General features: G+C 34.9%; 51 protein-coding genes (1 of these 51 only partly in view). 43 read left to right on the top strand and 8 right to left on the bottom strand.

The genetic code is table 11. From position 1 onward, the window contains the following. The 6 genes from ACWA1F_RS21420 to ACWA1F_RS21395 all read left to right on the top strand — a co-directional run. Positions 1 to 770: the end of an HAD-IIB family hydrolase gene (locus ACWA1F_RS21420; RefSeq protein ID WP_456896770.1), read on the top strand. 1,411 nt of this gene lie to the left of the window's left edge; only the last 770 of its 2,181 coding nucleotides appear in the window; its start codon lies off the left edge, out of view; the stop codon is at positions 768 to 770. A 170-nt stretch (positions 771 to 940) separates the two neighbouring features. Then, the gene (locus ACWA1F_RS21415) at positions 941 to 2,470 is read left to right on the top strand and encodes a glycoside hydrolase family protein (RefSeq protein WP_456896768.1); all 1,530 of its coding nucleotides are present in this window, start codon (positions 941 to 943) and stop codon (positions 2,468 to 2,470) included. Positions 2,471 to 2,651: 181 nt separating this feature from the next. Further along, positions 2,652 to 3,164 (top strand): PPC domain-containing DNA-binding protein, encoded by a 513-nt coding sequence (locus ACWA1F_RS21410; RefSeq protein ID WP_456896766.1) that lies wholly within the window; start codon positions 2,652 to 2,654, stop codon positions 3,162 to 3,164. 55 nt (positions 3,165 to 3,219) lie between these two features. Next, on the top strand, positions 3,220 to 3,438 hold the full coding sequence (locus ACWA1F_RS21405) for a hypothetical protein (protein WP_456896764.1): 219 nt from the start codon (positions 3,220 to 3,222) through the stop codon (positions 3,436 to 3,438). Positions 3,439 to 3,717: 279 nt separating this feature from the next. Then, positions 3,718 to 4,308 (top strand): Crp/Fnr family transcriptional regulator, encoded by a 591-nt coding sequence (locus ACWA1F_RS21400; RefSeq protein ID WP_456896762.1) that lies wholly within the window; start codon positions 3,718 to 3,720, stop codon positions 4,306 to 4,308. 76 nt (positions 4,309 to 4,384) lie between these two features. Then, positions 4,385 to 5,083 (top strand): CPBP family intramembrane glutamic endopeptidase, encoded by a 699-nt coding sequence (locus ACWA1F_RS21395; protein ID WP_456896760.1) that lies wholly within the window; start codon positions 4,385 to 4,387, stop codon positions 5,081 to 5,083. Between the two features lie 180 nt (positions 5,084 to 5,263). Here ACWA1F_RS21395 and ACWA1F_RS21390 read toward each other — a convergent pair whose 3' ends face one another. Further along, positions 5,264 to 5,620: a hypothetical protein gene (locus ACWA1F_RS21390; protein WP_456896758.1), complete on the bottom strand. Its 357-nt coding sequence runs from the start codon at positions 5,618 to 5,620 to the stop codon at positions 5,264 to 5,266. 146 nt (positions 5,621 to 5,766) lie between these two features. Between ACWA1F_RS21390 and ACWA1F_RS21385 the strand changes: the two genes are divergently transcribed. From ACWA1F_RS21385 to ACWA1F_RS21330, 12 genes are all read left to right on the top strand, one after another. Next, complete coding sequence (locus tag ACWA1F_RS21385; protein ID WP_456896756.1) at positions 5,767 to 7,167, top strand: alkaline phosphatase; 1,401 nt, start codon at positions 5,767 to 5,769, stop codon at positions 7,165 to 7,167. Positions 7,168 to 7,408: 241 nt separating this feature from the next. Beyond that, complete coding sequence (locus tag ACWA1F_RS21380; RefSeq protein WP_456896754.1) at positions 7,409 to 8,536, top strand: NAD(P)/FAD-dependent oxidoreductase; 1,128 nt, start codon at positions 7,409 to 7,411, stop codon at positions 8,534 to 8,536. Then, positions 8,537 to 9,250, top strand: a complete 714-nt coding sequence (locus ACWA1F_RS21375; RefSeq protein WP_456896752.1) for a methyltransferase domain-containing protein — start codon at positions 8,537 to 8,539, stop codon at positions 9,248 to 9,250. Then, entirely contained in the window at positions 9,247 to 10,299 is a 1,053-nt protein-coding gene (locus tag ACWA1F_RS21370) for a type III polyketide synthase (protein ID WP_456896750.1), read from the top strand. The genes ACWA1F_RS21375 and ACWA1F_RS21370 overlap by 4 nt, the downstream gene beginning before the upstream one ends. A gap of 11 nt (positions 10,300 to 10,310) precedes the next feature. Next, positions 10,311 to 10,748, top strand: coding sequence for a 3-hydroxyacyl-ACP dehydratase FabZ family protein (locus tag ACWA1F_RS21365; protein ID WP_456896748.1), 438 nt, complete (start codon positions 10,311 to 10,313; stop codon positions 10,746 to 10,748). Continuing rightward, positions 10,745 to 12,013, top strand: a complete 1,269-nt coding sequence (locus ACWA1F_RS21360) for a beta-ketoacyl-[acyl-carrier-protein] synthase family protein (protein ID WP_456896746.1) — start codon at positions 10,745 to 10,747, stop codon at positions 12,011 to 12,013. The genes ACWA1F_RS21365 and ACWA1F_RS21360 overlap by 4 nt, the downstream gene beginning before the upstream one ends. Before the next feature lies 1 nt (position 12,014). Continuing rightward, positions 12,015 to 12,269: an acyl carrier protein gene (locus tag ACWA1F_RS21355; RefSeq protein ID WP_306156405.1), complete on the top strand. Its 255-nt coding sequence runs from the start codon at positions 12,015 to 12,017 to the stop codon at positions 12,267 to 12,269. Further along, positions 12,266 to 12,763: a 4'-phosphopantetheinyl transferase family protein gene (locus tag ACWA1F_RS21350; RefSeq protein ID WP_456896744.1), complete on the top strand. Its 498-nt coding sequence runs from the start codon at positions 12,266 to 12,268 to the stop codon at positions 12,761 to 12,763. Before ACWA1F_RS21355 ends, ACWA1F_RS21350 begins: the two co-directional genes overlap by 4 nt. 22 nt (positions 12,764 to 12,785) lie before the next feature. Next, the gene (locus ACWA1F_RS21345; protein WP_456896742.1) at positions 12,786 to 13,493 is read left to right on the top strand and encodes a DNA alkylation repair protein; all 708 of its coding nucleotides are present in this window, start codon (positions 12,786 to 12,788) and stop codon (positions 13,491 to 13,493) included. A 139-nt stretch (positions 13,494 to 13,632) separates the two neighbouring features. Continuing rightward, complete coding sequence (locus ACWA1F_RS21340; protein ID WP_456896740.1) at positions 13,633 to 14,703, top strand: response regulator transcription factor; 1,071 nt, start codon at positions 13,633 to 13,635, stop codon at positions 14,701 to 14,703. A gap of 82 nt (positions 14,704 to 14,785) precedes the next feature. Beyond that, positions 14,786 to 16,144, top strand: coding sequence for a hypothetical protein (locus ACWA1F_RS21335; RefSeq protein ID WP_456896738.1), 1,359 nt, complete (start codon positions 14,786 to 14,788; stop codon positions 16,142 to 16,144). Between the two features lie 119 nt (positions 16,145 to 16,263). Further along, positions 16,264 to 18,876 carry a beta-glucosidase gene (locus ACWA1F_RS21330; protein WP_456896736.1) on the top strand — a complete coding sequence of 871 codons (2,613 nt, stop codon included), beginning with the start codon at positions 16,264 to 16,266 and terminating at the stop codon, positions 18,874 to 18,876. 59 nt (positions 18,877 to 18,935) lie between these two features. On the opposite strand, the gene ACWA1F_RS21325 is transcribed toward ACWA1F_RS21330, so the two are convergent. From ACWA1F_RS21325 to ACWA1F_RS21310, 4 genes are all read right to left on the bottom strand, one after another. Continuing rightward, positions 18,936 to 20,720 carry a mechanosensitive ion channel family protein gene (locus tag ACWA1F_RS21325; protein WP_456896734.1) on the bottom strand — a complete coding sequence of 595 codons (1,785 nt, stop codon included), beginning with the start codon at positions 20,718 to 20,720 and terminating at the stop codon, positions 18,936 to 18,938. A 77-nt stretch (positions 20,721 to 20,797) separates the two neighbouring features. Beyond that, positions 20,798 to 21,304 (bottom strand): ACT domain-containing protein, encoded by a 507-nt coding sequence (locus ACWA1F_RS21320; RefSeq protein ID WP_456896732.1) that lies wholly within the window; start codon positions 21,302 to 21,304, stop codon positions 20,798 to 20,800. 410 nt (positions 21,305 to 21,714) lie between these two features. Then, on the bottom strand, positions 21,715 to 22,740 hold the full coding sequence (locus ACWA1F_RS21315; RefSeq protein WP_456896730.1) for an NAD(P)-dependent alcohol dehydrogenase: 1,026 nt from the start codon (positions 22,738 to 22,740) through the stop codon (positions 21,715 to 21,717). A gap of 261 nt (positions 22,741 to 23,001) precedes the next feature. Next, the gene (locus ACWA1F_RS21310) at positions 23,002 to 23,604 is read right to left on the bottom strand and encodes a murein L,D-transpeptidase catalytic domain-containing protein (protein WP_456896728.1); all 603 of its coding nucleotides are present in this window, start codon (positions 23,602 to 23,604) and stop codon (positions 23,002 to 23,004) included. Positions 23,605 to 24,010: 406 nt separating this feature from the next. Here ACWA1F_RS21310 and bioB point away from each other — a divergent pair, with 406 nt between their 5' ends. After that, complete coding sequence (gene bioB / locus ACWA1F_RS21305) at positions 24,011 to 25,000, top strand: biotin synthase BioB (RefSeq protein ID WP_456896726.1); 990 nt, start codon at positions 24,011 to 24,013, stop codon at positions 24,998 to 25,000. Between the two features lie 585 nt (positions 25,001 to 25,585). Here bioB and ACWA1F_RS21300 read toward each other — a convergent pair. Further along, on the bottom strand, positions 25,586 to 26,290 hold the full coding sequence (locus ACWA1F_RS21300; RefSeq protein WP_456896724.1) for a hypothetical protein: 705 nt from the start codon (positions 26,288 to 26,290) through the stop codon (positions 25,586 to 25,588). Positions 26,291 to 26,347: 57 nt separating this feature from the next. Continuing rightward, positions 26,348 to 27,061 carry a hypothetical protein gene (locus ACWA1F_RS21295; RefSeq protein ID WP_456896722.1) on the bottom strand — a complete coding sequence of 238 codons (714 nt, stop codon included), beginning with the start codon at positions 27,059 to 27,061 and terminating at the stop codon, positions 26,348 to 26,350. A gap of 149 nt (positions 27,062 to 27,210) precedes the next feature. Here ACWA1F_RS21295 and ACWA1F_RS21290 point away from each other — a divergent pair, with 149 nt between their 5' ends. Next, positions 27,211 to 27,723, top strand: a complete 513-nt coding sequence (locus tag ACWA1F_RS21290; RefSeq protein WP_456896720.1) for a DNA-deoxyinosine glycosylase — start codon at positions 27,211 to 27,213, stop codon at positions 27,721 to 27,723. Between the two features lie 3 nt (positions 27,724 to 27,726). Here the strand turns inward: ACWA1F_RS21290 and ACWA1F_RS21285 are convergent, their stop codons facing one another. After that, the gene (locus ACWA1F_RS21285) at positions 27,727 to 27,969 is read right to left on the bottom strand and encodes a hypothetical protein (protein WP_306156376.1); all 243 of its coding nucleotides are present in this window, start codon (positions 27,967 to 27,969) and stop codon (positions 27,727 to 27,729) included. A 667-nt stretch (positions 27,970 to 28,636) separates the two neighbouring features. On the opposite strand from ACWA1F_RS21285, the gene ACWA1F_RS21280 reads away from it, so the two are divergent. The 23 genes from ACWA1F_RS21280 to ACWA1F_RS21170 all read left to right on the top strand — a co-directional run bounded on the left by ACWA1F_RS21280 (position 28,637) and on the right by ACWA1F_RS21170 (position 57,527). Further along, positions 28,637 to 29,497 carry a helix-turn-helix transcriptional regulator gene (locus ACWA1F_RS21280; RefSeq protein WP_456896718.1) on the top strand — a complete coding sequence of 287 codons (861 nt, stop codon included), beginning with the start codon at positions 28,637 to 28,639 and terminating at the stop codon, positions 29,495 to 29,497. 380 nt (positions 29,498 to 29,877) lie between these two features. Beyond that, positions 29,878 to 30,447 (top strand): Pvc16 family protein, encoded by a 570-nt coding sequence (locus ACWA1F_RS21275; RefSeq protein WP_456896716.1) that lies wholly within the window; start codon positions 29,878 to 29,880, stop codon positions 30,445 to 30,447. Then, positions 30,444 to 31,274: a hypothetical protein gene (locus ACWA1F_RS21270; RefSeq protein WP_456896714.1), complete on the top strand. Its 831-nt coding sequence runs from the start codon at positions 30,444 to 30,446 to the stop codon at positions 31,272 to 31,274. The genes ACWA1F_RS21275 and ACWA1F_RS21270 overlap by 4 nt, the downstream gene beginning before the upstream one ends. A gap of 36 nt (positions 31,275 to 31,310) precedes the next feature. Beyond that, a complete protein-coding gene (locus ACWA1F_RS21265) occupies positions 31,311 to 32,888 on the top strand; it encodes a phage tail sheath family protein (protein ID WP_456896712.1) in 1,578 nt (525 codons plus the stop codon). Between the two features lie 49 nt (positions 32,889 to 32,937). Then, positions 32,938 to 33,408, top strand: coding sequence for a phage tail protein (locus tag ACWA1F_RS21260; protein WP_008469163.1), 471 nt, complete (start codon positions 32,938 to 32,940; stop codon positions 33,406 to 33,408). Continuing rightward, positions 33,395 to 33,865, top strand: a complete 471-nt coding sequence (locus ACWA1F_RS21255) for a phage tail protein (RefSeq protein WP_250837618.1) — start codon at positions 33,395 to 33,397, stop codon at positions 33,863 to 33,865. Before ACWA1F_RS21260 ends, ACWA1F_RS21255 begins: the two co-directional genes overlap by 14 nt. Before the next feature lie 6 nt (positions 33,866 to 33,871). Continuing rightward, positions 33,872 to 34,042, top strand: coding sequence for a DUF5908 family protein (locus ACWA1F_RS21250; RefSeq protein WP_306156368.1), 171 nt, complete (start codon positions 33,872 to 33,874; stop codon positions 34,040 to 34,042). Positions 34,043 to 34,245: 203 nt separating this feature from the next. Then, complete coding sequence (locus ACWA1F_RS21245) at positions 34,246 to 34,920, top strand: CIS tube protein (RefSeq protein ID WP_306156367.1); 675 nt, start codon at positions 34,246 to 34,248, stop codon at positions 34,918 to 34,920. After that, on the top strand, positions 34,920 to 36,719 hold the full coding sequence (gene vgrG / locus ACWA1F_RS21240) for a type VI secretion system tip protein VgrG (protein WP_456896708.1): 1,800 nt from the start codon (positions 34,920 to 34,922) through the stop codon (positions 36,717 to 36,719). Before ACWA1F_RS21245 ends, vgrG begins: the two co-directional genes overlap by 1 nt. 176 nt (positions 36,720 to 36,895) lie before the next feature. Then, positions 36,896 to 37,195, top strand: coding sequence for a PAAR domain-containing protein (locus ACWA1F_RS21235; RefSeq protein ID WP_456896707.1), 300 nt, complete (start codon positions 36,896 to 36,898; stop codon positions 37,193 to 37,195). Then, positions 37,188 to 37,622: a GPW/gp25 family protein gene (locus ACWA1F_RS21230; protein ID WP_456896705.1), complete on the top strand. Its 435-nt coding sequence runs from the start codon at positions 37,188 to 37,190 to the stop codon at positions 37,620 to 37,622. Before ACWA1F_RS21235 ends, ACWA1F_RS21230 begins: the two co-directional genes overlap by 8 nt. Further along, complete coding sequence (locus ACWA1F_RS21225; protein ID WP_456896703.1) at positions 37,619 to 41,335, top strand: hypothetical protein; 3,717 nt, start codon at positions 37,619 to 37,621, stop codon at positions 41,333 to 41,335. The genes ACWA1F_RS21230 and ACWA1F_RS21225 overlap by 4 nt, the downstream gene beginning before the upstream one ends. Beyond that, complete coding sequence (locus ACWA1F_RS21220) at positions 41,336 to 44,068, top strand: hypothetical protein (protein ID WP_456896701.1); 2,733 nt, start codon at positions 41,336 to 41,338, stop codon at positions 44,066 to 44,068. Beyond that, positions 44,052 to 47,747: a contractile injection system tape measure protein gene (locus tag ACWA1F_RS21215; RefSeq protein ID WP_456896698.1), complete on the top strand. Its 3,696-nt coding sequence runs from the start codon at positions 44,052 to 44,054 to the stop codon at positions 47,745 to 47,747. The genes ACWA1F_RS21220 and ACWA1F_RS21215 overlap by 17 nt, the downstream gene beginning before the upstream one ends. A gap of 63 nt (positions 47,748 to 47,810) precedes the next feature. After that, positions 47,811 to 49,745 (top strand): hypothetical protein, encoded by a 1,935-nt coding sequence (locus ACWA1F_RS21210; RefSeq protein ID WP_456896696.1) that lies wholly within the window; start codon positions 47,811 to 47,813, stop codon positions 49,743 to 49,745. 12 nt (positions 49,746 to 49,757) lie between these two features. Then, positions 49,758 to 50,597, top strand: a complete 840-nt coding sequence (locus ACWA1F_RS21205) for a hypothetical protein (protein WP_456896694.1) — start codon at positions 49,758 to 49,760, stop codon at positions 50,595 to 50,597. 67 nt (positions 50,598 to 50,664) lie between these two features. Continuing rightward, the gene (locus ACWA1F_RS21200; protein WP_456896692.1) at positions 50,665 to 51,588 is read left to right on the top strand and encodes a hypothetical protein; all 924 of its coding nucleotides are present in this window, start codon (positions 50,665 to 50,667) and stop codon (positions 51,586 to 51,588) included. After that, a complete protein-coding gene (locus ACWA1F_RS21195) occupies positions 51,578 to 52,945 on the top strand; it encodes an ATP-binding protein (protein WP_456896690.1) in 1,368 nt (455 codons plus the stop codon). Before ACWA1F_RS21200 ends, ACWA1F_RS21195 begins: the two co-directional genes overlap by 11 nt. A 6-nt stretch (positions 52,946 to 52,951) precedes the next feature. Next, the gene (locus tag ACWA1F_RS21190; protein WP_456896688.1) at positions 52,952 to 53,509 is read left to right on the top strand and encodes a hypothetical protein; all 558 of its coding nucleotides are present in this window, start codon (positions 52,952 to 52,954) and stop codon (positions 53,507 to 53,509) included. A gap of 51 nt (positions 53,510 to 53,560) precedes the next feature. Next, complete coding sequence (locus ACWA1F_RS21185) at positions 53,561 to 54,100, top strand: HNH endonuclease (RefSeq protein ID WP_456896686.1); 540 nt, start codon at positions 53,561 to 53,563, stop codon at positions 54,098 to 54,100. Positions 54,101 to 54,150: 50 nt separating this feature from the next. Then, a complete protein-coding gene (locus ACWA1F_RS21180; protein WP_456896684.1) occupies positions 54,151 to 55,713 on the top strand; it encodes an eCIS core domain-containing protein in 1,563 nt (520 codons plus the stop codon). 91 nt (positions 55,714 to 55,804) lie between these two features. Next, positions 55,805 to 56,926 carry a hypothetical protein gene (locus ACWA1F_RS21175; RefSeq protein ID WP_456896682.1) on the top strand — a complete coding sequence of 374 codons (1,122 nt, stop codon included), beginning with the start codon at positions 55,805 to 55,807 and terminating at the stop codon, positions 56,924 to 56,926. A gap of 142 nt (positions 56,927 to 57,068) precedes the next feature. Further along, complete coding sequence (locus ACWA1F_RS21170) at positions 57,069 to 57,527, top strand: RNA methyltransferase (protein WP_456896680.1); 459 nt, start codon at positions 57,069 to 57,071, stop codon at positions 57,525 to 57,527. Positions 57,528 to 57,671: the final 144 nt, after the last annotated feature.

Here is a 57,671-nt window from a genome sequence, read left to right as displayed (position 1 = left end):
CTAATATCAATATCAGCCGATTAAAACGTAAAATCGATCATTTATTGGTTTCAGATATTGACGGAACTTTAATAGAACCTAAACTTTTAAATCCAGGTCTGAAAGAATTAAAATCGCATTTAACCAATCGTACCGATAAAATGGCTTTTGCAATGGCTTCTGGACGAAATTTAGCTTTAGTTAAAAAAGTAATCGATGAAGAAGAATTTCCCCTGCCGGACTTTATTATCTGTTCTGTCGGAACCGAAATTTATTACACCAATGGAGAAGATTATATTCTAGATAAAGGCTGGGCAAAATTCCTTTCGGGAAGATGGAAAAGAGACGAAATTGTCAATAAATTAAAAGCCGTAAAATGGATTAAACTTCAAGAAGATGAAGCTCAAAATCCGTATAAAATCTCCTATTATTATGAAGCAGAACATTACGATCACGATGAACTAATTGAGGTTCTTGGAAAAGAATGGTATAAAGTAAATATCATTCCGAGTCACGGGCAATTTTTGGATTTTATTCCGAAACGTGCTTCCAAAGGAAATGCAATTAAGTTTTTATGCCGAAAATGGTCTATTCCGTTAGGAAATGTAGTCGCCGCAGGAGATTCTGGAAATGATGTTGATATGTTTAGAGGTCCTGTAAAAGGAATTATTGTCGGAAACAGAAGCGCAGAACTTTTGGCTTACGAAACCACAAAAAGCATTTACGTCGCTAAAACGTCAGCTTCAGAAGGAATTTTAGAAGGCTTAAAACATTATAAAATTATTAAGTAAAAAGTTTAGCAGTTGAATAGCCACGAATTCACGAATTTTATTTCAAAAATACTATGCCTGTTGGATTAAAAAAAACGAATTACACGAATTTTTGCCAATTTTTAAAGTTTTAAAAATTCGTGAATTCGTGGCTAAAAAAAATATACTAACAGTTTAAAATAAATAATAAAATGTATTCAGGTTCAGGATTTAGCAACTGGGAAATTGGAGATGTTGATGTATTTATAGATGAAAAAGGAATTCATCATTTATTTCATTTAATTATTCCCAATCACGATTATATTGCTCATGCAGTTTCAAAAGATGGTCTTTCGTGGAAACGAGTAAAAAATGCCTTATTTGTAGGCGATCCAGGCGAATGGGACGATGACATGCTTTGGACGATGCACGTAAGCAAAAAATCGGATGGCGAAGGTTATGAAATGTATTATACTGGTTTGAAGCGTCAGGATAAAGGAATAGAACAAAAAGTAGGAAGAGCCGTTTCGACCGATTTAATTACTTGGAAAAAAGAAAATCTATACGGACTTCCTTTTAAAAGTGAAGCGCCACATTATGAAGGGCAAAACAATAATCCCAGACAATGGATTAGTTTTAGAGATCCTTTTAAATACCAATACAAAGGCGAAGATTATCTATTAATCTGTGCCCGAAGTGCCTCTGGACCAACATACCGCAGAGGCTGTATTGGTGTTGCCAAAAGAGAAAAAGAAGGTTTTGTACTGCAAAAACCGCTTCATATTCCGTACGTATATGACGATGTGGAATGTCCGTGCGTTTTCGAAATTAAGGGAACACATTATCTTTTAGGTTCCATTCGAGAAGATATTAAAGTCCGTTATTGGTCGGCTCCAGAATTTAGGGGCGAATATTGCGCTTTTCATAATAACGTTTTAATGCCTCAGGGAAATTATGCGGCGAGAGTGGTAAAAGAAGGAAAGCATTATTTGGTTTACAACTTCTATTTTGCCGATGGAAATGTAAATACACATCGTGTGATTCCGCCGCCAAAAGAACTGGATACCGATAAAAGCGGAAGGCTTCGTTTAAAAAGCTATTACTTCTGGGAAAAATTATATCAGAAAACGATTCAGCAAAAAGACCTGCCACAACCCATGCCCATTCTGGGAAATCCGACAGCTGAATTTCTACAGGAAAATGAAAATAAATGGCGTTTTGGCTGTCGTAGCGGTTACGAAATTTACTGCTTCGAAAAACCGTCAATGGATTTTGTTTGGGAAGGAACGCTTGCTGTGGAAGGAATGGGAAAAACGGGTTTTGTAATTGAATGCGATAAAGAAGGAACTGGATATTATATTTCCATTGATTTCATGAATGGTTTTGTGCAGTTTCGAGCTTGGGGATTTAATGAAAAAGATGTCAAAAACAATTTCATATTCCAAAACATACAAACGAATCAGTTTGAAATTAGTGAAGAAAAACAGATTTATTTCAAAATCATACGCTACGGAAATTATTACGAACTTTCGATAAATGATATTGTAAAACTGACTTTATTGGATTTTAAATACAGCGAAGGAAAAGTCGGAATCTACGTTTGTTCGGCTGTGATTTCTATAAGTGATTCTAAAATTCACGCCATTCCAGAACCTGAAAACGAATATGCCGCTTCTGATCCAGAAAAATACGAAAAAGATCATAATAGAATTATCCAAGTTCAGGGTACGGGAACACTCTAACTGAATGGAACACTGATGACACGGATTCGTTATCACGAAAACGCGGATAAAACTGATTTTTTTATACTTTTAAAAATAAATTCGTTTTTATCTGCGTCTTTACGAAGTAAATCCGTTTCATCAGCGTATACGACAAGATTTAGGATTATGTGTTAAAAAACTACACACAAAAACAACAGCCATGATAAAAAAAATCGCAACTTCATTACTATTTCTTTTGGTTTTCAATTTTTCGCAAGCACAGAAAAATGATGCAGAAAAATGCCGTTATACCAAAACGGCTCAAGGCTTTCTGATGGTTCTTCGCGAAGGCGATAATGTTTTAGAATTAATTGAAAAATTAGCCAAAGAGCAAAAAATTCCGTCGGCCAATTTTACTGGAATTGGTTTTGCGCAAGATGCTACTTTTGGTTTTTATGATTTTAACGAAAAGAAATTTCATCCTAAAACATTCAATAAAGTCGAAATGGGAAGCATAACAGGATCAATCGCTTGGAGTGGTGACAAACCTTCAATCCACATGCATGGCGTTGCTACCGATGACAAATTTGATGCTTATGGCGGTCACATTCTCGGACTAAAAGTCGGAACGGGTTCTATGGAAATTTACGTTACAGTAAATGCTGAAAAATTGGAAAGAAAAGTAGAACAGCCGCTGAATGCGAATGTTTTGCAATTGCCTTGTATAAAATAATTTCAAAAGACTCCATTTACTTTTGTAATTTTAGTTCATCAAAATTATTTTTGAAATGAATTATTTTATAAAAGAACAGAATTCTAATAGCACTAAAGTTACTTTGCGTTTGTTTGCGAAAAGGATGTTTAGACTTTTATTAATGTGTACTGGTTTGATTGGAATTAAATTTATTTTCAATTCTTTTGAACCACTTGATAGATTTGATTTTTTTATCACATTAGCTTTTACAATTTTTCTTTGGGTTCTTTTAATAGCAAAAAATAAAATTTAAACACATAGAAACATAGTTTTAGCATACGCATAAAGGCGTTTCACTCACATCAAAACACATAGTTATCTCACGGTGAACTTTGTCAAAGTTTTGAACTTTGACAAAGTTAGCTTGACGCATAACTATGTGTTAGAAACTAGTTTCTTTTTTTCTTCTTTTCGACATAAAAAAAAATCTATGTTTCTATGTGTTTCAAAAATTGAAGCAACGAGTTGATACAGTTGTTTTTATTTTGAGAGATAAACCTTATATTGGCATTCCAAACTGATACTTCATAAAATGCCACAAAGTCCGTCTCCAGAAGAGGTAAAGCTAATTTTCGAAAACTATTTTACCGCCGACATGAATATCTGGAAAGGTTTTTCGGAGAAAATTAAAGTGCGTGAATTCGATAAATCTGATATTATAAAAGATTACCACGGCGTCGAAAAATACCTGAACATCATCATTAAAGGATCGGCTGGATTATTTGTTTGGGACGGCAAAAGAGACATTTGCATTAATTTGCTGTACGAAAATAGTTTTATAAGCGATTATATGTCTTTTTTAAATCAGCAGCCGTCTGTAATTAAAACCGAAGCTTTGGAAGATGTAACGCTTTGGTCTATTTCGCATCTCGATTTAAAAGAATTGTATCAAAGATCTGAAACAGGTTTGCGAATTGGAAAAGCAATTTCTGAAATGCTTTACGTGCGCAAACAGCAGGAACAGATTAATCTTTTAACGCTTTCTCCTCAAGAACGTTATATAAAACTTATAGAAGGCCGTCCAGAAATCTTTCAAAGAACACCGCTAAAAATCATTGCTTCCTATCTCGGATTAACGGCTGAAAGTTTAAGCCGAATTCGAAAAAGAGTTATGGAAAAATGATTTCTTACCCAAAGTCAATTTTATTTTCATTTTCGCTCACTAAGTTTGCTTCACTAAACCAAACAAATTTAAAACGATGAAAAATAAAATCAACTTCGCCGCTATCCTAGTTTATTACGTAATTGCTGTAATCTGCAGATATGCAGCTACAAAAACTAACTTATTATCTGGAATCGAAAATCCGTATTTGGTAATTCTGCTTCGTGGTGCTGGTCCCGCTTTGGGCGCTTTGGCTGCCATTAAAATATTTTCTCTTCACAACCCAATGTCTTTAAAAGGAATATACAAAAATGCAATTGTTCCTTTTGCCGTTTACTGGATTTTACCAGCTGTTTTAATCGCTGCAGTTTACTATTTCACAATCGGGAAATTTCCAATTTTATTAATGTTTACTGTTTTAGCTTACGGACTTTTGGAAGAAATTGGCTGGCGAGGTTTTCTACAGGAACAATTAAAATCACTTCCTAAATTTACTTCAATTTTAATTATTGCAGTTCTTTGGTTTGCTTGGCATCTTAATTTCGAAACCACGCCAAGCAATATGATTTTCTTCGGAATCATTTTCTTCGGATCATGGGGAATCGGAAAAGTATATTCGTCTACAGGATCATTGTTAGCCGTTGCTGGTGTGCATTCTTTAAATAATTTCTTCCGTGACGGCCTTCATGAAACAGAACTTACTTTAATCGCCATTTTATTAGCAATATGGATTGGTTTTATCATTCTTTATAACAGAAAATATAGAACAAAAACTGTAGCAACTCAAACCACTTAATATAACCACATTTTGTTTTGCTTTTGTGTTAAATATTGAAACACATAGAAACATAGATTATATAGCGTAAAAAAGGCGTTTCACTCACATCAATACACATAGCGATCTGAGCCGTAAACTTTGTCAAAGTTTTGAACTTTGACAAAGTTATCTTGACATAAAACTATGTGTTTAAATTCATTAATTCAATCGCTCAGTAGTTTCCATTCTCAAACAATATTCGCTTCCCAAATAAAGCGGATTTCCATGTTTCTCTGACCAAAAACCATCAAGAACATCTTTTGTGATGCATCTGTAAACCGCAACACCTTTATAAGTCTTATTATCGTCGCCTTTGTAGCTGAAATTGATTACTAGAATATTATCCTTAAAAAAACCTGTTCCTTTTTGTTGATGCGAATTGATTAGCCAGTCCGCTTTGATACGGTTGTTTTTGTCTAAAGCTAAGCTCAGAACACCTTGGTAGGTAATCTCATTACTTTCGTCCTGATTGCTTCCTGAAATGGAATAATTTCCAACTAAATCTTGTATTGTCATTTATTTTTAATGCTAAATAACTCATTCCGAAACTCGGAATTTGAGCAGACTGCAAATTTAGAAAAAAACAACAATAAATTAATGCAACAAAGTTTCGTTAGTAAGGAAAATATTTTTACTTTACATCGCATTAAAAACAATCAAAAATGAATAGGCGTAAATTTTTAAAAGGCTCAACCGCGTTAACCGGACTTTTCACTCTAGGTCCATCAGTGCTATTTGCAAATAATTCAGAAGTTATTTCTAAAAAAAGCAAAAAAGCGAAAAATATTATATTCATGGTCAGCGACGGAATGAGTTCTGGCACGCTACAAATGGCCAATTTATATTCTCAGTATATTTTAGGCAAAAACGGAAACTGGATTACGCTTTATGACGAAAATAAAGTTTCGAGAGCGTTAATGGATACGGCTTCTGCCAGTTCCGCAGTAACCGATTCTGCAGCAGCAAGTTCTTCTTTTGGAGGAGGACATCGGGTTAAAAATGGTGTTTTAAACGTTGGTGCTAATGGAGAAAAATACCTTCCGATCTGGCAAAAGTTTAAAAATGCGGGTAAAAAAGCGGGCTGCGTGACAACCGTTACCATTACTCATGCCACTCCCGCAGGCTTTTGCGTGAATTCTGATAGCAGAAATGCAGAGCCTGAAATTGCCGAAATGTATGCTGACCTCGGAATCGATGTTTTAATGGGCGGCGGAGATGAGTTTTTCAATGCTGCAAAAAGAGCCGACAAAAAAGATATTTACAGCAAATACGAACAGAAAGGATATCAGATTCTAAAAAATGGTGCTGATTTAAATAATTTAAAAAAAGGAAATAAAACGCTTGGCATTTTTTCTTCGGGCGCACTTCCCTATTCTATTGACCGCACCAATATTGCTGAATTGCAAAATACGCCGACTCTTGCCGAAATGAGTACAGCAGCCATTAACCAAATGAAAGATCATGATAATGGTTTTGTTTTAATGATTGAAGGCGGAAAAGTGGATTGGGCGGCTCATGCCAATGATATTTCGGCATTGCTTCACGATCAGTTGGCTTTTGATGATGTTATAAAAGCAGTCATAGATTTTGCAGAAAAAGACAAAGAAACGCTTGTCATTATTACAACAGATCATGGCAATGCCAATCCGGGGCTTATTTATGGAGCAGATGCCGTAAAGAATTTCAAAAGCATTGCCAATTATAAATACACAAACGAATACATTTTAAATGCCATTCATAGCGATTTTAATTTGCAGCAAATTAAAGATTGGATTTTTGAAACCAACAAAATAAGTCTGACCGACGAAGAAGCAAAACACTTGCTGGACTTTTATTCGGGACTCGAAAAACAAGAAGGCGGACTGTATAATTATAAAAAATTGCCTTTTAAAGCCTATTCAGAAATCCAGAAAAAACACAATAATGTCGGCTGGATCAGCATGGATCATTCTGGCGATTATGTCGAACTTGCCGCTTTTGGGCCAGGAAGCGAACTTTTGAAACCTTTTGTAAAAAATACCGATATGCATTATTTAATGCTAAAAGCTTCGATAGAAAGCTAAAAATTAATGAATTATAAATTATGTAGTTATGAGTTGTGAATTTTAAACATATAAATCAATTTTTATATGCGTAACATCATAACTCATAATTTATCATTCGCATTTCTTTATTCATAATTCATAATTCATAATTCATAATTCATCATTCATAACTTATAACATACTTCCCCACGTTGATATTTTGTTAATTTCTTATAGAATTTAATAAATCCATATCAAAATTTATAGTTAAATTGGTAGTATGAGAACAAATCCTGATGTACTTATTATTGGAGGCGGGCTTGCTGGTCTGGCGGGCGCTTTACACTTATCCAAAAAAGGATTGAAGGTTATTCTTATTGAAAAAAATACTTTTCCAAAACACAAAGTCTGCGGAGAATACATCTCAAATGAAATTCTTCCCTACTTATTCTGGCTGGACATAGACGTTTCAAAACTTCATCCAACAGCCATTTCAAACTTTGAATTTACAGCGCAAAATGGTAAAACAGCAAAAACCAAACTTCCGTTAGGCGGTTTCGGAATCAGCCGTTACGAATTGGATCATTTTTTATTTCAAAAAGCAATAGAAAATGGCTGTACCGTTATTACAGAAACGGTGACCAATGTTTCTTTTCAAAACGACATTTTTACGGTAACCACCTCTGAACAAATGCTCAATGCAAAAATAGTTTTGGGCGCTTTTGGCAAAAGATCCAATATTGACCAAATCCTTTCTAGAGATTTTATTTCTAAAAAATCTCCGTGGCTGGCTGTAAAAAGTCATTACTCTGGAAACTTTGACGAAAGTCTTGTCGCTTTATACAATTTTCAAGGCGGTTATTGCGGGGTTTCAAAAGTCGAAAAAAACATTATAAACATTTGCTATCTGGCCGATTTTGAAACTTTTAAAAAGTATAAAAACATCGAAGAATATCAGAAAGCAGTTCTTTATAAAAATAAAAAACTGAAAGCTGTTTTGGAGAACAGCACTTCCCTATTCGAAAAACCTTTAACGATCAGTCAGATTTCGTTTGATAAAAAAAAACCTGTAGAAAATCATATTCTTATGATTGGCGATACCGCTGGATTAATTCACCCGATGTGCGGCAACGGAATGGCAATGGCGATTCACAGTGCAAAAATAGCTTCAGAATTAGTTTTGGACTTTTATTATGGAAAGATCGAATCCAGAAATGAATTCGAAAAAAAATACCGCAAAGAATGGAAAAAACATTTCGGAAAAAGATTATTCTTCGGACGAATACTGGCCAAAGCGCTAACACATAAAAACCTTACTCATGCCTTGACTACCATCGCTGCATCGATGCCGTCATTACTTTCGGTTATTATAAAACAAACGCACGGTCGTCCCATAACTAGTGAATAAATGAGTGTAAATACCAAATATAGAACAGAAGAAATCGAAATGATGGATGATTTTTCGCTTCAAAGCGAAGAACTTATCGGTGCGCTAGATCAGATTGCTGCTATCAATCAATTGCTTGGCGGAAACAAACTGACGCTTCACGGCATAAAAGAACTTTTAAAAAAGACCGATACTTCTAAAACGATTACCATTGCCGACATTGGTTGCGGAAATGGAGATATGCTGCGAATGCTTGCCAAATATGGAAAAAAACATAATCTAAAATTTCAATTAATCGGAATAGATGCCAACGCTTTTACGATTGATTATGCCCAGAAACTTTCAGCAGATTTTCCAAATATCGAATATAAATGTCTGGATGTTTTTAGTGAAGATTTTAAATCGCTAAAATACGATATTGTGTTATGCACGCTGACCTTGCATCATTTTACCACAAATCAGATAAACGATCTGATGGAAACATTAAACGATAATGCTTCGATCGGAATTGTTGTGAATGATTTGCATCGCAGCAAAGTCGCGTATAGATTATTTCAGCTAATTGGTGTGGTTTTCAACCTTAATACAATGTCTCGCAACGATGGTTTGATTTCTATTTTAAAAGGATTCAAAAAGAAAGAATTAGAACATTTTTCTAAAAAATTAAATTTAAAAAACTATTCCATCAACTGGAAATGGGCTTTCCGTTACCAATGGATAATTACAAAAATATGAGTGTAAAGATAGTTACAGCTGTAAAGCAGCTTCCGCAATATTCCCGTACGACCGAAGAAATCCTTCCGCTAGTAGAAGTTTGGCTTGAAGGTCAGGAAGAACGTTTTGTCAAAAAAGTAAAAAAGATATTTGAAGGCGCTTCTGTAGATAAACGGTATTCTATTATGGAGCCTACAGAGGTTTTTACAGCCACTTCATTCGAAGAAAAAAATGACATTTACAGTCGCGAAATGATTGTTCTCGGAGAAAAAGTTTTAGAAAAAGCGCTCCAAAAAGCAGATTGGGATCCGCAGAGCTTAGATTACATTATTACGGTAAGCTGTACCGGAATTATGATTCCGTCGCTCGATGCGTATCTTATCAATAAAATGAAATTAAGACAAGATATCGTTCGCCTTCCCGTAACCGAAATGGGCTGTGCTGCAGGAATATCAGGAATTATTTATGCGAAGAATTTTCTAAAATCGAATCCTGGGAAACGCGCCGCGGTAATTGCGGTAGAATCGCCAACAGCCACTTTTCAGTTGAATGATTTTTCGATGCCGAACATTGTCAGTGCCGCTATTTTTGGAGATGGAGCTGCCTGTTGTTTATTGTCGTCAAGCGAAAGTGATAATGGTCCCGAAATTCTGGACGAACAGATGTATCATTTTTATGATGCCGAACACATGATGGGTTTCAAACTAACCAACGGCGGCTTGCAGATGGTTCTCGATATTGAAGTTCCAGATACAATTGCCTCTCATTTTGGCGATATTATTCATCCGTTTTTAAAACAAAATAATCTAGAAATCAAAGATATTGACCACATGATTTTTCATCCCGGCGGAAAAAAAATTGTAACTACTGTCGAAGAACTTTTCGCAGGATTACATAAAAATATCGACGATACAAAAGAAGTGCTGAAACAATATGGAAATATGTCGAGTGCAACTGTTTTGTACGTTTTAGAAAACATTATGAACCGAAATCCGAAAAAAGGAGAAAAAGGTTTAATGCTGAGTTTTGGTCCGGGTTTTTCGGCACAAAGAGTTTTATTGCAATGGTAATTTGAAAGCTTATGGAATTAAATGAAATCATCAAACAGCTTCCGTACAGTGAGCCTTTTCTATTTGTAGACGAATTGCTTCATGCAGATGAAAATGGCGTGACGGGAACGTATACTTTCAACGAAAATTTAGACTTTTATAAAGGGCATTTTAAAGATAATCCAGTTACTCCGGGCGTTATTTTAACCGAAACCATGGCTCAGATTGGAATGGTTTGTTTGGGAATATTTCTGTTAGGAAATGAATTGGGCGAAAATACCGTAATTGCTTTTACTTCGGCTGAAATGGAGTTTTTAAAACCCGTTTATCCAAACGAAAAAGTAACCGTAACTTCTGAAAAATTGTTTTTTCGTTTTGGAAAATTAAAGTGTAACGCCGTAATGAAAAATGAGGCTGGACAAGAAGTTTGTCGCGGAATTCTGGCTGGAATGATAACAAAAAGATTATGAAAAAGCGAATCGTAATAACAGGTCTTGGAGTTGCTGCGCCAAATGGTGTAGGCATTTCCGCATTTACAGAAGCGATAAAAAACGGCATTTCGGGCATTCGTCATGATGCTCAGCTCGAAGAATTGCAATTTTCCTGTCAGATTGCAGGTCAGCCACAAATTTCAGAAGAATTAAAAGCGCAATATTTTACCGAACTCGAACTTCGCGGATTTAATAGCACGGGAATTTTGTACGGCGTTATGGCAGGTATGGAAGCTTGGAACCATGCAGGATTGCCACTAAACGAAACTCCAGATTGGGACAGCGGATGCATTTTTGGAGCGGGAACCTCTGGCATAGATAAATTTCGCGAAAGCATTTATAAAATTGACGAATTGCAAACCCGCAAATTAGGAAGCACCGTCGTTGCTCAAACCATGAACAGCGGTGTCAGCGCTTATCTGGGCGGCAAAATCGGATTGGGAAATCAAGTTACTACCAATTCTTCGGCTTGTATTACGGGCGCAGAAGCGATTTTGATGGCGTATGACCGAATACAATCTGGACAAGCCAAACGGATTTTAGCAGGAAGCACTTCAGATAGCGGGCCTTATATCTGGGCAGGATTTGATGCGCTTCGTGTCTGCTCTTCTAAATTTAACGACAATCCCGAAGAAGGCTCAAGACCCATGAGTGCTTCGGCTTCAGGATTTGTTCCCGGAAGCGGTGCCGGAGCTTTTGTGGTTGAAGATTTGGAAAGCGCTCTAGAACGTAATGCCATTATTTATGCTGAAATTTTAGGCGGAAATATCAATTCTGGCGGACAGCGCGATGGCGGCACTATGACGGCTCCAAACAGTACTGCTGTGCAAAGATGTATTAAAAGTGCAGTCGAAAATGCAGGAATAAACCCAAATGAAATTGATGCCATAAACGGACATTTGACCGCGACTACAAAAGACAGTTTGGAAATTGAAAATTGGACCAAAGCTTTAGAAAGAAGTGGTTCTGATTTTCCGTACATTAATTCGCTGAAAAGCTTGACAGGTCATTGTTTAAGCGCTTCTGGAAGTATTGAAAGTGTTGCTGCTATACTGCAACTTCATGAAGGATTTTTGTTTGGAAATAAAAATTGCTCCGATCTTCATCCTGAAATCGCTTCTCTTATTGATCCTTCGAAAATGCTTTTAGAAACAATTAAAACGAATCCCAATATAATTGCTAAAGCCAGTTTTGGTTTTGGCGATGTGAACGCATGCATAATCTTTAAAAAATTTGAAAACTAATATGAACAAAACCGAACTTATCGAAAAATTAAAAGGAATTATAAAGCCTTTTACAACAAACACAGAAGCGTTTGACAATCTTACAGAAGAAACCGATTTTATTAAAGACCTGAATATCAATTCGGCTAATCTGGTTGATATTGTACTGGATATCGAAGAAAATTTTGATATCGTGATCGACAATGCCGACATGGAACGAATGCTTGACGTAAAAACCGCAGTTGAAATCATCGAAACCAAACTAGCCGAAAAATGATTGGCAATGACATTGTAGATCTTGCGCAGTCACGTATAGAAAGCAACTGGCAGCGCAAAGGTTTTTTAGAAAAGCTTTTTACAGCCGAAGAGCAAGCGTTTGTAAAAGGTTATTCTGAACCAGAAATAATGGTTTGGCTTTTATGGAGCATGAAGGAAGCGGCGTATAAAATCTATAACCGTCAAACCAAAATACGTGAATTCAGTCCGAAGAAGCTTTGCTGTTCTTTAGATTCTTTCAATCTTAATCAAGCATTCGGAAAAGTAATTTGCAATGAAAATGTTTATTATACCAAAACCACAATTTCTCCTGAAAGTATTCATACCATTGCTGTAAACAATCCCGAAAACTTAAATCATGTGATTGAAGTTGAAAACGTCGAAATTATAAAAGACGAAAATGGTATTCCGTATTCAAAAACTTCAAATTCGCTTCAGGATATTTCAATCAGCCATCACGGAAGATTTGAAAAATGGGTAATGATTCAACAATGAAAATTTATTTCTAGCTTTGAATATGAAAACAATTATCGATGATATTCGTCAAACGCTCAAAGACAGTGTTGATGAAAAAACAAAAAACGGCTCTCAGCATTTCTTTAAAGAAGAAATTAATTCGTATGGAGTTAAAATTCCAGTTGTACATCAAATCAGTAAAGAAATTTTAAGTGACATAAAAGGCAAACCGAAACAAGAAATTTTTGATTTGTGTGAAATTCTTTGGCAATCTGGCAATTTAGAAGAATCTATTATCGCGTGCAATTTATCGTATGCATTACGTAAACAGTACGAGCCTTCAGATTTTGATACTTTTGAAAAATGGGTAAAAAAAGATGTAAACAATTGGGCTTCGTGCGATACGCTGTGTAATCATACTATTGGCGATTTTCTCCAAATGTATCCTGCACACATTGCGAAACTGAAAAAATGGGCACTTTCATCTAACCGTTGGACGCGTCGTGCCGCTGCTGTAACCTTGATTATTCCCGCCCGCAGAGGACTATTTTTAGAAGAGATTTTTGAAATAGCCACAATCCTACTTCACGATAAAGATGATTTGGTTCAAAAAGGTTATGGCTGGATGCTTAAAGCGGCAAGTGAAGCAAATCAAAAAGAAGTGTTCGATTTTGTAATCAAAAATAAAGCGACCATGCCAAGAACCGCACTTCGATATGCTATCGAGAAAATGCCACCCAATATGCGAGCCGAAGCGATGAAGAAGTAGTATCCCTATTTCTTCAGCTCTGCAAAATTCAGTTACTTATTTTTATTCGAATGCGTTTTTTCTTTATTTTAGTTATTTATAAAACATTAAACTACAATTAATTACACTTTATCAGTTTCTATAATTATATAAAAATAAAATGCATCAAATAAAAACGACTCTTTTTTTGTGTGTAATCCTTATCGGTTTTTCAATTCCGTTTTGTTACGGGCAGTATAAAATTTCGGGATATATTGACGCAGAGCAGCAAAACAAAACGGTTTATTTGAGTCTACTGAAATATGACGAAGAAACAATGATTACTGAAAATCAGATTCTTTTTTCGACCCAAACGGACAGTTCGGGTTATTTTGAGTTTAAAGGGCAATTGTTATCAGAAAAAGACAAACTCTATCGCATTCATTCCAACATAAATACCAATAAAGGACTTCAATTGGTTCAGGATAATGAGAAAAGCAATTATCATAATTTTATTTTCTCTAACCGAGATACTATTTACTTTTCAAAATCGGGAAATAATTGGTTTAGTCTGTCAAAAAACAGCAATTTGATTGATAATGAATGGAAAAAGCTAAAATCTTTTGAAGAACAATTGGAGAAAAACAATTCTCAAATCAAAAACAAAGAAGCACAGCAGCAGGCTATAAATGATTTTGCCGAAAAAGTGAAATCGTATAGCGAAAAGAATATAAAGCATCCGCTTCTGAAACTTTTAGCTTTTTGGGATATTAAAAAAAGTGATTTTGATGTTAAAACTGATTTTGAAAAAAATCTGGAGTTTTACGAAACGATATCAAATTCGCTAAAAGACTATTACGGCGAAACTTCTTATTATCTTCAATATCAAGATGAAATCTCAAAAATATCGAATGTCATTTTACAGCAAGAGTATGCCTTCAATAAAAAACTAAATTATTTCTTAGGCTTTTTAGTCTTCATTTTGATTATTGTTGCTGTTTTTCAATTCAGAAAATTGAAACTGCTGAAACCAAAAGAAAACCATGTAGATTTTTCAAACTTAAGCTTGACAAATCAAGAAGAGAAAATCACCAGATTGATCTTGGCAGATAAGACCAATAAAGAAATTGCTAATGCGCTTTTTATTTCTTTGAGCACGGTAAAAACGCACATCCGAAATCTTTACGCCAAATTGGATGTGGCAAATCGGCATGAATTGGCAGAGAAATTAAAAAATCATCCTAGGGATTAGTCCTAATTTCAGCCCTTTAGTAACTCATTTTCAATACTGGCAATTCTAATTTTGTTTTCGAAATCTTAAACATCAATCGAAAATGAAAAAGAATTTTTTATTGCTAATCTTCACGATGCTTTTACAATTTGCCACAGCACAAGAAACAGAAAAAGCTTTAGCAAAAAGGCAAAACATTCAAACAAAACTTCTGGAAGCCAAAGTCCTCTTAGAAAAAGATAATGGAAAACTTTGGGGAAAACCAATTTGGAATGACAGTATTATTGTAATCGATTTTGATTCTTCTATTTACAGTTTGGCAAACTTACCAAACAGTAAAACCGATAATGATACTTTACATTATAAAACAATGGAACGCAATTCTCTGGTTTTTGTCAATACCACTCAAAAATATGAAGGAAAAGAATATGCTACAGTTTTGAATAACTATCTGGATGATAAAAGCGCTACAGTTATTCATGAATTGTTTCATTTACTGCAGATGAAATCTCGAAAATTTAAAGGAAATCCGATTGAATATTTGGACGAAACTAATGCCCGTATTTTATTGCGATTAGAATATCAGGCATTAAAAAATGCTTTGAAGGCTATTAGCGAAAAAAGAAAAAACGTTGAAGTCAAAAACCATCTGAAAGATGCCGTTATTTTTAGAAAAGAAAGACAAAAGCAATATGCAAAATGCCTTAACGACGAATTGGAAATAGAAACCTTAGAAGGGTTAGCCAATTACACTGGTTTCGCTTTATCTTCTTATTCTAATAAATACGAAAAGGCAATCGAGGAAATTAATGATCGTGAAGAGGCCAAAACATATACCAGACCTTTCCCCTACGCCACTGGCCCAGCCTACGGATTAATTTTTGATTACTTAAATATTCCTTGGAAAAATGGCTTAGACAAAATTTATAATTTTGCCGACATTTACGAAAATATGGTTCTTAAATCGGCATTAAATGTCAATAAAAAGACTTTAAAATCTACTAAACTCAGAAACAATTTTGAGGAAATAAACAGACAGGAAATTGCGCGAGAAAAAGAACAAAAGAAACTAATTGACTATTACGCCGATTTACTGTTTAATAAACCAACCTTGAAAGTCGCCATTACTGACATTGAACATTACGGACGCACTTTTAATATGAATGGCACTTTAACTTTAAACGATAAAGGAATTGTGTATTCTAGTATAAAAGGTCGTGATAAATCGGGAAAAAACTTTGGGAATTTTGGCACAATTGAAGGAAAAAACCAATTGGGCAAAGCTGGAATTCTAAGTTATGAAAAAGAGGGAAAAACATATTTTGTTTTTCCGCTTCCTTCTAAAATTGAGGGCAGAAAAATTATAAGCGAATTTTACGAAATAGAATTGAATCCCGATTGGAAAGCGGTAAAGCAAAATGATGGGAATATGGAAATTGTGAGAGAACCCGAAGAACATTAAAGAGGTTTTGGGGATTCTAAAACTCTTCGAGAAAATTATTTATATTTTTATAAGTTGGCTATAAATAGATTTTAAGTATATTTAATACTTACTAAATCAAATCCAACCAGCCAAAACCTATGAAAAAAAGATCCATAGTTGTTGCGTTACATTTTTTTGCTTTAACCACCTTTGCGCAAGAAAATTTTCCGTACAAAAACCCCAATCTACCTACAGAACAGCGTGTTAATGACTTAGTATCTAGAATGTCATTAGACGAAAAAATAAATCAATTAATGGATTCTGCTCCAGCAATTGACCGCTTAGGAATTCCTGAGTACAATTGGTGGAACGAATCGCTGCATGGCGTTGCTCGTGCGGGATTTGCCACTGTTTTTCCGCAATCTATTTCTATTGCTTCTTCTTGGGATCGTCAATTAATTTTGGATGTCGCCACTGCCATTTCTGATGAAGCCCGTGCCAAACATCATGAGTATTTGAGAAGAGGACAGCATGGCATTTATCAAGGATTGACATTTTGGTCGCCAAACGTCAATATCTTTCGCGATCCACGCTGGGGTCGCGGACATGAAACCTATGGCGAAGATCCGTTTTTAACGGGCCAGTTGGGACTCAATTATGTAAACGGACTTCAAGGCACAAATGATAAATATTTAAAAGTCGTCGCTACTGCCAAACATTATGCCGTACACTCTGGGCCAGAACCATCACGCCATTATTTTGACGCCAATACAAGCGATATTGATCTTTACGAAACCTATCTGCCTGCTTTTAGAACTTTGGTAAAAGAAGGGCATGTTTACTCCATAATGGGCGCTTACAACCGTTTTCGTGGAGAATCTGCCAGTGCGAGTCCGTTTTTGTTTAATATCCTTAGAAAGGACTGGGATTTTAAAGGTTATATAGTATCCGATTGTGGCGCTGTAACGGATATTTGGAAATACCATAAAATAACAACTGATGCTGCAAGTGCTTCGGCTCTAGCGGTAAAAAACGGGTTAGATTTAGAATGTGGAAGCAGTTTTAAATCTTTAAAAGAGGCCGTAGATTCCAAATTAATTACTGAAGCTGACATTGATATTGCTGTTAAACGTTTATATACCGCTCGTTTCAAATTGGGAATGTTTGATCCAGACGATATTGTTCCTTATGCTCAAATTCCGTATTCTGATAATAACAATGCAGCGCACGATTATCTTGCTAGAATAGCTTCTCAAAAAAGTATTGTGCTTTTGAAGAACCAAAATAATATGCTGCCACTTTCTAAAAACATTAAAACAATTGCCGTAATTGGACCAAATGCAAATGATATTCAGTCTTTATGGGGAAATTACAGCGGAGTTCCGAGCAATCCGGTTACGGTTTTAAAAGGAATTCAAAACAAATTGGAGCCAAATGCTAAAGTTTTATATGCAAAAGGAACAGACTTAGCCAAAGGAGTTGAGGCAATGAAAATCATTCCTTCCATATATTTCCAAAACGAAAACGGAACTCAAGGTTTAGTTGGAGAATACTTTAATAATTTAGAATGGAAAGGAAAACCGTTATTTACGCAAATAGATGATAATATCGATTTTGAATGGGATATTAACACGCCAGATCCTCGATTAAAAATGGGGCATTACAGCGTAAAGTGGACGGGTTATCTTTCGGTTCCTAAAACGGGAATTTATACTATTTCGGAATGGTCGAAACCTTTTATGACTGTTCAAATTGAAGGCGGAAAAGCTGAAGGCGGAAAAAACGATCATCACCCACGTTTTCGTCCGCAAAAAATTAATTTGGAAGCAGGAAAGAAATATAAAATAGAAATCAAGTATCAGAATTACTACGGAGACGCCATTGCAAAACTGTTTTGGGCAGAACCAGAAGAAAATTTAGTGCAAGAAGCAGTTCAGACTGCCAATCAAGCCGACGCTGTAATTTTAGTTTTAGGATTGAATGAGCGTTTAGAAGGAGAAGAAATGAAAGTTGAAGCAGATGGTTTTAATGGCGGTGACCGAACAAGTTTGGATCTGCCAGCAAATCAGGAAGAATTAATGAAAGCCGTTAAAGCTACTGGAAAACCTGTAATTTTGGTTTTAATAAACGGAAGCGCGCTTTCTATCAATTGGGCAAATGACAATATTCCCGCAATTTTAACGGCTGGATATCCTGGACAGCAAGGCGGAAATGCTATTGCAGATGTTCTTTTTGGAGATTATAATCCAGCGGGAAGACTTCCTGTTACGTATTATAAATCGGTTGACCAATTGCCTAAATTTGAAAATTATGATATGGAAGGCAGAACGTATCGTTACTTTCATAAAACGCCTTTATATCCTTTCGGATTTGGTTTGAGCTATACCAATTTCAACTATTCTAATTTACAGCTTCCAAAAGAGTTAAATTCCGAAAATGATTTTAAAGTATCTGTTGATGTAACGAATACTGGAGAACGCGAAGGCGACGAAGTAGCTGAACTGTATCTGAAAGATGAAAAAGCCTCTACTCCACGTTCGATTTTGCAATTGGAAGGTTTTGAGCGCATTCATCTTAAAAAAGGAGAAACCAAAACGATCAATTTTACTATCACGCCAAGACAGCTTTCTATTATCAATAAGAAAAAACAACGTGTGGTAGAACCAGGCTGGTTTACGATTTACGTTGGAGGAAAACAGCCTGATGGTTCTAAAGATGTTCAAAGCGGCAGAATAAACTTTACAGGTAAAACTATAACTCTAGAGAAATAGTTCTGAAATTATAAATTACAATAAAAAAATAGGCTGTCTTTTGAACAGCCTATTTTTTATTAAATTATAGTCATATCCGTATCAGGATTAAAACTTCCATCGTCTGGATATTTAATGCTTCCCTTTAAGTTCTCTACCCTTTTCGGATCAAATTTAGGAAGTTGCAATTCATTATTTTCCTTCCACTTTTTAACTGTTTCTGCAACTTCCTCTGCTTTTTCAGTTGAAAAAGGAGTATCTCTCGCCATATATAATGTCTGCGATGGATAAGCCAAAGAAGTACCACTTTTTTCTATAATGTCCATCATTCGCAATAAAAGATCTTCCTGAACTTCTTGTGAGGTTTCAAAATTAACCGCTTCGATGTATGATGTAATTTCAACTTTTAAAGCATCGGCTGTAATGCCCGTAAAACGGACTATTGGAGGCGTATTGATTACTCCGGGATGTGCGTAGAGCAAAGATCTTAATTCGACAAGCAGATAACGCATTTGATCTGGAGTAGTTTCCATTCTAAAACCAAAAATCGGATTAAATATAAATCGATCGCGATGGGCATAATTTTCTATTTTACTAGCCGAAAGCTGTCCATTCGGAATCGTAACAATACTTCGGGCTGCCGTACGAAGTGTCGTAGAACGCATTCCGATAGATTCTACGGTTCCTTTAATATCATCAACACGACAATAATCGCCAACGCGTAAGGGCTGATCGGCAATAAGGCTGACACTACCTACAAAATTTTCTATTGTTTTTTGTGCTCCAAGAGCCAATGCAATCCCCCCTATTCCCAGCGCGGCAAGTCCGGCTGTTACATCAACTCCAATTATTCCTAATATGGCAATAATTCCGATAACTACAATCGCTGCTTTCATGGTGCGACTTAAAAACAAAACCGCAGATACGGCAGAAGCACGACCTCGCCTATTCATTCTGCTGCGGGTAAACATGCTCACAAAATCGGTCATTCTCCAAAGCAGTATTAAAAAAGCTAAGATTCCGATTGTAATTATGATGATGCTAAATCGCTGGCGCACAATTATCGAAATTCCCATGCGCTGTGTCGTTGCCACAAATAAAATTACTGTGAGATACATTTGCACCGGCAGCGTAAAAGCCTCGATTATAGCATTACCTTTCTCGCTGTCTGCTTTCTTCCATATTTTTTGAAGCAGAAATATAAAGACGAATATAAGCAGTCTGGAAAGCAGGTAGGATACAATCGTCATTATCACCACTACTCCCCAATGTCCAATAGGAACATTTCCAAATTTCTTTTCTTTTAAGACTTTTGGCAATACTCTATCCAAAAATGTTTTTTCTCCGCTAACATCTGCTGAAAGAATGGCTTCTATAGTTTCTGCCGAAAAAAGCCATAGCGCCGGCTCACTATCATCTGACTGATTTTCCAGATAAAGCTGTATGTTTATTTTGTCTGTCGATATATTTCCGACTAAATCGATTCCCGTTGCCAGATTATCATCTATACGTCCTAATTCTTTATTGCTAAGAATAGATGAGGGCGAAAAATTTCCTCCCTGATCCAAAAGCTGCTGAAAAGTTTTTGCAATTCGCACCCTTTCGGCTGTTTTGCGATACGAACGTTTACTAAGCATAAAATACTGGCTGGCGCGCAGATAATTCTGATCGCCAATCGCTTTGATAAATCCGTTTACGGTTCCTTGAGGTGTTCTTCTCCCTAATGAATCATCTGGAATTTTTGCTGGTTCTTCGGCCGTAGTTTTGGCTGCACCCAAAAGCTGCGCTTCCATTCTTAATGGCGTTATCAGTACTGCCGACAACAGCAATAAAAAAGACAATAAACGTTTAGTACCTAAAATCATATTTTTAGCTTTAGTAACTTAGACTATTAAAAATAAGAAATCTAGCAGAAAACAACTGATTTAAACTCGGTTTTTTTCTAAAATTCTGCACAAAAGCCTTCTTCAGATTTTGTAAGTGCAATTCTGGAGCTTTTTATAAATTCTATAAGCTTCAATTGTTTTAATTTTTCAGTCAAGCTGATGATCTCTTCATCTGTTCCTGTGGCTTGCAATACGGTGTATTCTTTCTGAATTTCTGAAACCGTGAGATCTTTTTCACGAAGTACACTTTCCATTCGTGGATCTGACATAAATACCGCAGTCGAGATCTTAAATAATGCGGTCTGTCTGTAAACGATTTCATCTTTCGAAGAATAACTGCATTTAAAAACTTCTATAATTTTCTCAATCTGTGCAGCTAAGTTTATTACGGTATCTAATGTTTCATTTACTACAATGGTGTGCCTGTACATTTGATCAATTTCACAAATAGACATATTAAGACTCAAAATAGCTACTTGTTTTCGTATAAACATCGAGCTGAGTTTATTGATTAATCTTATTTGATCTTCGGAATAAATGGTAAGCGTAAATTCGTTTTTCATGTTGTGATTTTATTTTTTTTATTGGCTTGAAGGGAAATAAAAAAAGCCTTTCGCATGGACTGAGAAAGGCTTTTTTGAATAGACAATATAATCCTGACTCGTCATGTAATGCGAATAATGATAATTGAAATAATAATGCTATTCTGAACTGATTTTTTCATAATTGCTGTAAACAAAAAAGCCTCCCGATTATGGGAGGCTTTCTAAATTGTATCTTTTACTTATTTATATAACACCTCTCCATCATTATCGAATGATAATCATGATAATAGAAGCGATGTTAATTGTGTTTTTCATTTGCTTGATTGGATGCGCAAATATATTGATATTTTTTAATCTGCAAATAGTATTTATTTCTTAGAATTAAAAAATTCGCCTCTGCTGAGACGGATTCCTTTTCTTTTTTAGTTTTAAGGTACTAGAACGGCTCTGCCTTTTATTTTTCCCTGTCTCATTCGATCATACACTTCGTTAGCATCGTCAAGTTTATGTTTTTCTATTTCGATATGAATTTTCTTTTGTCTAGCGAGACCGACAACTTCCATCAGTTCTGTTCTTGATCCCCAATACGGATTGGTCATACTGACTCCGAAAGGCAAAACATTCATACTGTACTGATAATGTCCGCCGCCAAGACCAACAATCGTAAGATCTCCATCTAAGCTTACAACCTTTGTTCCTAAATCTATGGTAGAAGTTGCTCCAACAAAATCTAGAACAACTTTAGCTTTTTTGATTCCGGTAATTTTCTGAATTTGTTCTGCTGCATCGGCATCTTTAGAATTAATGGTAAATTCGGCCCCTAATTCTTTTGCAAATGCTAATTTATCTTCGGTAACATCGCAGGCAATAATAGCTGCTCCGCTTATTTCTCTTAATATCTGAAGTGCAACGTGACCCAAACCTCCAACACCAATGACTACAACAAACTCGTCTGCCATCAATTTAGGAAGAGAACGTTTTATGGCAGAATATGGTGTAAGTGCCGCATCTGTTAATGGAGCTGCAATTATAGGATCTAAATCGAAAATAGGCACTAAAAGTCTCGAAGACGGAACCAACATATACTCTGCCATACCGCCATCTAGTCCTAAACCGCCTCCGTAAGCTTGCTCCGACTGATGATCACAATAATTTTCTTTTGACTGCTGACAGGGCTTACAATGTCCGCAACCCCACGGACCGTATACCAAAACGGCATCTCCTTTTTTATAACCTTGCACATTTTCACCAATTTCTTCAACCCATCCCGCATTTTCGTGTCCTAGAGTAAAAACGGTTCCTACAACTGTTCCCTCGTCTATAATGTGCAGGTCTGAGTGGCAAACACCAGCTCCGCCAATTTTTAATAAAACTTCATCACCTTTTGGAACAGGTCTTTCAAGATCATTAACAACGCGGACATCTTTGTGCCCAAAAAAACGTACTGCTTTCATAAAATAAACTTTTGATTACTATTCTACTAATTTACAACTTGTATTTTCTATCTAGTTTATCACACAAGTTAAGTTTATCCTAATTTATTGCTTTTACTGAGCATTTATAGGAACTTAGAGATAAAGGGCAAAAATTTTAAACGGCAGAAAATTTAATTTATCGGCATAAAAAAAGAGAACCTAAGTTCTCTTTTAAATTTATTTTTACTGTTCAAAATTCTAATGGAATTTTAGTTTACTCCAAACTTATTACTCCATCTTTTAATAATAAACAGACAATAAGATTTTAGAATTTGAACTTTCTATATATTTTTCAAGTCTTTTGAAGAATGCTTCGTTAACCATCGGGCAGCCGTGGCTGTTGATGATATAATAACCTTGTTCTTCTGACGGAACTTCTTTGTAATGGTGCAATACAATGGCACGTTTCATGGCATTGTTGTTACTCTCATCTAGTCCTGCCAATCTGAAAGCTTTTCCGAAAACACCTTTATATGGCTTTTCTACTGAATATCTTCCTAGCGAAGTGCAATTTGAATTTGGAGTATTGCTGAATTGCAGGATATCTCCTTTTATTCCTGTTTCAGAACCAGAGCCGTGCGCTACCAATCCTTGATCTAGAATCTGATTGTTTTCAAGATCGTAAACAAAAAAGCGATTTTTTCCTGATTTAATTTTCATATCAACAAGAAAAGCAATTTTATTACTGTACTTGTGATTAGTTGATGTGTAAGCCTTAATTTCACTTACATGCTCGGTAAGTCTTGCGAATTCAACTTCGCTTAAAATTTCATTCTCTTCCCATACATTTACAGCAGTAAAGGAACTTAAAGAAAAAAGCAGTGCCATTAAAAATATTCTCATATCAGGCAAAAAGTTAGGTTAAACGTAGTTTGGGGTTCGATAATCTAATGCTGCAAAATTATGTAGAAAGATTATACAATTCCCATCTCATAAGTTAAAGATATTATAAATATCTGAAAATAACAACATTAAACGTTAAGATTTAATTAAAATACGTTAATGTGCAGAAATATCCGTTAAAGCAGAAGTTAATTTTTGTTCGGCCTATAGCTACCTAAAAATCATCTACTTATAATCTTATTTTATATTTCAGAAACTGTTTAATCTAAAAAGACAGTTCTTCTTGAAATAATTCCTACTGAATCTTCAATTTCAACCCGGACCACTCATAATCTAAAAACTGGTACATTTTAGTGATACGGCAAAACAATACATTTGGCTAAAAATAAAAGTATATCAGATAAAAATGAATGGACAAATAAGACACGACTGGAGCAAAGAAGAAATTCAGGCTATATATGATAAGCCTCTTTTAGAATTGGTTTATCAGGCTGCGACTGTACACAGAAACTGGCACAAACCTTCAGAAATACAAGTATGCACCTTACTTTCTGTAAAAACTGGAGGTTGTCCAGAAGACTGTTCTTACTGCGGACAGGCAGCGCGTTATCACACCGATATTAAAGTACAGGCTCTTTTACCAACTGAAACAGTTCTCGAACACGCCCAAAAAGCCAAAGATGGAGGTTCTTCCCGTTTTTGTATGGCTGCGGCTTGGCGCGAAGTCCGTAATAATAAAGACTTTGATCGAGTTATTGAAATGGTAAAAGGAGTAAACGACCTCGGACTAGAAGTCTGCTGCACTTTAGGAATGCTGACCGAAGAACAAGCTATACGTTTACAAGAAGCAGGTTTATATGCTTATAATCATAATTTGGACACTTCTGAAAGTTATTACGATGAAATCATCAGTACACGCAAGTTTGATCAGCGTCTAGATACGATAAATAATGTGAGAAAAGCGGGAATAACTGTCTGTTCTGGTGGAATCATTGGTTTAGGAGAAACTCCTGCCGATCGTGTTTCTATGCTTTTAACCTTAGCCACAATGCCTGTTCATCCTGAATCTGTTCCTGTAAATGCGTTGGCCAGAGTAAAAGGAACTCCATTAGAAAACAATCCGAAAGTGCCTCTTTGGGATATGGTTCGAATGATTGCTACCGCGCGTATTGTTATGCCTGCAGCTGTTGTCCGCTTAAGTGCAGGACGTATCGAAATGACGGAAGAAGAGCAAGCTTGGTGTTTTATGGCAGGCGCTAATTCTATCTTTACAGGTGAACGCGAAACTTTATTGGTAACACCAAATCCAGGATTGTCTGAAGATATGCAGATGTTTCAAAATCTTGGATTGAAACCTTTGAGTAAGGAAAGTAAAAGTGTTTGTTCGGTGGTGTAGTGCGTCAAATTTATTATGCCTAAAGTAAGAAGCTACAGAGTTGTACAGCTTCTTGCTTTTCATTCTTTTAATGCCAAAAAAATACAACATTCCTCTTCCTGTCTTTGTTTTTGAGAATTATTATAAATGTTTCAATTGCAGAAAGAATACCAATAAAAAAGCACAAGCTTTTAAACCCATGAGTACTGTTAAATATAATTTCAGTTAGATAAAAAAATAACATAAAAATCCAAATTTTACTTAAATATGAATTAGTTACAACAACATTTTTATATTTTGCATAATTATAAATTAAAACAAATGATTTTAGGAATAAAAGAATTGCAAATGAATTTAGAGTTATAAAATTCATTTTTTTATACATAACAATTAGCAAATACATTATTATCCAAAAAAAATAATTTGAAATTGTATCAAATATATTTTCTGTTGTTTTATAATTCAAGATTAGACCTGCCAACAATAAAAAAACAACCACGAAGTCATTGTATCTAAATTCCTTTAAAACAAAAAAGATAACCACTGTTGCGATTATTAAAAATGATCTAAAAATGAAATTTCTCATATTTAAGTCCCAAGTAAAGATTAATAATACTTCACAAACTCCTCCTTCTTATCATGAGGAATATCATTATGATAAGATTTTAATTCCATAGTATTCCAAGATTTCCATTCGTCAGCAAGTTCAATATTAGTTGATTTATGATGTTCTAAAAATCCTTCAATAACATAATCTTTCAGAGGTATATCTAGGATTCGTTCTTTTCCGTTTTGGGTCAGCAATATTGTATGTTCTAACTCTCCTTTATCATTAATATGGAAAGTGAATAAACCGCTGTCCCAAGAACTTAAATATTCCAAATCTTCATCGTCATCATATTGAGTAGGAACTAGATCATTTTCTTTTTCATATTCAAAAATCATAGACATCATACGATCATTTGCCCATCGATAAAAGACTTCAGCATAATCTAATAAATCTTGCTTTTCTACAGAACTATCCCACCAATAAACATCTTTGAAAGTATCATTGCTATCAATTTCTATTTTAACACGATTAAATTTTTGGTCAGAAGATTTATTCTTTTGAAATTTTTCCGCCATCTTTCTCGCTTCATCTCTAATTGCTCGATTTGATTTCTCTGACTCTGTTAATTCATCATTTTTCTCATAATTTACTATAAAATTGTAACTGCCTTCTAATGTAAAAATGTATTCCACAATTAATTTATCGTACTCAAATTCAGTGTATTCTTTTCTAATCTGAGAAACTAATTCGTAAATATTCATATTCTAATTTAAATATATCTAACAAACTATCTTGTTCATTCATTTTTTAATGCTTAACTAAATATATCTCACAAACTCATCCCTCTTATCATAAGGAATATTATAATGAAGGGATTTCAATTCCATCGTATTCCAAGATTTCCATTTATCAGCAAGTTCAGTATTGGTTATTTTATGATGCTCAAAAATTCCTTCTATGAAATAATCTTTTAATGGCATATCTAGAATTCTTACTTTTCCATCTTTTGTAAGCGATATTTTATATTCGAGCTCACTTTTATCGTTAATATGAAAAGTAAATAAACCGCTATCCCAAGAACTTAAATATTCTAAATCTCCATCATCATCGAATTGAGTCGGAACAAGACCATTTTCTTTTTCATATTCAAAAATCATAGACATCATTCGATCATTTGTCCATTGGTAAAATACTTCGGCACATCTTAATAAATCCTGTATCTCTTTTTCATTGTCCCAAAAGTGCTTTTGAGAATACGTTTTGTCATTATTTAACTCTAAAATAAAACGATTAAACTTTTTATCAGTATGAATTGTCTCTTCAAAATAGTCTGAAATGATTTCTATTTCATCGTCAATAGCTCTTGGACTTATAATAGTTGGAAATATTTCCCCTGACTCTGTTACATATCTTACTAAAAACTTATAGCTTCCCGATTGAGTAAATTCATACTCAATATTTAACTTTACATAGGTATGCTCATTATAATAATTATATAAAGCATCTATTAGAGAACTTATGTTTATACTCATTTTAAAGATTTAAATTTCTTTCAGATTTAGCAAATTACTGGAATTGTCATCGGTAAATATATTAACTTTAAAAATATTCTTTCTATGCCATTTTAAAAAACATTTCATATCTTTATTAATAATTTTATAGCATTAAAAGAAAACAAAAAATGCTCAAAAAAGCCCTGACCCCATTAATCGACAATTTCACAACCATTCTTATTATGGGTACCATGGCGGGCGAGCAGTCTATTGCTAAGCAGGAATATTACGCCAATAGAGGAAACCTTTTTTGGAAGATTCTGTTTGCTATTTTTGAGGAAGAATTTAGCAGTACTTACGAAGATCGAAAAGCACTAGTCAGAAAGTATAACATCGGACTTTGGAATGTTTTAGAAAGCTGCAAAAGAGAAGGAAGCAGTGATGCTAAAATAACAGAAGAAACGATAAACGATTTTGAAAGTCTGCACAAACAATACCCGAGTATAAAATATGTCTTTTTTGAAAGTAAAGCTGCTGCAAAATACTTCCAAAAACTTACTGTTCCACAAGAAGGCATCATTTATACAACATTACCTTCAACTAGCGGACTAAATGCGGGTTTAACTAGAGCAGAAAAAATGGAACAATGGAAAGCTGTATCGCAAATAGCTCTTTGCAAATCTATTGAAGATCAGCAATAAAATTTATCTGTTTCTCATAATGTAAAAAAGTATTTCTTCTTCTAATTCTCTTGACAAATTTTCAAACTTCATCTTGCGTTTGTAGTTTTTTTCGCTTTTATCCTTATAAAGCTCAGTTTTTGCAGTACTTATACAATAAGCGTCGCACATAACCTTAAATTTTTCGTCGAGTATGTACAATTCTTTCATAGAATCAAAGTACGCTGCAAATTTAACATTATACAATTCGTCAGGAATAGCCGCCATAGGTTCTGTTGCGTTTAAATTAATACTGTATTTTACCTTACAGGTTCATTTTACAATACTCATAATATAATTATAAGTGCTAAGCATTCTTCAGACAGCTCCTCGATCAACCGATTTAAAAAGCTGCATTTTCATAATATTAAAATTAGAGTGAAAAACTTTAATCTTTTTTGTTTACCCCTCTGTAAATGGTTTCAGTTTATAATCTGAAACCAGAAATAGTAAAATGAACCATCAATATTTTAAAATGAAACAATGCTGAAATGAGTTGTTTTGTAACATCGGCCACATAATTCATTATGCTTTCTAGATTTTAGTATTAAAAATCGGCTTTTAGTTAATTTTCAATGTCTAAAGTGATGAAATTGTTAATTAACACAAGAAATGCAAAAACACGTAATAGTACTTATAGTAATATTCTTATGATTAAATAAATTTACATCCCTTTAATTTATAAGCCACAAATCATCAAAAATAGCTGCAATTCTATTTTATTCAAATCAAGTTATCAATACTGTCTGGAGAAATGAGTTTTATTTTATCTGATAAACTCTGTCAATGTTAAGAGCCGTTTTTAACGAGAAAAAATGTTTATTTCATTTTGATATGCTGTCTTAGAAATTAAACCGAAAACGCATAAAAAAAGCAACATATAGTACCCCAAAAAATGCTTGAGAAAAAATCTATAGTAATCGGATGTGACGATATTACGATATTGACTATGATATTAAACGCAATATCAATAGTATCTGATTACGCCTTTTCTACAGTTTCTGTTTCGAGAGGAGTAGATTTGAAAAACACCATAAATTCTTTAAATCCTGATTTAGTCATTTTAGGATTCAAACAAAATCAGTTTGTTTTGAATGATACTAATTTTGATTCTGATAAAAGGAATATTCCCATTTTATACTTGACACAGAATTATGAATGCGAATCGTTATGCTGGTCCAAACAAAGCATTGTTTTTACTTTTCCTTATCAGCAAATTAAAAATACCGACTTTTTAATTTACAGAATCCGATCTATTTTTCTTCTAAAAAAAACAGAGTCGCAAAGCAAAGCTCCAACGTCTTTTGCAGAAGCTGCGATTCAGAAGAATGATCCTGATAAACTGAGTCATTATGTAATGGAACTTGATCAAAAGGTTGAAGTGCTTTTGAAAGTAAAAGAACGTATTTCTTACCTGTATCCCAACGTCGATGATGCTACCAGAATTGAATTGATGTCTATTGTAAATTCTATAAAAACAGTTGCAAACGACAATAAGCTCTGGGATGATTTCAAAATTTATTTCGAACAGTCAAATCCTAATTTTCTTTTGGCTCTTGCCAAAAAACATCCTTCTCTAAGTTCTCGAGATTTAAAATATTGCTGCTATATTAAAATGAATATGAGTAACAATGACATTACCAATCTTCTTGGCATTAATCAAGAAAGTGTTCGTACTCATAAATACCGTCTTAAAAAGAAATTAACTCTTAAGAAAGAAGACGATATCATTTCGTACTTAAGAACTGTTTCCTAATTTCCTTTTCCTTATTTGTTATTTTACCATTGCATGCTTCAATAAATTTTAGCAATGTTAAACAGCTTTGTCCTATAAAAATGCTGTACATTTTTCTTTCCCTAAATTTTAAAATCTATACTTACTTTGAGAGTGTTTTTTACTGTATATGTCAAAATGCAACAATACTTTTTAGGGCTATATACACCAAACAGATACAAAGCGTAGACAAAAAAAACTTTGTCTATACTTTGTCTATAAAAACATCGATTATCTACCAAATTTGTCTATGAAAAGTACATTGCTAATTTTTCGTACAAATCTAATTCTCAGTTACTTTTACAATTAATAAGAGCTAATTTATTAGCCATCACACTTAATTAATTTAAGAGTTAAAAACGATGATACACCAATCACTTCAATTTACGAATAAACTATTGGGACAGTTTTTAAAAAATCGTTTTGGTCTAACCGAAGACAAAACGACTGTAAACTATCTCATTGAACCAAGTGGCACTTTGCCAAAAGTAAATCACAATAAAGTGGTTTTGTCTCTTATAAATATTGAAAAAGAAACCAATCAGCCTTTTTATATCAGAAATCAGAAATTAGAAAGCGGCAACTACTCTAATTTCAATCCAACAGAAAGATACAACATTGACTTATTGATTAGCAGCAATTTTGAAGATTACACAGAATCCTTAAAATTTCTGGATGCCATTATCATCTTCTTTCAGATTAATAATTATATCGATGCATCGTCCTCCTCTTCTATTCCAGACGGTTTAAGCAGATTAGAATTTGAGTACGAAAAGATTTCTTACCATCAGATGCACAGTTTATGGACGGCGATGGGCGCAAAATACCAGCCTTCGATTATTTATAAAATGAAACTGATAAAAGCGCAAGGACATGAAATTATGGAAATTATACCGTCTGTAAAAAACACTAGTAATAATATCGTAAAATGATACAGAGCAATTACATAAAAATCTTTACTACGGCCGCTTATCATACTTTTTTTGATAACGGAAAATGCAATTGCCTTCATTTTGCTCCAAATAATAAAACTGATAAAATATTCAAGAAATTCGGTTTCAAAACCAATCACATTTCAAACGGATTCGATTTATATTCAAACACAAAATCATCACTTTCAGATCTGTTAGATTATATTTCTAAAACTACACAGCAAGATTATTTCGAGTTTAATATCAGATGCAGTAATCCGAATTTTATTCTCTTTACGACTTTGCCAATTAATTGGATCGGAACCGTTAATTATTCTAGCCAAGATCCTAAAAATCTAAACAATGAGGGAAAAATTGTATTGAATCAGACTTTAGAAAACAAATCTGCGTCATCTCATTTTGGGCATTTAAAAGTCTATTTTGAAGATATATTGAAAGAGCAAAACACTGCTAATTCTATACTTTTTGAAATCAATTTTACGGCAAGAGCCACACAATGGCAATATTATTTTATCAATAAAAATGCTGTGCAGCTAAACAATCCTTCGATCACTCAAAAAGAAAACATACAATTTGACGGGCCGCAGCAAGTCACGATTCAAACTGGAGAATCGGCTTTGCTGTTTACTTCCAACAAAACTTACATTACGCTTAGCGAAAAACCGAAATATAAATTTGATTTAATAAACAGTTCTGTTTCAAATCAAAACAATGCCAAACCTAAAGTAATTATAAAAGGACTTCCGTGTCCAGATGTATCCCGAATAGGAATAATCGAGAATAGCGACCAAAATGAAGTCGCCTCACCAATGTATATCTACTTATAAAAAACTATTAAAAATGAACACTAAAAACTAAAATCAATGAATTTATCTACCATTCAAACTCCTGGTGTTTACATTCAAGAATTAAATGCTTTTCCCAATTCTGTTGTTGGAGTTGCCACAGCAATACCAGCATTTATAGGGTACACACCACAGGCCGCATACGAAGGAAAATCGTATACGAATGTGCCAGTAAAAATCACATCTTTTGCTGATTTTCAGGCTTTTTTCTGTTTGCCAGATCCACCTGCACCTGCAAGTCCGTCGAAACAGTACAATCCTGAGTATTACTTGGTAGCAGAAAAAAGTCAGCCCTTAAAAGGCGACTACATGCTAATTGCAGGAACTTATTATTCTATAGTTCCAGACCCGAACACCGTTTATTATCTGTACAATAGCGTAAGGCTTTTTTATGAAAATGGCGGTGGAGATGCTTATATTGTTTCTGTTGGAAGCTACGGACCTCCGTCGCAAAAACCAGCAGCTCCAGGCGTTCCTGTTGTAAATCCGAATGTACAGCTGAATGATTTGACTAAGGGACTTGCTTTATTGCTAAACGAGCAAGAACCAACTATGTACATCTGCCCTGAAGCGACTTTGCTAAGCGTAGAAAACAACGGTACATTAATGCAGTCAATGCTTTTGCAAGCTACACAAATGCAGACAGCAATGTGTTTGTTTGACATTATTGGTGGTGATGCCCCAGATCCTATTTTATACACCCAAGACATTACCAATTTCAGAATGAATACAGGTTCTGTTGGGTTAAATTATGGAATGGCATATTATCCTTTTATCGGGACTACGATAATGCAAAATTCTGATATTGATTATACGAATTTATTTGGCGGAGATGTAAAACAATTAGAAGCAATTCTTAATCCTGCTAGCGCTCCAAATCCAGCAGCGGCGGCAATTATTGCAAATATTCAAAGTCCGGCAAGTACTTTAACTGTTACTCAAAATCACAATGCCTTACTTATTGCAAGTCAGACCTATTCCTTAATGATCAAACACATTGTAGCCGATGCTAATATTCTTCCTCCAAGCGGTGCTATGGCAGGAGTAATTACAACTGTAGACAATGCTGTCGGTCCGTGGGAAGCTCCTGCAAATACTTCGATCGTAGGTGCAGCTTCATTGCCAATTTCTATTTCTGAAAGTCAGCAAGCGAACTTAAACGTAGATGCTGTTTCGGGTAAATCGATCAACGCGATTCGAACTTTTAACGGTTTAGGAATCTTAATCTGGGGGTCTAGAACATTAGACGGAAACAGTCAAGACTGGAGATATATTCCGGTGCGCAGAACCATGATATTCTTAGAACAATCTTGTAAACTGGCCGCTCAGGCTTATGTGTTCCAGCCGAATGACAAAAACACTTGGGAAGCCGTGATTTCAATGATCAGCAGTTTCCTTAGTTCGATCTGGAAACAAGGAGGTTTACAGGGAGCCAGCGCTTCCGATGCCTTTTCTGTAGCCTGCGGATTGGGTTCTACCATGACAGCAGACGACATTTTAAATGGGTTCATGAATGTTACGGTTAAAGTTGCAGTTGTTCACCCAGCTGAATTCATTGTCTTGACATTTCAACAGCAAATGGCAACTTCTAGTTAATCAAATAAATACTCAATTAAGTAAAATTTTAATTTAAAAATAAAAGAATATGGCAACAGATGACGGAAGCGTACAAGGCGCAACATGGCCCATGCCAAAGTTTAGATTCGAAGTAGACCTTGGAACAGAATTAACAAAAGTAGCTTTTCAGGAAGTTACCGGAATGGACGTCGAAAATCAAATTATAGAATACCGTAAAAGTAATAGTCCGCTTTTTTCTGTGGAGAAAATGCCGGGAATTACCAAATACGGAAACGTAACCATGAAACGTGGAATCTTTGTAAATGATAATACTTTCTGGGATTGGCATCAGCAAGTCGTAATGAATACGATTAAAAGAAGAACGGTTCTGATCAAATTATTAGACGAAAAAGGCGGCGTAACCATGCAATGGACTTTAAATAATGCCTGGCCCACTAAAATTACCAGCACCGATTTAAAATCTGATGGTAACGAGGTTGCGGTAGACACTATAGAAATTGCACACGAACAACTGATCATTAAAAATGGCGGTAAGTAACGATTATCCTGTTAGCTTTTATTTTACACTTTCATTTGCGGGTGTAGATGCGGCTTTCAAAGAGGTATCTGGAATTTCTAAAGAACTAAGCGTAGAAGAAATTGTTTGTGGAGGCGAAAATAGATTTAAATATCGCCTCCCAACCATTTCCAACAGTCAGAACTTAGTGCTTAAAAGAGCAATGGTGCCTGCAGGATCGCAGCTGGTAAATTGGTGCGCCAACTGCATTGATCAAGGATTATCAAATCCAATTCAACCCAAAAATGTGATTCTGAAATTGCTTAATGCCTCTGGAGTGGTATGCATGCAATGGACTTTTAACAATGCTTATCCCGTAAAATATGCCGTTTCCGACTTAAACTCTCAGGAAAGCAATATCGCGATAGAATCTATTGAGCTGGCTTACACCTATTTTGACATTTCTAAGGATACCAAATTTGATAAACTTTTTACGTAAACCATTATGCCAATCGAAATAAGAGAACTCGTTATCAAAACAGAAATCGTAACAACAAATGCAAAGAATTCGGCTCTAGCCAAAGAAAGAGAGCTGTCTATTTTAAGAAAACAATTGCTGGAAGAATGCAAAAGATTAATTGCTGAGAAAAATCAGGAGAATAGCTATAAACGTTAAAGCCACAGATTAAAGAATTTAAAAAAAAGTTTCACGCAGATTTTGCAGATTAAAGCAGATCTAATTTTAATGCAGTTACAATAAATCTGCGAAATCTGCTTAGATCAATTTAAAATCTGCGTGAAATAATTTGAGACACAGATTAAAAGAATTAAAAAGAAAAAATCTGCGTGAAAAAAAAATAGACTTAAAATAGTAAACAAATGGCCAGCTTGGAATTAATGAAAATAACGGGTTATACAGACGAAGAATTTCAGAATAAATTCTCTGGAAATCCGTATGCTTTCATGATTAATCCTGATAATATCAAAATACAAAAAAGCATCGAGTACAACGAACAGCAAGCGCCTGCCACAAGCTCGGCTTCGCAAAAATATAAAAGTACGCCAAGCGATAAATTAAGTTTTGAAATGGTAATTGACTGTACGGGAATCGTAGACGCGAAACGTACCGATATGGCCAAAGAAATAACCGCATTAGAAACGATCATTTATACTTACAACGGTAAAATACACCGTCCTAATTTTGTAAAAGTGCAATGGGGTCAGAATATTACATTCAACGGAGTGCTTGATTCTATTGACATTTCGTACACCTTGTTTAAACCCGATGGAAGTCCGCTGAGAGCCAAATTATCATTGTCATTTAGCCGTTACATTTCACCAAAAACAGTAACTAGAACAGACGCTCCCGAATCTCCAGATCTTACGCACATTGTAACCGTTTCTGAAGGAATGTCGTTACCGCAATTGTGCCAAAAAGTCTGGAACGACGATTCCTTTTATATACAAGTTGCCGAGTATAATAAACTCAACAAATTCAGAAACCTTAATGGTATCGACAAATTAATATTTCCACCTATAATCCCTTCCAATTAATGAGTGCCTCAACTGAAATAAAAAGTGGCGGAATCGCAACATTCGCAGTTAAAGTTAACGGAACCGCAATAGCCGACGAACTCAGCGTACTTTCTATTCATATCGAAAAAAAAGTAAATCGAATTGCTTCTGCTAAAGTGACTATTCTAGACGGAGAACCCAATACAGGTAAATTTGACGCCAGCTCCTCTTCTATTTTTGTGCCTGGCGCAGAAATTAGTATCGAAGCTGGTTATGACGCTACCAATACCGTAATTTTTTCTGGTGTTATTATGAGTCAGACGCTTCGTATTGACAATCTGGTCGGATCAGCTTTAGAAATAGAATGCCGTGACAAAGCCATAAAAATGATTGTGGGGCGCAAAAGCCTTACTTTTTCTAAACAAAAAGATAGCGATATCATTTCTTCTATTATAGGAACTTATTCTGGATTAAGCTCAGATGTTACCGCAACAAGCACTGTATGGCCAGAACAAGTCCAATTTTATGCTACCGACTGGGATTATATTTTGGCTCTAGCCGAAGCAAACGGACTGATCGTAACGACTTTAAACGGAAAAGTAGCTGTAAATCCTCCTGATAAAACAACAACGTCGGTGCTAACGGTAACGTATGGCGATAATCTTCTTGAATTTAATGCCAAATTGAATGCAGTCACACAATTAGGAAGTGCAACCGCCAACAGCTGGGATTTTAAAACACAAGCCGTTGTAAGCGGTAATGCTACACCAAATGTCACTGGAGCAGGAAATTTAACCACCAAAAAACTATCCGAAGCTATCGGACTTTCGACTTATCAATTACAGACTTCTGCGCCTTTGGAAACTGCAGATTTAACCAATTGGTCAAAAGCCCAGATTATTAAAAGTGAATATGCTAAAATAATGGGCGAAGCTAAATTTCAAGGCACCAGTTTAGTCGATCCTGGAAAGTATATGACTTTTGCCGGTCTTGGAGATCGTTTTAATGGCGATTATCTTATTGGTGGCGTTGTTCATGATTTATCGCAAGGAAACTGGGTTACAGAAGTTTCGCTCGGACTTTCTCCGTTCTGGTTTACCGAAGAGCCGGATGTTATGGCACCGCCCGCTTCTGGGCTTCTGCCTGGAGCAAAAGGTCTCTTTAACGGAACTGTAAAAAAGATGTACGAAGATCCTGATTCAGAATACAGAGTTTTAGTCGATGTTCCATTACTGGATCCGAAAGGTGAAGGAATCTGGGCAAGATTGACCAACTTTTATTCGACAAGCGGAGCTGGAGCTTTTTTCATGCCCGAAGTTGGAGACGAAGTCATTTTGGGTTTTATAAACGAAGATCCTCGCTACCCGATTATTCTTGGCAGCGTTTATAGTAGCACAAGTATAAAGCCTTTTACAGGATTAGATCCGAATCAGAAAAATTCGGTAAAAGCTATTGTTTCCAAATCGGGAATTTCCGTGCAATTTGATGACGAAAATAAAATTTGGACTGTGGCGACACCCAATAAAAACACCATCATCATTAGCGATAAAGACAAGAAAATTACGATTCAGGATGAAAATAACAACAGCATCGTAATGTCTAGCAGCGGTATTGATTTGACAAGCCAAAAAAACATCAATATTTCAGCCAATCAGAATGTTACGATCAAAGGAGATCAAGGCGTAAAAATAGAGTCAAGCGGCGGCGATGTAGCCACGCAAGGCTTGAACATCAAAGAAAATGCATCTATGCAATACAATGCTCAAGGCGGACAAATGGCGCAAGTAACCGGAGGAATGCAATTAACCTTGAAAGGCGCCATGGTTATGATTAATTAAAGGTTGATGGTTTGTGGTTTGTGGTTTATAGTTAATCGTTTATCGTTTATGGTTAACGACAAATAATTAATTACGATTAAACTTTGTCAAAGTTTAAAACTTTGACAAAGCCGCCAAAAACAAACAACAAACAACAAACAACAAACAACAAACAACAAACAATAAACAATAAACTTATGCCACCAGCAGCAAGACTTACCGATTTTCACCAATGTCCGATGGTTACTCCAGGAGTGCCACCGATTCCGCATGTAGGCGGACCTATAGTTGGCCCATGTGCGCCAACTGTTTTAATAGCAGGATTACCAGCCGCCAAAGTTGGCGATATGCTGGTTTGTGTTGGCCCGCCAGATTCTATTATAAAAGGATCTGCAACGGTTATGATAAACGGTATGCCTGCCGCAAGAATGGGAGATTCGACAGCTCATGGAGGATCAATTATGTTGGGAGCATTTAATGTTATGATCGGTGGATAATTCAGCACATACAGACACTGCTTTTTTAGGTTCAGGATGGGCATTTCCTGTGTCTTTTTCTGCAGATAATCATCAGCTGAATTTGTCTGCTAATGAAACCAATATTAACGAATCTATCAATGTCATTCTAAATACCCGCAAAGGCGAGCGTACTCTTGAAGCTGAATTTGGTTCTGGAATACAGCAATTTATGTTTAGAAAAATTGACAGCACACTTAAAGGCGAAATTATAGAAGCCATCAAGTTTGCTTTATTGCGATATGAGCCGAGAATACTGGTGCAGGACGTTAAAGTTGCCTCAACTGATATTGCAAACGGAACAATAGAAATTCTGATTAGCTATATCTATTCTAAAACCAATACCAGACACAATTATGTATTTCCTTTTTATCTAAAAGAAGGAACCAACTTAGATCGAAAAAAATGATTTTAATTGATCAAAATAGCGCTATACATTCTCTCAACGAAGCACTCGTTCCAAATCCGCATTTGATAGATGGAAGAACCGAGCAAGACTGGCTGTACTTTTTGACAGAATTTAGCAAATTGATCAATTTCTATAATGATAGGAATACCATTGAAGGAAACTGGAGTCCGTTTTTATTAAAAGATCCTGTTTTTCTGATGGCTTCCATTTCGAAAACCAATTATAAAAAACTGCACACTGATTATAAAAACTGCTGTACAGAAATTCAGCGATTAATCACAAACGGAAACGTTAAAATTCCTTACTCAAAAGCTTTAAACAGCTTGTTTGATCGCATTACGGCGATTTATAAAATTATAGAACGCTGGACGCATTATATGCAAAGCAATAACGAAACATACGATCTCAAAACCTATATTTTACAAGAAGTAAAAAACAAATTAAGTGTAGATTTTTGGGCAATCCAGTCTTTTAGGCAATATTTATACAAACTGGCTATCGATGGTTTGTTTATAAATTCTGCACCATTAGAAGACTTCAATTCTTTCGATAAAAACATCTGGTACATAAATAAAGATAAAACACCTTTCTGGCAAGTTTTTGGGTTTGAAACCGAACATCCAATATTACAGGAAACGGCATCTATAACGTCTTTTAGTTTAGATATTCTAACTAAAATTGGCGATAAATTATTTCAGTTTTTAGAAACGATAATTCATCACGCGGGAAAAGAATTTAAGAAATTAAACCTCAAAAAAGGGCAATTTCCAGATACAGTTCTTTTGCGTTCTTTTGTCAATATTTTAAAAATTCAGCAAGATCAATTGAACGGACTTTCTGAAAAACATCTTGATTTTTATTACAAAGATATTTTAAAGCAAACCAAATTGCCTGCCGTTGCAGATCAGACTTTTTTGTGTGCAACGCTGACAAAACCAACATCGGTTTATACTTTGCCAGCGGGAACTTTGTTTAATGCAGGAGTCGATGTGCAAAAGAATCCGATACTGTTTGCTTCTCAAAAAAATGTAAATCTAAATCCAGCAACGATTTCAAGCGTCCATAAACTTTCTTATCAGGATCAAAACAATGCCTCGTATAATTTACAGACCATTGTAAAGCCTACAGAAATTCAATTAGATCCAGAAAATAAAGCGATAAGCTGGGAAACTTTTGGATCTGATGATGCTTCGCTAAATCCATCATTAATCGGAATTGCGTTTGCTTCGCCAATGCTATTATTGCGCGAAGGGCAAAGAACTATAACGCTGACATTTGAATTTGATTCTCCAATAGATTTAAAAATCCTGCAAGAAGCCAGCTATTTTTTAAGCACACAAAAAGAATGGCTAAAACTGGATTTAAGTACAGAAAATTTTAAAGCCGATTCTACAAAACAAAATGCGATTGTAATTTCTATAAATCTTGATCAAACAGTAGCCGCAATTGAACCTTTTTTAATAAATCCCGACGGACTAAAAAGTGATTGGCCAATGATGAAGGTTTTATTTCAGAATGTTCCTAATCCGCAAGAACCTCCCAAAATTACTTCGCTCACTATCGAATTAGATGTAGAAGAAGTTAAAACATTTCAATTGTATAATGATTTTGGAGAGTTAAGTCCTAAAAATCCCTATACTCCTTTTGGACCAGTTCCTTTGGTAAATGCCAATTTTATTATCGGAAATAATGAAATCTTGAGCAAACCTCTAGATAGTTTTATAGTGAAAATAGATTGGGATAAAAGACCTAATGATTTTTCAGTGTATTACCAACAATACAATAACTATCTGAATCCGCAAATAAAAGAAGAAAATAGAAGGCTTGCAAAAACAATTAGATTTTTGCATCCACGAGAAAAAAATATTGTTGTTAAAAAAGAATTTACAAACGCCAGTTTTACAGCTGATTTTACCATCATGCAGGACAAATCATGGCAAGGGCTAAAAATGACAAAAATTGAGTGCAGTGATGTCGACAAAGTTTTTATTCCTGTTAATGAAATTCCGCAATCTGTTTACTTATTCGATACAGAACCTGTAAGCAATACCGATACTATTCTTAGTACATCTAACAGCTGTTATGTATATTCTAAATCACCTTCAGATTTAAATTCATTACCAAATGCAATTATCTGGAAGCCTGATCCGAATATTCAAAAAGAGGGCTTAAAGTTTACTGAAGAAAGTTCGTCAGGATTTATAAAAATGACTTTAGCGACTCCAGAATATGGTTTTGGTTCAGAATTATATGCTAATGTAGTGGCTAGCATTGCTTTGCAAAATGGCAATAAGCTTGCGATGGCTGGGGACAAAGAAGTAAAAGATTTTATCGCTGCTGCGAATGTTCCGTTTGCACCAAAAATACAAACCTTTTCTGCCAATTATAATGCCAGCGTAACGTACAAACTTGATGGTACAACGGGAGATTATCCGTTGCAATATTTTATATATGCGCCATTTTCAAATTATACCGTATTTGACAGTGCTACAGCCGATAAAACCGATACGGAAACATTCAATACAGAAATTATCGGAAGCGCTGAAAATAATGCTATAAAAGGTTTTCCGCTTTATCCTTCGTTTAATTATAACGGAGCATTATTTATAGAACTCGATAATTTGATTTGCAACAGCACTCTCAACCTCTATTTTGAATTGGCAAGAAATTCAACAGCGCTTACCGATCAAAATGATATTATGTATTACTATTTGAGTAATTCTGGTTGGAAAAACATTCAGCCATTATCTGATGAAACCAGTAAATTTAGATGTTCTGGAATAATCGAAATCCCGATTCCGGCAGATTGCAACAATGATAGCACCATAATGCCTGGAACCAAAAATTGGATTTCTATTGCGGCAATTGGAAATCTTACCTCTTTTTCTAAAACCACTTTTATGCAAACCAACGGTTTTAGCGTAAAAAGAACTGGAACTACATTTTTGACCAATACCGAAAGTCCGAAAATTGAAGCCAATGTTATTACAAAACCAGAAATCAAAATTCCCGAAATAGGCACTGTAATTCAACCTTTTGCTTCTTTTGGAGGAAAAGCTGCCGAGAACAAAACCGACCGAAATAAAAGAGTAAGCAACAGCATTAAAACCAAAAATAGAGCAAGCACAGCGGCAGATTACTATACCCTGATTGCCGAAAAATTTGATACTGTTTATTACTCAAAAGTAGTGACTAAAAAAAGCGACAACAGCACAAATGTTTATCTGGTAAAAAAAGTAGCGTCAGATAACGATTCAAATGCTTTTATTCCATTGGTAACAAATGCTCTTGAAATTGAAGTGGGAAACTTTTTAAAAGCCAATTCGTCGCCTTTTATAAACCTGAACCTTTCCAATTTTAATCTAGAATTTGTGTGTGTGAATATCACGATTCAAGTCGAACAGAACTATCAGACGGCATTAATCAGCAAGAATGTAAATCTTGCTCTAAAAAAGTATTTGTCGCCTTGGATTGCAAATTCTCCTTCTGAAATAGAAATTGGCAAACCGCTTATCGATGGCAAAGTCAGCACATTTGTTCAAAATATTGAAGGAGTTCTTTCTGTCGAGAAAGTAAGTTTTTCGAGTTATTACATCAATCCCATTACAGGAATACAAACGGCTTTAAAAACCGAAAAAAAAGCTTTAATGCCTTATGGGCCAGCAACACTTTTGGTTTCTGCACCCAATCATAACATTTCATATTTAGCATAAATGGATACCAATAATCAAATAACAAAAATACAGCTTCCGCCGCATCAGGATTTTAATTTCCTGAAAGACGAAGCTATTGATTATATCCAAAACCATATAGGCAATCAGTGGACTAACTTTAATCCGAGCGATCCTGGAATGACCATTCTCGATCAGGTTTGTTACGCGATGACCGAATTGGGCTATTGCACCGATTTTTCGATTCCCGATATTTTAACGGATTCTACCGGAAAGATGCAAATCGAAAATCAGTTTTATTTGCCTTATAAAATCTTGACTACAGCCCCTTATACTATTGATGATTACAGAAAATATATTATCGATGGCATCGAAGATGTTTATAATGCTGTTATTACCACGTACAAGGATAATGTTTTGCCTTTCAGCAGGGTTTATCAAATTTATCTGTACATCAATCCGGATATTACGGGTACTGAAAAATGCCAAAATATTTGCAAATCGGTTTTTTATTACCTTAATCAAAGCCGTAATATTGGCGAGCTTTTTAATATGCCAATTGCACTGCAAACTCAAAATTGCTGGATTGGCGGAAAAATTGAATTGGAAAAAAACGCTGATGAACATGCGGTTTTATTAGAACTTCAAAATAAACTTCGCGCGTATATATTTCCGAAAATCGATCAGGTAAATTATGATGCTTTAAAAGAAGAAGGCTATAATGCTGCCGAAATATATGATGGACCGTATCTTAAAAACGGCTGGATTTTAGACGAAACTTTATCCGATAAAAAAGACACTGTAAAAACCATTGATTTAATTCCGATAATCGAATCTGTAGCTGGAATTATTTCTATTTCAGGGTTACAGATTTATCAGAAGAAAATCAGCACGCAAGCATTACAATCAACTGAAAGCCAAATCTTGTCGATAGATGTAATGGCTTCTTTTAAAGAGAAAAAGCTATTATTACATTCTAACGGAAAAGAAATACAGGCAGACGCTTTTGGTCCGTTGCAAATTAATTTAAGTAAATATCAAGACACAGCGACGAGTTTAAACAACAAACCCGCTATAAAATTGCCCAAAAGCAGTTTTAGAGATATCAATAGTTATTATTCAATTCAAAATACATTTCCGCAGCAATATGGCATTGGCGACGACAAAATCGAAGACGATTCAGCACCAATTCAAGTAGCGCAATCACGTCAGTTAAAAGGATATCTGACTTTATTTGATCAGGTTTTGGCCAATCAATTCTCGCAATTGGCCAATGTTTCAAAGCTGTTTTCTTTTACCAATTCGGTATGCGGAGCGCCTTCAGACAATGAAACTTTTTATGCTTTGAAAGATAAATTCGAGAAAAAACATTTAGAATATCCTGTTCCGTACAAAATGTTTGCTCCGAGTTATTTCTATCAATCTTTATATAATGTTCCGCATATCAAGCCTTTATTAAAAAACAATGCTGTTTTTGAATACAGTTATGGCGAGGAAACTAAAAAAGAACTGAAAGAAAAAAGCTGGTTCGAATATCAGCAAGATCCTTACAATGCATACATCTTCGGAATGATGAAAATCATGGAAGAAGAAGATGTAAATTTCGATAGAAGAAACAAAATATTAGATCATTTATTGGCCAGACATGGCGAATCTCCAAAGGTTATTGATGCGATTATCGAGGATACGATTTATACCGGAAATAAGAAAAAAGATCAGATCATTTTGAAAAGTCTGTATTTGCAAAACCTCGATCTGTTATCGTACAACCGACTAAAAGGCTGTAATTTCCTGACTGCTTCCAAAATCAATCAGAATGCCGATTTTGGTTTGTCGAATATCAAAAACGAACATTTTGACCGTATCAGTGAAAACACTTCTGATTTTGTTTTTCAGTCGGATAAACTCAACAAAAAAGAAAAACTAAGCAAAACCGATTTCAATAATTTTTCGGGTTTAGAATTAAAACTGAGTTTGCTTTTCGGATTAAAAAACATCTACAACAATTTTATTACGACGCAATTTGAAACAGAACAAAATTCTATTGAAGATCAGCTGAACAGCAATAAAACAATACAAAAAGTATATTGGTTGAAAGAGAAAAGAAAAGGCTGTTTTTTAATTGAAACGTCACTTTTATTAAGTCAGTTAAAATACAATATCGAAATTTTAAATAAAAGTAACAATTTAAGTCATAAAATTCAAAATGTTGATTTTCAATCAACAGCAAATATCAACTATATTTTAAATACTACTAGTCAAGCAGTGCTAGATGCTCAACTTATTGAGGGTTATTTGGAATTTGCCAACCAGAAATATTCTTTTACTTCTGACGATTCTGAAGCTGTGACGGTTAGCGATTATACAAAAAGTAAATTATCCGATTATTTATTTAGGATTTCGATTTCATCTGGAAATGGGACAATTACAATCAATAATGAACTCTTTAAGAAAAATGCCGTCTTATTATTTCCCGACTTTATTCCGGAGTTGCAAACTCCTGAGTTCAAAAAACGCCTTAAACAGTTTCTTGCTATCAGCCTTCCCACAACTGTAAAATGCGAATGTTTGTTTGTAAGTCTTCCCGAATTGGAAACTTTTGTGCCGAATTACAGTAACTGGCATGAGAGTTTGAGATTTAAAAATGAACAAGATTTAATTCATAAACCAAAAGATAATTCAGAAACAGCAAGTTCAGATCCTGAGCAATCAGCGATTAATTTAATCAATAGTCTAACCTCAATTTTAGCAACAAAAAATGGAAGAAATAAATAGCCATATTGTATCGAGCCTAAGATGGGACACGACTTTTGACCAGAAAAATGAAGGTTATAAACTTCAGGAACGTTTAAGCGCCTGGAGCAAAATTATCCTGCCGAGAGAAGTTGCCGCTATTTTTAATGAATTATGCCCGCAAGAACAAAGCTGGAGAATTGAATTGCTGGAACTTGATTTGGGTTCTTGCGATTATAGCGATCTCGAGTTTGATTTGAGCCGAAAAATACGCAGTTTACTAAGAGAAAAAATAGCCGAATTAATTCTGTATCAAAACAATCAGAAGCAAAACGGAATTGCGGTTTACAACAAAGAAAAATCGATACTCGAGAATTTGATGGTCTTTTTGCTTGAAGGTTCTCTGCCATGGAATTATCAGAATAAAGAAGGTTCTGTCAACCAGATTATGGCAGAATTGCTTCAGAATAATCTAACCGAAGTTATAGCGATTATTAAAGAAACCGGATTATCGCATGAAGAGGTTAGAAAACGAATTGCATGGCAATTTGACGAGAAAAACATCACTAAAATAATTGCGGCGTTGGAGCCCAACAATAGCAGTTCGATTATTGAGTTCAGCTCGATTATGGTTAATATTCAGGTTAAAGAAACTATTATCCAAACTAGTACGGCAAGTTTCAAAAAGAATCTGTGGTTCTTTATTCTAAACTTTTTGCTGTTGGAACGCGGTACGCTTTTCAATAAGTTGGCTTTTATGAAAAGCAGTATTCTGCAAATGGCCAATCATTACAATATTGCTTATGCAGAATTGATTATTCTAATCGAAAATACGGTTGTAAAACTCTCTGATAAAACGTCTCAGAACAACAATTTTATTGCTTGCCTTAAAATATTGACTCAGGAATATGAAACGCAAAAAAGCGAAAATTATAAACCTGAAACAGCCACAAACTATTGGTTAGTTTTGGAGCAACTTCTAAAAAATAAAAACACTAGAAAATTTAAAACGGAGAGAGACAATCTCAATGAATTGATTTTGGCTTTGAGCAATGAGAATAAAACAAAATTCAGTGCTCTTATCCAACCTATTTTCAAAGATGAAAATCTGCTGATTTCGCTTATTGAAGATTTAAACGAAACTTCGATAAAAATACTGTATTCTAAACTGGACACTACTCCATCGCAGCTTAATACAGAATCTGTGATTTATCTGAATAAGCTGAGCCAGACTTTTAAACTAAAAACAAACAGTAAGGTTTTATGGCAAATTGGAATTCTTTTTCTCATCAAAAACAAGAATGCCGATAATACTGCATTTCTACTGTTTTGCATTAAAGAATTAAGCAAAAAAAATAATCTGAGCCATGAGCATTTACTGGCGCTGTTTACCAATGCTAAAATTCCGGCGACGGTAAAAAACAATAATTCGGCAGTTATTTATACCTGTTTAAATGCCATTTATAGCAAAGAAATCAGTAAAAACAATTCTAATTATCCTGCTGTTTATTTTAAGAATCTGGTTGCAAAAGTAGAATTAGAATTGCAGAAAAACAGTGCCAAAAGTGTCTTTTTTGTTGACTTGCAACGATCACTGACGAGAACTGTTTTACTGCATCCTAAAATGGCTTTTGAGGTTATGCTTTCTTATGGAAATAAAGAAGTTTTAAAGAAAATTTTACCGCTGATTTTGAATCGCGAAATGCTTCAATTATTAGTTAAAACAGCCAATTATAAAAAAACAAAACTCGTACAGACGATACAAGTTGTCTATGAAATTCTGAACGAAAAAGACAACTATGATTTCCCTGAAGAATTAATGACCGATAATTTATTGCTTCTTGGCATGCAGGAAATATTGTTTCATCCGGAACATAATGCTTCTTTATTCTTGGAAACGATTATTGTACAGTTATCCAAAAAAGTAACTGAAACGAGACGAAGCGATTATTTTCAGTTCATTACAAAACTGATTCAGTCCAAACGAATTAAATCTTTTGGAGTTGCGATTAAAAAGACTTTCATCAATCAATTAAAAAACACAAAATCTATTGATACTGTTGCGCTTGCGATTCTTATTCAAAATACGTCACAGCAAGATCAGCAGGAATTAGCGCAATTGTTGACCGCCAATTTTAACGATGCTGGATTTGTTTTGCTTCGAAAACAAGACAGAAAAGAAAGCGAAAATATTTTGAATTATTTGCTAACAAACGCGACTGTTCTGAAAAGAAATTGGATTCAAAAAACTTCAGCGATACTAATTCGAAGTGTAAAATCAGTTTCAAAAACTAAAATTATTGGCGAATTAAACGAGCTTTTCTGGAATTCAATTTTAAAATATTCGGAATACAAAGGCAATGAAATGCTTTTTGAAAAACTGCTTCAGAAAGAACTGAAATTATACGTAAAAAAGAACATTACGAAAGAGGAAACAGCGGTTCAAAACGAAGCAAAATCTTTTGAATCTGCCCATTCAATTACAGAACTAATGCCTCTTTTTGAGAATAATACACTATCAGATTATACAACTTCTGATAAAATTTCAGAGTCCATTAATTCTGAGATTTTGTCTGAAATTCAAAATTTATCCGAAAAAGAAAAATACAGCTGGATTTGGTCAATTGTTATAGAACGTAAGGTTTCAACTGTTTTCATCATTTCTAAAACTATCGAAATCAAAGACATTTTGAATGTCATTATTATAAAAGAGCCTAAGATTTTCTTTAGCATAATGAAGAAAGAATTTATTCCTGAAGCTCAAATGGATTGGCTTTGTCGCAACATCAATTTTCATAATCTGTGTAATGCGGTTAGCCAAGTAGATAAAAACAAAGAATTGTATTTACGAATTCTAGAAAAATTCAACCACGTTTTAGGCTCGGTTAAAATCAAAGGTTTGGCTTCTAAAGAAATGCAGCATCTTTTACTGCGAAAACTTTTAAAAGCTGTAACCAACGACAATTGGAGACTTATTACTGCCGATAGAATCTGGAATGAATTGATCTGGGAAGTGGTAACGAAAAAAGGGATTTCTAAGAAAAGCTTTTTGGCAGATATGGAAAAATATATCTATCAGTTTCCGCCCGCTTTACAGCTTGGGTTTAAAGAAATTCTAAGAACTGAAAAACAAACTGCTCCTCTTTTAAAACAACCTGAAATATTTTCGAAAATGGAATTAATTAAAATTAAAGAAAGACCAAAGAACAGTCCTAAGCTAGGAATTCCAGTTAGAAACGCTGGAATTGTGCTCTTAAACGATTATATCGCGATGCTGTTTGAACGACTGCAGCTAACCTCTGATAATAAATTTATAAGCAATGAGCATCAGGTTCGAGCTGTTCAGTATCTGCAATACGTAATTACGGGAATGCAGGAAACAGAAGAGGTTTACCTGCCTTTGAATAAAGTGTTATGCGGTTTGCCTTTGACCGATACTGTTCCAGATTTTGTCGAAATAACTGATTCTGAAAAACAATTGATAAATGGTTTGATACAAGCTGCGATTTCGCATTGGCCAGAAATTGGAGATTGCTCTACAGATGGTTTTCGAGGAAACTGGCTAGTACGCGACGGAATTCTAGTAGAACACGAAGATAAATGGGAACTGACTGTTGACAAGAGGGCGTACGATATTTTGATAAACCGCTCTCCTTTTGCTTTTTCGATTATGAAATACCATTGGATGGATAAGCCTCTGCATGTGATCTGGCCTTATTAACGAATGTCCAAACAACCTAATATACAATATTGAAATATAAATTAATTAACTAAAAGAACTATTATGAACACTTACAATGAAAATCTGCATTCTAGTGTATTGTCTTCATTAGAAAGCCAAGAAATGACCAAAAAGCAATTGAGCAACGAATTGAACAACTCAATGTTTACGCTTTATTATGCCGAAGGAGCCGAAATTATTGCACAAGAAAAACTCGATGCAACAACAAAATTATACCAAGAAAAACAGCTTATCAATACTGTTGTGGTAAAGAATAAAAACATGGCAGACAACCTGTTATTATCTGCAAATCAGCAAAAAACGTATGTTACACAATCGGTTACCAATATGGCGGTTTGTGCTTCAAACATACAAATTGCGGCCAATTCGGTTGTGCGTCTGGCGAGCGACATTGGCAGTATTTACAGTATTATAAATGCGGCCGATTATGGAACTCAAATTTACCAGCAAGCTCGCGTGGCATACAACCTCATCAATAAAACAGCTTATAAGGCAGAGCAGACTTCGCAATTTGCGATGGAAGCAACGGCCTCTATTTCTGAAGTTTCAACCTCAGTTGTAGCCGACGGAGCTAAGCTAACGAATGCTTCTGTAAACAATTTATTGCAGGTTACTACAGCTGACTTAACGTCAATTACGGCAGTGTTAACGGTAGACAACGACACTAAAGCTAAAGCTAGCATTGCGACAAGAGCGGCAGAAGGTGCGATAAAATGCAATGAAGTGGAATATGAAGCTTCTAAAAAAGCATATTGTTATAACAACGAGCAATTTAACCAGAGTTTAATTGTCGAAATTCCGAAACCTTTTGATCCTGCTGCTGGGAATTTCAATATTTCTTTTGATGCTTATAAAACTCCTTTTACTCCAGAAGATAGAGATCCAGAAAATCCAAATACTGGCTTAAAAGCGCCTGTGTTAAGCTATAATTTGATTTTGGTAAAAGACAGTAAAAAATCATTCTTTAATGTTTCTAATGCAGAAGATTTAGTTGGCAATGCAGATCAGTGCAAGAGCATTCCTGCTACTCAAACTCCAGACGCAAAAGGCAAATACAAAGCTACAATAGCTTACAAGCAATTTAGAGATGCAGACAATGATCCGTTGGTTTTGGGTCAAAATTATGTTGCTTTTCTTTTGATCACTTTTTCTGAAAACTACAAAAAAGAAATCAATACGTTTGACGATTACCTGTCTGCTCCTTCTGAAACATTTGCATTGACTTATACTTTAAAAAGTGCTCAAGGTTTCGGATTTTCAAGAAAATCATCTTCAGAAGATTTGTCTAAAGTTACTTTCAATGTTGAAAAAGAAATTTTAAAATCAAATGAAGTCGATTACAGATGTTTCTTCCTGCCTTATCCTGATGATATTGCTACAAATGAAGATTTGAACACGCTTGATTTTAAAATTGAAACTAGTGAATTAACTGAAGAAATTAAAATCGTTCAAGCAGATATTGACTTATATACTAGCGAAATAGAAGCTTTAAATACTTCTGCGAATACCGCAAATACGGATAAAAATGCCAAAGATTCGGATCAGGAAAAACAAAAAAATGCTAGTCTGAAAACAGCTTTGGCAGATGCAAAAGAGAAATTGCGTATTGCAAGAGCGCTATCAACTGAATTGAATGCTAAACTGAAAGAGCTTACAGACAAAGCTCCAAAACCGGCTAAAAACTCAAAAGCTTTTTACTTCAATTTAAACTTGGCAGAAAACATTCCAGCCGGAAACTTTACGAGTGCCAGACATCATAAAGCGGATAATAGTTATGCTGTGCATATAGATGGCACCACTACGGATAATTTCGGAAATCCGCTGATTGAGGATAAAAATTACATTCCGGTTGTATTGTCTTATTACAAAGGCAGCGAAAACAACAAAAGCCAATACACCAACAGTCTTTCAGATTGGCAAAATACGGATCCAATACCTTATTCTACAAAAGAAAATCAAAATCCATCAACTAAATAAAACTACAATTCTATGGAAACTCAAATAGCACCAGGCCCGAAATTGCAGAAATACGGGATTACAGAGAAAAAGAAAGCAGAACTAGATTTACTAAAAAATCAAGTGACAGATGCTGCTGCAATTGTACAGCAACAGCAAACGATTGTTACCTCGCTGAATGAAAAAGCGACTAGATATCAAGGCTATTTATTGGTTGCAGAAAGCAATCGTTCGCATGCGTTAAGCAATAAAAACTTAATCGATCAGGTCATTCAAAATGCTTCCGATTTAGCTTTTAACTCGAATAATGCTTTTTCTAAAACGACAATTGCCACTAAAGACGCGGGAATCGTTAGCCAAAATATTAGCGATTTAATCACTAAATTAATTTATTCTGTAGAAATAATTAATAAGCTTTCCAATCTTGTTATCCGCAAGAAAGCGCTTAATCCGCTAATTTCAGACGATTTGATTTCGAGAATCGGCACTGCTGGTACAGACGCTAATAATGCAGTTGCCCTAACATTGGTTGCTTTAAAATCTACGTTGGCTGCAGAAGCTGCAGTTCTGGAGTCTGAAGCAGCGATTACGCTTGAAAACAGACAGGCTGCTAAATTGTATCTGACTTTAACAGACGAAAAATCTATAGATGCCTCGTTGACATCACAGCCAGCTTCAGACACTTCGATTAGAGGGTTATTGTATAATGCTTACAAAGATGCTCAGATTACTTATGAAAAAGCTAATAATGCAAATGACGAAACAGCAAGACAATTGAGTATTGCGACGGCCAATTTAAATAAAGCTCAGGTTAAACTTCAGTCACTTCAATCTAGCTTAGCTGCGGCAACTGCGGCTGCTTATGCCTCTTAAAACACATTAAAATGTCCACTGTTCCAATATTGGATTCAGTGGACTTTAATCCATAATTCTTAAGGTCATGAATCATACTAACAAGAATTTTTACAGACAGTTTTATCTCAAAACTGGAGGATTTCTGCCAACAAAACCGTTGAATAAAAGCGTTTTTCCAGGCGATTATTTCCAGATTAAAAACGGAGAAATCATTCTTTTGGGAAACATTTATCGCAATGGCATTATCTCGCATCACGACGCAGATATTAGCAGTGTGATTGCTTTAAATGAAGCCAATTGGAATTTTAGCGATGGAATTTCAAAACCTTATTCAGGACGATCACAGGCACATGGATCTATGGATGGAAATTTTGAATTCAGCAAACAGATATTGGCTTTTGCCCATAAAGGAAGTTTCATCTTTAAAGCCGAAGAACCTGAATCTGTAAAAATTAATAATTGGAATGATATCCAGCAGCAGTTAATTATAAAACTCACGCAAACCCTATATTCTTTCAGGGAACTTTATGTAGTAACTGAAAGCGCTACTGCCAAAAACACCACTCTCGCTATTGCAGGAGAAACAAATGCAGAATTGGAATTGGCTTGCGAAGCAGAAAATTTTGGTTTATCAGATATTTTTGGACACCCCAATACCAAAACAATCCAATCAAAGGATATTGAATATTATCATAGGGAAACCAAAAGAAAACCCGCTTATTTTAAAGCTAAAAAATTAGTCGTTCAAGATGAAAAGCTCTCTTATTTCATCAGTGATTTTATTGCCAAAGAAAATGATGCGAACGAATGGACAGATACCTTTTTTGAATCTAATTTTCATAATGATATCGATTATAATCCTCAAATGATGATGCAAAACGCGCAAGGTTTTTACTTAGATATGCTGCAATGCAATGAGTTAAATCCTAATACAGCTTTATTGTATTTTAAATGGACCGATGCCAATCTTGACGATGTAGAAAAACTATTTGGAGCGTATGGAAACTAATTCCAATATTCTTGTTTTGTATGATGAAATGGATTGGTTGCAAAAAGTAATCGATCAAGTTATCTGCAGTTATCTCCTTCAGGAAGGCCATGAAAATCGATGGCAGGATATTCCATTGCCCGAAGCTGATGATGACTCTAAAGATAGCGTTTATTACAAAAAAATTGAAGAATGGGATTTGAATCTTTACGAAAGGCTTTGTCTTGCTTTGATTCTCGCGCCTCAGATTAAGCCTGAAGTTCTCGATATTTTCTTTAGCAAAAATGCCATGTACGATCGTGGTTTTACCGAATTTGGCGGTGTCATCAATAAAACCCACAGCGGATTTTTACCTACAGGCCAAACCTTGTCTTTTCTAATTACTGCTGTAAATCCTGAATTAAGGATCGAATTGCTTCAGATTCTCAACAACACCAATATTCTAGCAAAAGAACAGGTTTTAGTTTTAGAAAGTTCCGATTCTAATGTGCCTGTTTTAAATCAGCTTCTTTCGATTAACGAGCGCTGGTTACAATTTTTTATAACGGGAACTTTGCCTAAACTCGAACATAGCGTTTCGTTTCCCGCTCAGCAAATTTCGACCAAATTAAACTGGGACGATTTGGTTTTGGAAGAACATGTCATGGATCAGGTTATGGAAATTAATGCTTGGCTCAATCATGGCGAAACGCTGATGACAGAATGGGGTCTTGAAAATAAAATAAAACCCGGCTATCGAACGCTTTTTTATGGGCCTCCCGGAACTGGAAAAACACTTACCGCAACTTTACTAGGAAAAAGCACCAATAGAGAAGTTTACAGAGTTGATCTCTCTATGATTGTCTCTAAATACATTGGTGAAACCGAAAAAAATCTTTCTAAGATATTTGATGTTGCACAGCACAAAGATTGGATTTTATTTTTTGATGAAGCCGATGCTCTTTTCGGAAAAAGAACTACTACCTCATCTTCAAACGATCGGCATGCCAATCAGCAAACGGGTTATTTATTGCAAAGAATTGAAGATTTTCCGGGTGTTGTGATTTTGGCTTCCAACTTAAAAGAAAATATGGATGAAGCTTTCTCTAGAAGATTTCAATCGATGATTCATTTTACGATGCCAACCGCTGAAGAAAGAATTTTGTTATGGGAAAAAGCATTCTCTGGAAAATGCCAGCTTAGCCCCGATATTGATATTGAAAGCATCGCCGAGAACTATGAACTTGCGGGCGGAGCGATTATTAATGTGTTGCGATTTTGTGCTTTGGCTGCGATTCAGAAAAATGAAACGGTCGTCAATAAACAGGATTTACTGGAAGGCATTAGACGAGAATTTAGAAAAGAGAATAAAACACTTGTGGTTACTCAAATGAATTGATGGCTTATGAAAAAGGAAGAAAACATTATTCAGGTTACTATTACCAAGCCCAAATTGCACTGTCATGAAGTGAAACTTAAAATTGGGAATTGGAAGAAGCATTTCGACCTCAACTATGTAAACACCATAATTGCAATGGCTTTAAATTATTGCAGTAAAAATAATGCTGTTTTTATAAATGGCTATTTAATTACGAGTCAGAATCTTTATCTGGCCATACAGACAAATGAGAAGCATATAGACACAACCGTTAATAAAATTGAAGCTCAGATTATTATTTTATTAAAAAATAACCGCCAAAAACTAAAAGAAAACCGTGGAGAGGTTTCTTTTATAACCGATGATGAAAATCTTTTTTATGCCGCTCGAAAACCTCTATTCAAAATTTTGCCTTTAGAAAACGATCATCTGGTAAAACTCCTTACAGGAAAAAAAGTAACGCTCCCCTATTTTGATCGAGATCTTGAAAGTTTAAAAGTTATGATTCACAATCATGCTTTTTGTTCGGCAATTAATTATTTGGGCGGCGTTGGGCCTGTTGAGGTTACGCCGTTGAGGGATTAATATTAGCAAATAAACATTTCATTTTAAGTTTTTAATAGAAAGATAAAAATCATGAATAGCTATAGTAAAGTTTCAAAAGAAAATGATTTTCAAGCATCTGCAAGCAATGTGACAAACAAGAGTACCCAAAGTACTTTTCAATTAGTCGATAATCGTATTTCATCTTCAGCTATAAAAGATAACAGCACTTCTGTCAGACAATTAAAATCTAATCAAGCCATTGCCAATTTTAATTCTAATGCTGTGCAATTGATGAAATTTGATCAAAAGCAGCGCGCAAAAAAGTTAGCCGCAAACAAAAAGAAATACAAAGGCTTTCATACCTGCACTAATTGTGGATTTCAGCATGCACTAATACATTATGCTACATTTAAAGGGCGAAGAATGGGCGATGGGCAATTTCATATTGATCATATACAACCAGCTTCTAAAGGCGGCAGAAATAACATGAGAAACGGCAGAGTATATTGCGGAACCTGCAATACCTCTCGAGGAAACAGAGCATATGTTGGAAAGACTGGTAGACAAAAATATCGTGCATTACACGGAAAAAAAGTAGCAAAAGATTACAAACGTAAGCCAAATAGATAGTTAAGCATTTAAATCTCAAAATGATAATAACCATTTAAAATTAGTGTTTTATGGAATATTCAACCGACAAAACTGATTTAAAGTCAACCCAATCCAGTGTAAATAGCTCCAGTATAGAAATTGTTCAAAATAAGGCAATAGCATTACAAGACAATCGTCCCTCTTCTATTTTGCAAAAAAAAGAAAATAATACCGGTCTTCCCGAAAATCTCAAATCGGGAATAGAAAACCTTTCTGGCCATTCTATGGATGATGTAAAGGTTCATTATAACTCAAATAAGCCTGCACAACTCAATGCACATGCCTATGCGCAAGGAACAGATATCCACATTGCATCTGGACAGGAAAAACATTTAGCTCATGAGGCATGGCATGTGGTACAGCAAAAACAAGGACGGGTAAAGCCTACTTTACAAATGAAGGGTAAAGTAAATGTAAATGATGACATAGGTTTGGAGAAGGAAGCTGATGTTATGGGAGCGAAGGCTTTGCAAATGAAATCTAAAGAAAATACAAATACCGTAATCAATAGTTCAGTTTCTCAAAAGAAAAATAATTCTACGCAACCTATACAACGAATAGTAGAAATCAATGGTCAGACATATAGCAGTAAATTGGATGTTGCATTTCTATATCATGAAATAGCTACTAAAACTAAAGCATCTCTTAGCGCTTCTGAGCTAATTTTACTTAGAACTTGGGTAAGAGCTCCGGGACCAAGATCTATATTTGGCTTCCGACTTTCATCTGGACTACACAAAAATTATGAGGATTACGAGGAATTGGCAATGGCTTTAAAAGGAGATGTGGGTTCGCAAAAAAATTTGAAAAAAGAAACAGATTTGGCTCTAAAAATTCCTGATAGCAACAAAATAAAGGTACATATGAATAGCCTTGCCGTAAAAATATTCGATTATATCGAACAAGAAAAAGCAAATTTTGATAAAAAACATGGCGGAAAAAGATTTTGGGAAGACTCAAGCGCATCATACAGAGGACTTTGGAATTACGTAGGAACTCCATACAATTTTAATTATTATGCTTCTTTAATGGGAGCTTTTGGATCTGGTGGTGTTGCAACAAAAGTCCCTAATGCTAAACCACCATTAGAAGCTTTTAAAGAAACCCTACAAAAACCAGAAGGCAATATCACTGATATTTTTGCAAGTATGAAACAGGTCTCAAATGTATATAATGACAGAATAGGAAAAAATAAATTTACAACTCCTAAGCTTGTAACAAAACACGGACAGCTTACACCAGTTAAAGGACAAAATGAAGAATCTGGAGAAAAAAGATACAATACGCAATCTTTAAAAGAAAAAGAAGATTGGACAAAGTATGCGAGATCTAAAAATATTCCTGTTAGTGCCGGCGCATCTGGAAGCATGGATCGAATGTATCGACTTGCTCAAGATGCGGGAGCTAATGTTGATGAATTATTTGCCCTGGCATTGGCTGGTCATTATGTCTTCAATCAGGTATATACTATGTTATCAAATGATCCACACACATTTCACGAAATCATGGACCCTATGCACAAATATGTAGGTGTAAGTTTAAATTTAGGACATGCCCAGAGGTTAAAACAAATGGAAAAATGGATGAAATAGCTAAAATTTAACCGACAAAAGAGTTCCCTTAATACATCAAAATTCAGAAAACAAACACAATCTAATATTAACCACAAAAAAACAACTCACTATGAACAAAAATTTTAACGGAATATGTTATGCACCATATCCTCCTGGGTACAATCCATCAATTGCAAATCATACTTTAATCTTCTTTGGAAGTGATGTAGCCTACGACTGTATGACTCCTTTATGGGGAAAAGAATATACTTCTAAAAGTGGAAGCCACTGTGATCTCACTGGGCCTAATAAAGCCAGAAACGACATTCAGAAATTAGCCGATATGGGGGTTAAACTCATAAGATTGTACGATTGGGAGCCACGAAATAATCATTTGAATTTTCTGGATTATTGCGATTCATTTGATATAAAGGTTCTAGTATCTGTTTCATGTTATTTTGTAAAGCCAGGTAAAGATAACGGACTGAAGGATAGAGACACACAAATTCCTAAATTAATCAATTCTTTTTCTAATAGAGAAAAAACAGATTACCATAGGGCTATTTTAGGAATTGTTATTGGAAATGAACCAAGGATAAGTGGTTATGATGCTCAAAACTGTATCGATTTTACAACATCATTTGTAAATATTGAAGCATCACAATATCCAAACTATAGAGAAGTAGTTATTGGTCATCCTGTTGATTTTGCCACTTATGGAGCTAAATATCCCTGCTTTGGTTTCTGGGATCCACTATTTGCGGCTTTAGACAAAATAACAGCCAAAAACTTAAACAAACGTTTATTCCTGGCTCCTCAAACTTATAATGACCGAAAATATCTTTTTGAAAATGCAGAAGCAAGCGGAAAAGGTTATGTCGATATAGCATACGAAAAATATCAAAAACCAATACTATTCACAGAAATCGGGCATGACAGACTGAAACCAAATTATCAAAAAGTAGTAGACGGACAATTGGCAGGAAGTATTGAATACGGAGCTAAAAATCCTGATAAGCTATTAGGTATTTGCTTCTTTCAATTTGCTGACAAAGTTTGGATTCCTGGAACAACTGATGGTTCACACGGTGCACATAGCCAAAGTAATGACATAATTGGAACAATTAACTATGACAATGCAGATTTTACACATTGGGATAGTGAAGATTGTAAAAATGTCCCTTTAACCGTAAACAACTTAACTCCAACTCCGTTATATGATATTGTAGTAAAAAATTATAAGAAGAGTTAAATACAATCATTTTTTTAAGTGATTCTAAAAGAGTTAAAATATTTATTTTCAATATATTTTAACTCTTTTTCTTTTTTATCTTTCTGTTTCACTCTCTCCATAAAAAATTGATTTATCTACCTACACTTTGTACTTTTGTGCCATGAATGATAATTTTATAAACGAATACTTCGGCATCGGAATACAAAATGGTAAAACGCCAGAAAACTTAGGTGTTTTATGGCGCTCGGCTCAAAACTTGGGGGCTACTTTTATCTTTACTATTGGTAATCGTTATGCCAAACAAGCTTGTGATACTCATGATGCTGTAAAAGCAATTCCGTATTTTCATTACGATACTTTCGAAGCTTTTTTTGATAATTTGCCAAAAGGAGCACGCCTAGTTGGGGTTGAACTATCTGATAAAGCTGTAGATTTAGAAACCTTCGAACATCCTAGACGATGTGTTTATTTATTAGGCGCAGAAGATCATGGTTTACCTAAAAAAGCGATGGAGAAATGCCATCATTTAGTGAAATTTAAATCAGAAAAAAGTTTAAATGTAGCTGTGGCGGGGACTATTGTTATGTATGATAGGAATTTGTCTAAACCCCGTTCTTAATAAAATTTGAGATTTAAATCTGTAAAGCGATTTTATCTCAAAAATAAATAAAATAAAGAGTCAAATTGTTGGTAAAACAGTTTGACTTTTTTTGTTGATATGAATCTAAATTTCACAATCCACTTGTTTAGTGGGAATTATGTA

This window comes from Flavobacterium erigeronis (genome assembly GCF_054075165.1).
This window is presented reverse-complemented; position numbering and strand designations above follow the sequence as displayed.

What these genes read in the sequence shown, in the direction of transcription:
- ACWA1F_RS21415 (WP_456896768.1), top strand. Translation starts at nt 941, where the DNA reads ATGTATTCAGGTTCAGGATTTAGCAACTGGGAAATTGGAGATGTTGAT.
- ACWA1F_RS21410 (WP_456896766.1), top strand. Translation starts at nt 2,652, where the DNA reads ATGATAAAAAAAATCGCAACTTCATTACTATTTCTTTTGGTTTTCAAT.
- ACWA1F_RS21405 (WP_456896764.1), top strand. Translation starts at nt 3,220, where the DNA reads ATGAATTATTTTATAAAAGAACAGAATTCTAATAGCACTAAAGTTACT.
- ACWA1F_RS21400 (WP_456896762.1), top strand. Translation starts at nt 3,718, where the DNA reads ATGCCACAAAGTCCGTCTCCAGAAGAGGTAAAGCTAATTTTCGAAAAC.
- ACWA1F_RS21395 (WP_456896760.1), top strand. Translation starts at nt 4,385, where the DNA reads ATGAAAAATAAAATCAACTTCGCCGCTATCCTAGTTTATTACGTAATT.
- ACWA1F_RS21390 (WP_456896758.1), bottom strand. Translation starts at nt 5,620, where the DNA reads ATGACAATACAAGATTTAGTTGGAAATTATTCCATTTCAGGAAGCAAT.
- ACWA1F_RS21385 (WP_456896756.1), top strand. Translation starts at nt 5,767, where the DNA reads ATGAATAGGCGTAAATTTTTAAAAGGCTCAACCGCGTTAACCGGACTT.
- ACWA1F_RS21380 (WP_456896754.1), top strand. Translation starts at nt 7,409, where the DNA reads ATGAGAACAAATCCTGATGTACTTATTATTGGAGGCGGGCTTGCTGGT.
- ACWA1F_RS21375 (WP_456896752.1), top strand. Translation starts at nt 8,537, where the DNA reads ATGAGTGTAAATACCAAATATAGAACAGAAGAAATCGAAATGATGGAT.
- ACWA1F_RS21370 (WP_456896750.1), top strand. Translation starts at nt 9,247, where the DNA reads ATGAGTGTAAAGATAGTTACAGCTGTAAAGCAGCTTCCGCAATATTCC.
- ACWA1F_RS21365 (WP_456896748.1), top strand. Translation starts at nt 10,311, where the DNA reads ATGGAATTAAATGAAATCATCAAACAGCTTCCGTACAGTGAGCCTTTT.
- ACWA1F_RS21360 (WP_456896746.1), top strand. Translation starts at nt 10,745, where the DNA reads ATGAAAAAGCGAATCGTAATAACAGGTCTTGGAGTTGCTGCGCCAAAT.
- ACWA1F_RS21355 (WP_306156405.1), top strand. Translation starts at nt 12,015, where the DNA reads ATGAACAAAACCGAACTTATCGAAAAATTAAAAGGAATTATAAAGCCT.
- ACWA1F_RS21350 (WP_456896744.1), top strand. Translation starts at nt 12,266, where the DNA reads ATGATTGGCAATGACATTGTAGATCTTGCGCAGTCACGTATAGAAAGC.
- ACWA1F_RS21345 (WP_456896742.1), top strand. Translation starts at nt 12,786, where the DNA reads ATGAAAACAATTATCGATGATATTCGTCAAACGCTCAAAGACAGTGTT.
- ACWA1F_RS21340 (WP_456896740.1), top strand. Translation starts at nt 13,633, where the DNA reads ATGCATCAAATAAAAACGACTCTTTTTTTGTGTGTAATCCTTATCGGT.
- ACWA1F_RS21335 (WP_456896738.1), top strand. Translation starts at nt 14,786, where the DNA reads ATGAAAAAGAATTTTTTATTGCTAATCTTCACGATGCTTTTACAATTT.
- ACWA1F_RS21330 (WP_456896736.1), top strand. Translation starts at nt 16,264, where the DNA reads ATGAAAAAAAGATCCATAGTTGTTGCGTTACATTTTTTTGCTTTAACC.
- ACWA1F_RS21325 (WP_456896734.1), bottom strand. Translation starts at nt 20,720, where the DNA reads ATGATTTTAGGTACTAAACGTTTATTGTCTTTTTTATTGCTGTTGTCG.
- ACWA1F_RS21320 (WP_456896732.1), bottom strand. Translation starts at nt 21,304, where the DNA reads ATGAAAAACGAATTTACGCTTACCATTTATTCCGAAGATCAAATAAGA.
- ACWA1F_RS21315 (WP_456896730.1), bottom strand. Translation starts at nt 22,740, where the DNA reads ATGAAAGCAGTACGTTTTTTTGGGCACAAAGATGTCCGCGTTGTTAAT.
- ACWA1F_RS21310 (WP_456896728.1), bottom strand. Translation starts at nt 23,604, where the DNA reads ATGAGAATATTTTTAATGGCACTGCTTTTTTCTTTAAGTTCCTTTACT.
- bioB (WP_456896726.1), top strand. Translation starts at nt 24,011, where the DNA reads ATGAATGGACAAATAAGACACGACTGGAGCAAAGAAGAAATTCAGGCT.
- ACWA1F_RS21300 (WP_456896724.1), bottom strand. Translation starts at nt 26,290, where the DNA reads ATGAATATTTACGAATTAGTTTCTCAGATTAGAAAAGAATACACTGAA.
- ACWA1F_RS21295 (WP_456896722.1), bottom strand. Translation starts at nt 27,061, where the DNA reads ATGAGTATAAACATAAGTTCTCTAATAGATGCTTTATATAATTATTAT.
- ACWA1F_RS21290 (WP_456896720.1), top strand. Translation starts at nt 27,211, where the DNA reads ATGCTCAAAAAAGCCCTGACCCCATTAATCGACAATTTCACAACCATT.
- ACWA1F_RS21285 (WP_306156376.1), bottom strand. Translation starts at nt 27,969, where the DNA reads ATGGCGGCTATTCCTGACGAATTGTATAATGTTAAATTTGCAGCGTAC.
- ACWA1F_RS21280 (WP_456896718.1), top strand. Translation starts at nt 28,637, where the DNA reads ATGCTTGAGAAAAAATCTATAGTAATCGGATGTGACGATATTACGATA.
- ACWA1F_RS21275 (WP_456896716.1), top strand. Translation starts at nt 29,878, where the DNA reads ATGATACACCAATCACTTCAATTTACGAATAAACTATTGGGACAGTTT.
- ACWA1F_RS21270 (WP_456896714.1), top strand. Translation starts at nt 30,444, where the DNA reads ATGATACAGAGCAATTACATAAAAATCTTTACTACGGCCGCTTATCAT.
- ACWA1F_RS21265 (WP_456896712.1), top strand. Translation starts at nt 31,311, where the DNA reads ATGAATTTATCTACCATTCAAACTCCTGGTGTTTACATTCAAGAATTA.
- ACWA1F_RS21260 (WP_008469163.1), top strand. Translation starts at nt 32,938, where the DNA reads ATGGCAACAGATGACGGAAGCGTACAAGGCGCAACATGGCCCATGCCA.
- ACWA1F_RS21255 (WP_250837618.1), top strand. Translation starts at nt 33,395, where the DNA reads ATGGCGGTAAGTAACGATTATCCTGTTAGCTTTTATTTTACACTTTCA.
- ACWA1F_RS21250 (WP_306156368.1), top strand. Translation starts at nt 33,872, where the DNA reads ATGCCAATCGAAATAAGAGAACTCGTTATCAAAACAGAAATCGTAACA.
- ACWA1F_RS21245 (WP_306156367.1), top strand. Translation starts at nt 34,246, where the DNA reads ATGGCCAGCTTGGAATTAATGAAAATAACGGGTTATACAGACGAAGAA.
- vgrG (WP_456896708.1), top strand. Translation starts at nt 34,920, where the DNA reads ATGAGTGCCTCAACTGAAATAAAAAGTGGCGGAATCGCAACATTCGCA.
- ACWA1F_RS21235 (WP_456896707.1), top strand. Translation starts at nt 36,896, where the DNA reads ATGCCACCAGCAGCAAGACTTACCGATTTTCACCAATGTCCGATGGTT.
- ACWA1F_RS21225 (WP_456896703.1), top strand. Translation starts at nt 37,619, where the DNA reads ATGATTTTAATTGATCAAAATAGCGCTATACATTCTCTCAACGAAGCA.
- ACWA1F_RS21220 (WP_456896701.1), top strand. Translation starts at nt 41,336, where the DNA reads ATGGATACCAATAATCAAATAACAAAAATACAGCTTCCGCCGCATCAG.
- ACWA1F_RS21215 (WP_456896698.1), top strand. Translation starts at nt 44,052, where the DNA reads ATGGAAGAAATAAATAGCCATATTGTATCGAGCCTAAGATGGGACACG.
- ACWA1F_RS21210 (WP_456896696.1), top strand. Translation starts at nt 47,811, where the DNA reads ATGAACACTTACAATGAAAATCTGCATTCTAGTGTATTGTCTTCATTA.
- ACWA1F_RS21205 (WP_456896694.1), top strand. Translation starts at nt 49,758, where the DNA reads ATGGAAACTCAAATAGCACCAGGCCCGAAATTGCAGAAATACGGGATT.
- ACWA1F_RS21200 (WP_456896692.1), top strand. Translation starts at nt 50,665, where the DNA reads ATGAATCATACTAACAAGAATTTTTACAGACAGTTTTATCTCAAAACT.
- ACWA1F_RS21195 (WP_456896690.1), top strand. Translation starts at nt 51,578, where the DNA reads ATGGAAACTAATTCCAATATTCTTGTTTTGTATGATGAAATGGATTGG.
- ACWA1F_RS21190 (WP_456896688.1), top strand. Translation starts at nt 52,952, where the DNA reads ATGAAAAAGGAAGAAAACATTATTCAGGTTACTATTACCAAGCCCAAA.
- ACWA1F_RS21185 (WP_456896686.1), top strand. Translation starts at nt 53,561, where the DNA reads ATGAATAGCTATAGTAAAGTTTCAAAAGAAAATGATTTTCAAGCATCT.
- ACWA1F_RS21180 (WP_456896684.1), top strand. Translation starts at nt 54,151, where the DNA reads ATGGAATATTCAACCGACAAAACTGATTTAAAGTCAACCCAATCCAGT.
- ACWA1F_RS21175 (WP_456896682.1), top strand. Translation starts at nt 55,805, where the DNA reads ATGAACAAAAATTTTAACGGAATATGTTATGCACCATATCCTCCTGGG.
- ACWA1F_RS21170 (WP_456896680.1), top strand. Translation starts at nt 57,069, where the DNA reads ATGAATGATAATTTTATAAACGAATACTTCGGCATCGGAATACAAAAT.